Source organism: Vibrio sp. QJM3NY_39 (assembly GCF_057785895.1).
In genome coordinates this window covers 1900434-1958104 of the sequence record NZ_CM173505.1, presented here as the reverse complement: position 1 = coordinate 1958104, position 57671 = coordinate 1900434, and the positions used below count along the sequence as shown (strand labels likewise).

At 48.2% G+C, this 57671-nt stretch carries 30 protein-coding genes (1 of these 30 only partly in view); 16 read left to right on the top strand and 14 right to left on the bottom strand.

Going from position 1 to position 57671, the window contains the following annotated elements; translation table 11 throughout:
* Nucleotides 1-2311, top strand: partial view of an HD domain-containing phosphohydrolase gene (locus tag AC3CHU_RS08880; RefSeq protein WP_488524387.1) — the 3' portion only. 860 nt of this gene lie to the left of the window's left edge; 2311 of the gene's 3171 nt are visible here — the last part of the coding sequence; its start codon lies off the left edge, out of view; it ends in the stop codon at nucleotides 2309-2311.
* Between the two features lie 31 nt (nucleotides 2312-2342).
* Here the strand turns inward: AC3CHU_RS08880 and AC3CHU_RS08875 are convergent, their stop codons facing one another.
* Nucleotides 2343-3107 (bottom strand): AraC family transcriptional regulator, encoded by a 765-nt coding sequence (locus AC3CHU_RS08875; protein WP_065204714.1) that lies wholly within the window; start codon nucleotides 3105-3107, stop codon nucleotides 2343-2345.
* Between the two features lie 98 nt (nucleotides 3108-3205).
* Between AC3CHU_RS08875 and AC3CHU_RS08870 the strand changes: the two genes are divergently transcribed.
* The 11 genes from AC3CHU_RS08870 (at nucleotide 3206) to AC3CHU_RS08820 (ending at nucleotide 17112) form a co-directional block, all read left to right on the top strand.
* Nucleotides 3206-4327 carry a multidrug effflux MFS transporter gene (locus AC3CHU_RS08870; RefSeq protein ID WP_488524386.1) on the top strand — a complete coding sequence of 374 codons (1122 nt, stop codon included), beginning with the start codon at nucleotides 3206-3208 and terminating at the stop codon, nucleotides 4325-4327.
* A 378-nt stretch (nucleotides 4328-4705) separates the two neighbouring features.
* Nucleotides 4706-5425 carry a GntR family transcriptional regulator gene (locus tag AC3CHU_RS08865; protein ID WP_446603579.1) on the top strand — a complete coding sequence of 240 codons (720 nt, stop codon included), beginning with the start codon at nucleotides 4706-4708 and terminating at the stop codon, nucleotides 5423-5425.
* Nucleotides 5426-5524: 99 nt separating this feature from the next.
* Nucleotides 5525-6421: a methylisocitrate lyase gene (prpB, locus tag AC3CHU_RS08860; RefSeq protein WP_171313462.1), complete on the top strand. Its 897-nt coding sequence runs from the start codon at nucleotides 5525-5527 to the stop codon at nucleotides 6419-6421.
* Nucleotides 6422-6567: 146 nt separating this feature from the next.
* Complete coding sequence (gene prpC / locus AC3CHU_RS08855; protein ID WP_488524385.1) at nucleotides 6568-7770, top strand: bifunctional 2-methylcitrate synthase/citrate synthase; 1203 nt, start codon at nucleotides 6568-6570, stop codon at nucleotides 7768-7770.
* A gap of 101 nt (nucleotides 7771-7871) precedes the next feature.
* The gene (acnD, locus tag AC3CHU_RS08850) at nucleotides 7872-10508 is read left to right on the top strand and encodes a Fe/S-dependent 2-methylisocitrate dehydratase AcnD (RefSeq protein ID WP_488524384.1); all 2637 of its coding nucleotides are present in this window, start codon (nucleotides 7872-7874) and stop codon (nucleotides 10506-10508) included.
* Between the two features lie 9 nt (nucleotides 10509-10517).
* Entirely contained in the window at nucleotides 10518-11690 is a 1173-nt protein-coding gene (prpF, locus tag AC3CHU_RS08845; protein WP_488524383.1) for a 2-methylaconitate cis-trans isomerase PrpF, read from the top strand.
* A gap of 118 nt (nucleotides 11691-11808) precedes the next feature.
* Nucleotides 11809-13713, top strand: coding sequence for a propionyl-CoA synthetase (locus AC3CHU_RS08840; RefSeq protein ID WP_488524382.1), 1905 nt, complete (start codon nucleotides 11809-11811; stop codon nucleotides 13711-13713).
* Nucleotides 13714-13860: 147 nt separating this feature from the next.
* On the top strand, nucleotides 13861-14307 hold the full coding sequence (locus AC3CHU_RS08835; RefSeq protein WP_488524381.1) for a hypothetical protein: 447 nt from the start codon (nucleotides 13861-13863) through the stop codon (nucleotides 14305-14307).
* Nucleotides 14308-14545: 238 nt separating this feature from the next.
* A complete protein-coding gene (locus AC3CHU_RS08830; RefSeq protein WP_488524380.1) occupies nucleotides 14546-14947 on the top strand; it encodes a YMGG-like glycine zipper-containing protein in 402 nt (133 codons plus the stop codon).
* 192 nt (nucleotides 14948-15139) lie between these two features.
* Nucleotides 15140-15619 carry a GNAT family N-acetyltransferase gene (locus AC3CHU_RS08825; protein WP_488524379.1) on the top strand — a complete coding sequence of 160 codons (480 nt, stop codon included), beginning with the start codon at nucleotides 15140-15142 and terminating at the stop codon, nucleotides 15617-15619.
* 80 nt (nucleotides 15620-15699) lie between these two features.
* On the top strand, nucleotides 15700-17112 hold the full coding sequence (locus AC3CHU_RS08820) for a bifunctional NUDIX hydrolase/phosphatase PAP2 family protein (RefSeq protein WP_488524378.1): 1413 nt from the start codon (nucleotides 15700-15702) through the stop codon (nucleotides 17110-17112).
* A gap of 100 nt (nucleotides 17113-17212) precedes the next feature.
* On the opposite strand, the gene AC3CHU_RS08815 is transcribed toward AC3CHU_RS08820, so the two are convergent.
* Nucleotides 17213-18022 (bottom strand): Cof-type HAD-IIB family hydrolase, encoded by an 810-nt coding sequence (locus AC3CHU_RS08815; protein WP_488524377.1) that lies wholly within the window; start codon nucleotides 18020-18022, stop codon nucleotides 17213-17215.
* Between the two features lie 185 nt (nucleotides 18023-18207).
* Between AC3CHU_RS08815 and queE the strand changes: the two genes are divergently transcribed.
* Nucleotides 18208-18876 carry a 7-carboxy-7-deazaguanine synthase QueE gene (gene queE, locus AC3CHU_RS08810; RefSeq protein WP_308829676.1) on the top strand — a complete coding sequence of 223 codons (669 nt, stop codon included), beginning with the start codon at nucleotides 18208-18210 and terminating at the stop codon, nucleotides 18874-18876.
* A 60-nt stretch (nucleotides 18877-18936) separates the two neighbouring features.
* Nucleotides 18937-19632, top strand: a complete 696-nt coding sequence (gene queC / locus AC3CHU_RS08805; RefSeq protein WP_488524376.1) for a 7-cyano-7-deazaguanine synthase QueC — start codon at nucleotides 18937-18939, stop codon at nucleotides 19630-19632.
* Here the strand turns inward: queC and AC3CHU_RS08800 are convergent.
* The 4 genes from AC3CHU_RS08800 to AC3CHU_RS08785 form a co-directional block, all read right to left on the bottom strand.
* On the bottom strand, nucleotides 19592-21625 hold the full coding sequence (locus AC3CHU_RS08800; protein ID WP_488524375.1) for a diguanylate cyclase: 2034 nt from the start codon (nucleotides 21623-21625) through the stop codon (nucleotides 19592-19594). The genes queC and AC3CHU_RS08800 overlap by 41 nt on opposite strands.
* Nucleotides 21626-21787: 162 nt before the next feature.
* Complete coding sequence (locus AC3CHU_RS08795) at nucleotides 21788-22138, bottom strand: DUF2750 domain-containing protein (RefSeq protein ID WP_010438559.1); 351 nt, start codon at nucleotides 22136-22138, stop codon at nucleotides 21788-21790.
* Between the two features lie 136 nt (nucleotides 22139-22274).
* Nucleotides 22275-22892, bottom strand: a complete 618-nt coding sequence (locus AC3CHU_RS08790; RefSeq protein ID WP_102495764.1) for an OmpA family protein — start codon at nucleotides 22890-22892, stop codon at nucleotides 22275-22277.
* Nucleotides 22892-24157 (bottom strand): TolC family outer membrane protein, encoded by a 1266-nt coding sequence (locus AC3CHU_RS08785; RefSeq protein ID WP_004733615.1) that lies wholly within the window; start codon nucleotides 24155-24157, stop codon nucleotides 22892-22894. The genes AC3CHU_RS08790 and AC3CHU_RS08785 overlap by 1 nt, the downstream gene beginning before the upstream one ends.
* A 445-nt stretch (nucleotides 24158-24602) precedes the next feature.
* On the opposite strand from AC3CHU_RS08785, the gene AC3CHU_RS08780 reads away from it, so the two are divergent.
* A complete protein-coding gene (locus tag AC3CHU_RS08780; RefSeq protein ID WP_488524374.1) occupies nucleotides 24603-48365 on the top strand; it encodes a Calx-beta domain-containing protein in 23763 nt (7920 codons plus the stop codon).
* A 71-nt stretch (nucleotides 48366-48436) separates the two neighbouring features.
* Here AC3CHU_RS08780 and AC3CHU_RS08775 read toward each other — a convergent pair whose 3' ends face one another.
* Together AC3CHU_RS08775 and AC3CHU_RS08770 are read right to left on the bottom strand one after the other, a co-directional pair.
* On the bottom strand, nucleotides 48437-49630 hold the full coding sequence (locus AC3CHU_RS08775; protein ID WP_479278422.1) for a class I SAM-dependent methyltransferase: 1194 nt from the start codon (nucleotides 49628-49630) through the stop codon (nucleotides 48437-48439).
* A gap of 129 nt (nucleotides 49631-49759) precedes the next feature.
* Nucleotides 49760-51163: a methyl-accepting chemotaxis protein gene (locus AC3CHU_RS08770; protein ID WP_017088499.1), complete on the bottom strand. Its 1404-nt coding sequence runs from the start codon at nucleotides 51161-51163 to the stop codon at nucleotides 49760-49762.
* Between the two features lie 88 nt (nucleotides 51164-51251).
* Here AC3CHU_RS08770 and yccX point away from each other — a divergent pair, with 88 nt between their 5' ends.
* Nucleotides 51252-51539, top strand: a complete 288-nt coding sequence (yccX, locus tag AC3CHU_RS08765) for an acylphosphatase (RefSeq protein WP_488524373.1) — start codon at nucleotides 51252-51254, stop codon at nucleotides 51537-51539.
* Between the two features lie 58 nt (nucleotides 51540-51597).
* Here the strand turns inward: yccX and AC3CHU_RS08760 are convergent, their stop codons facing one another.
* The 6 genes from AC3CHU_RS08760 to AC3CHU_RS08735 form a co-directional block, all read right to left on the bottom strand.
* Nucleotides 51598-51927, bottom strand: a complete 330-nt coding sequence (locus AC3CHU_RS08760; protein WP_004733621.1) for a TusE/DsrC/DsvC family sulfur relay protein — start codon at nucleotides 51925-51927, stop codon at nucleotides 51598-51600.
* Nucleotides 51928-52082: 155 nt separating this feature from the next.
* The gene (locus AC3CHU_RS08755; protein ID WP_488524372.1) at nucleotides 52083-52748 is read right to left on the bottom strand and encodes a Bax inhibitor-1/YccA family protein; all 666 of its coding nucleotides are present in this window, start codon (nucleotides 52746-52748) and stop codon (nucleotides 52083-52085) included.
* 295 nt (nucleotides 52749-53043) lie between these two features.
* On the bottom strand, nucleotides 53044-53808 hold the full coding sequence (locus tag AC3CHU_RS08750; protein ID WP_004733637.1) for an amino acid ABC transporter ATP-binding protein: 765 nt from the start codon (nucleotides 53806-53808) through the stop codon (nucleotides 53044-53046).
* 22 nt (nucleotides 53809-53830) lie between these two features.
* A complete protein-coding gene (locus AC3CHU_RS08745) occupies nucleotides 53831-54928 on the bottom strand; it encodes an amino acid ABC transporter permease (RefSeq protein ID WP_004733636.1) in 1098 nt (365 codons plus the stop codon).
* A 1-nt stretch (nucleotide 54929) separates the two neighbouring features.
* Entirely contained in the window at nucleotides 54930-56135 is a 1206-nt protein-coding gene (locus AC3CHU_RS08740) for an amino acid ABC transporter permease (protein ID WP_004733635.1), read from the bottom strand.
* Nucleotides 56136-56206: 71 nt separating this feature from the next.
* Nucleotides 56207-57235: an amino acid ABC transporter substrate-binding protein gene (locus AC3CHU_RS08735; protein ID WP_488524371.1), complete on the bottom strand. Its 1029-nt coding sequence runs from the start codon at nucleotides 57233-57235 to the stop codon at nucleotides 56207-56209.
* Nucleotides 57236-57671 lie beyond the last annotated feature (436 nt).

The following is a 57671-nucleotide window of genomic DNA, read 5'->3' as shown; positions in this document are numbered from 1 at the left end:
CTTGGTTAACGATACCCCTCCGCTGTTAGTGTCTAATCAAAATGATTGGGGGCCGATGGACTTTTCAGTGGCGGGAAAACCAAACGGCTATGCGATAGACCTTCTTAAAATGATTGGTGAGATGACAGGGATCAAGTTTGAATTTGTTAACGGTTTCTCTTGGGGCGAGCTTGTCAGTAAGTTTCAAGAAGGAAGTATTGATGGCTTGCAATCGGTTCAAAATTATAAAAATAATGGCATAGATGGCCTATACACGACTCCAATTTATGAATTGCCATTTTCTATCGTGACAAGGGTCGGCGCGAAGGTTGTCACTAATTATGCCGAGCTTGAGGGTAAAAAAGTTGCCATTTTATCTGGGTGGTCAATTATTCCTAAGTTGAGAGAGGATTTTCCGAACATTGATTTAGTTGAATTTGAAAACCTAGAGTCTGCATTTAATTCAATTGAAAGCGAAGAGAACTTTGCTTTCTTAGAAGCAGAACCCGTACTCTCGTTTGCATTAGATAGGTTTTTCCAGCCAGGCCTTGTTGTCAATGGGACTCTAGAAGATCTAAAACAGAACTATTCAAACCAATTCCATTTGGTGCTGCAGAGCAAGCATAAACAATTGCTTCCAATCATTGATCAAGCTATCAGCAAGTTAAGTGGTGAACAACTTGATGCCTTAGCGAAAAAGTGGCTGCATGATACCGGCTTTAATACGAATACGACGGTTCCTTATACTGAACTTTATGATTTGACTAAGGAAGCAACGGTTGAAGGCAGTATGGTAAGGGTAGAGTTGAATGGCGAGATCAAACATCTCTATTTAAAGAAAATAGACACGGGCGAACACTACTCTGAGTATTTTGCGGTATTGATTCCCGAATCCGAAGTCTTCAGTACAGTCAATAAACGTCTAGCAACCTCTGTTGGTGTAACGGTGTTACTGATGAGTTTGACGTTGCCTATTGCTTGGGCTTTTGGTGCGCCGATAGTGCATCCAATTCGCCAATTAGAGGAAGAGACTCATAAGGTTAAGCTGCGTGATTATGACAACGTGACAATTCTTGATACTCGAATCAAAGAAGTGTGGGAATTATCTGTTGCCGTAAAAGATATGGCTATGGAGATTAAACGACATGAACAGATGCAAGAGGCGTTTGTTGAGTCGTTTATCAAGCTCATTGCTCAAGCGATCGATGATAAGTCCGCTTATACGGCAGGGCATTGTAATCGTGTACCAGAACTCGGCTTGATGTTGGCTGACGCGGCTGAACAATCACAATCTGAGCACTTCAAAGACTTTGAGTTTAAAAATGATGACGAACGCCGTGAGTTTAGAATTGCGGCTTGGCTTCATGATTGTGGCAAGATCACGACACCGGAACACATCGTCGATAAAGGTACGAAGCTAGAAGCGAACTACAACCGAATCCACGAGGTGAGAACTCGTTTTGAAGTACTTTGGCGTGATGCGGAAATCACTGCTTTGAGAAAACAACTTGAAGGTACGCTATCAACGCAACTGATAGCCGATGAGCTTGCGGCAACGAAACAGCAGCTACAAGATGACTTTGCCTTTATCGCGATATCAAACGTTGGTGGTGAGTTCATGAGTGACGACAAAGTTGCTCGTATTCGTTCGATAGCTGAGACGACTTGGATGCGTAACTTTGATGATCAACTTGGTCTATCACCGATAGAAGCCTTGAATCGAGAATCGAGTTCAATTTTTCCAGCGACAGAGCTGCTGTTAAGTGATAAGCCTGAACATATAGTGAAAAGAGATAGGCCGTTAGAGTTTGACCCGAAACATCAAATCAAAATGGATGTGCCGGAGCATCTATACAACTTAGGCGAAGTCTACAATCTGAGCATTGCACGTGGTACGTTAACTGCTGAAGACCGATTCAAGATAAATGAGCATATGCTTGGCACGATTAAGATGCTTGAGAATCTGCCATTCCCAAAAGAGCTAAGCCGTGTTCCTCGCTATGCTTCGACGCACCACGAAACACTCAAAGGCACAGGATATCCAAGGAAGTTGACTGGCGACGATCTTTCAATTCCAGAACGTATTCTGGTGATCTCCGATATTTTTGAGGCATTAACCGCTGCGGATAGGCCGTATAAGAAAGCGAAGCCGATTAGTGTTGCTGTCGATATCATGTACAAAATGGCGTTGGACGAGCATCTCGATATAGAACTGTTTAGGTTGTTCCTAACTAGCGGGACACATATCCGTTATGCCGAAACGTATTTAAAACCGGAACAGATCGATCATATAGACCTATCAAAATATGTAGTTGAAGGCGTCGCTGCTTAACTTTGCCAGAAAGCATGAATGGCTGTTGACCTCACTTCATGTAGTGAGTTGGGGTTTCTCCGGTGTGTTGCTTAAAGAAATGAATAAACGCACTGTCACTGGAGAACTCTAACTCGTGGGCAACCACAGAGACACTCTTTTTTTCTGACAATTGCTCAATGGCACTTAACAGCCTCCATTGTTGACGCCAAGCTTGGTAAGGCATCCCCGTTTCTTTGATGAATAATCGGCTAACGGTCTTGCTGCTTGCTCCAATATGCTTGGCCATTTCATTGAGTGGTTGAGGTAACTGTGTTCCTAGTTTTACTTTTTCTAACCACAACGCTAATCGTTTATCTTTGGGTAAAGGTAGCGTTAGCTCGTTCCTTTCTGCGTAAGAAAGTTCTTCGCAACACAACGCCAATGTGTTTTGTTGCTCTTCACTAGGTTTATCCCAATCCCAAAAAGCCATTCGTTCGATCAACTCCTTTAGTAGTGGTGTGACGTTAAGAATACTTAACTCTTCAGGCAAGTTTTTAATGTGAAGAGGATCAAAATAAAGCGAACGATAGGCCACGACATTGGTCATGGTTGCACAATGCTCAATTCCTGCGGGTATCCACGCAACTTTGGTGGGCGGCAACACACAATGCATTCCGTCGAGGGTAATACTGATGCAACCATGTGGTGCAAATAACAATTGTGCACGGTTGTGTGTATGCATACCAGAATCGTGCCTGCCGACTTGGGCGGCAATGCCGACAAAGGGATAGGGCATTCCATCAACATAAAAAGGTGTGTTGTCATCGATTAACATTATTTGTCCTTATTTTGATATTTGTTGTTCTACTGTTGATATTTGAACATAAATGAAATTCATATACTTCTCTTATTCCAGTTTTAGAAGAGAATAATATGAATAAAAAACCCCATATGGGACTGATCATCGTTCTGCTGATGTTCCCCCAAATTGTTGAAACTATCTACAGCCCAGTATTGCCGCACTTAGTTGATTATTTTGGTGTATCGATGGCAAGCGCTAGTCAAACCTTGTCGATTTACTTTATTTCTTTTGCTATGGGTGTTGTTTTTTGGGGACGAGTTTCTGATCTTATTGGCCGAAGAAAAGCGATGTTGTGTGGTTTGTTTACTTATGGCGTTGGTTGCCTTTTAGCTATCACGGCAACTCAATTTGATATGGTCATGATTGCGCGGGTTGTTTCAGCTTTTGGGGCGGCGGTAGGCTCAGTTATTGGTCAAACAATATTGCGAGATAGCTATGAAGGCAAAGAGCTAGGGAAAGTGTTTTCGCTAGCAATTGTTGCAGTCTCAATCAGCCCTGTTGTTGGTTTAATGTCAGGAGGATTGATTGCTGAATATTTTGGACACTTAGTGGTGTTCAGTTTACTGCTTGTCATGGCTTTTATATTGCTGATCGTATCGGCCTTTTCCTTACCCGAAACGAAACCTGCTGATACTAAAACAGTCAGCTTTATTGGTATTTTCACGGTAATGGTAAAAGATAGAGATATTTGGAAAAGTGCGATTCTTGTGGCTTGCTTTAATGTCATGATGTTTAGCTATTATTCTTTAGCGCCATTTATGTTCAGCCAGTTTGGCTTAAGTTCCATTGAATTTGGTTACAGTGGCGTGATATTAGCGGCAGCATCTGTTTTAGGAAGCTCGATGAATAAACGATTGCTAGTAAAAGAATGGGGTTCCCAAAGACTCATTCAGATCGCGGTGTTAATCAGCTTTGTTGGGGCTGTTCAGGTGTACTTTTACCAAGACAGCCTTTGGTTTCTTTTAGGAATGGCTGCTGTGGTTGTAGGGTTTGGTATGGCAAGTCCTAATATATTTAGTACGGCGTTGGTCAATTATAAACAGCAAGTTGGCACAGCAGGGGCGGTTCTAGGGTTGTTGTATTACTGTTTAATTGGTGGGGGATTAGGGCTTGCTGGTGAGATTGGTAACTTAGGGGTAGTGCTAATAGGAATGTCTTTATTGGCAAGCACTATGTTGATGTCTCGTGATTAACCAATTTTGAGAGTGTTAATCTTGTGAATAATAAAGAGAGGCGATCATTGCTTCTCTTTTTTTTGGTCTAAATCGCTGATGAGTAGAAATGAATACTATCTCTGAAAGTTGACTGTCAGTTGTCGACACATTGTTTTCGAGAAAATTTGAGGTGGGTAAGGGTTTGAAGCTTGCTCACGATTTAACTTAATGAATAACATCTATTTATTTTCTTTTATGGCTTCGTTTTACTACTTCTCTACCGATTAATAAAAGTACTACCTTAGTCTAAATTGTCGACAATCTACTTGATTGTCGACAATTTGATCGTGTATTTTATGTTCATGTTATGAAATTGTTGACAGTTAGGGTCGGCAATCAGAAGTGAGCAGCGTGAATATGAATACTGCGATAAAAGATCTCACCTTAAGTGCAAACACGAAAACACGTATCAGTGACAAAGAAAACACCAAGTCGGAAAATCTGACAGAGTATCTCGTTGAGGCGATTGTTAACGGTGAATTACCACCGGGCAGTAAGATCTCGGAGCCTGAACTGGCTAAACGCTTCGAGGTAAGTCGAGGTCCATTACGTGAAGCGATAATGCGTATCGAAGGGCTTGGCCTGATTGAGCGAATTCCTCATGTCGGCGCTCGAGTTATTACTTTTTCGGCAGACAAACTGCTAGAGCTTTACGCGGTGCGAGAGGCATTGGAAGGCATGGCGGCGCGCTTAGCAGCGCGACATATCACACAAGAAGCGCTTATCGGGCTTGAAGGATTATTGTCGACACACTCAAAGCACATCGATGAAGTTGAGGGTTCTTCTTACTTTCATCAACATGGGGATTTCGATTTCCATTACCGCATTATTAAAGCGAGTCGTAACAGCAAACTCATTTCGTTGTTGTGTGACGAGCTTTATCACCTATTACGCATGTACCGCTATCAATCGCCTAGGGCTCAGTCTCGACCAAAAGAGGCGCTCGATGAACACAAATACATCCTACAAGCGATTCGTAATCGCGATGAAGAGCTAGCAGAAATGCTAATGCGACGACACATCTCGGGCAGTCGATTGCTAATAGAACAACAAATTCAATCCAAAGATCTTGATTAAGCGACCATTGGAATCTGTCAGCGGATCAGTGCTGGCGATAACCAAAGGTATAAATCTTAAAGATTAGCTAGAAATAAACAATTAACAGGGAGCGTCATTATGAAGTTATCAGCAGGAGCAAAGTTCCGACAAGCTGTGCAAGACAACGACCCATTGCAGATCGTCGGTACGGTGAATCCGTATTGCGCGATGATGGCAAAGAACTTGGGGCATCAGGCGATCTATTTGTCGGGTGGAGGTATCGCCAATGCGTCTTATGGTTTACCTGATTTAGGTATTACCACATTGAACGATGTGTTGGTGGATGTTGAACGTATTACCAATGCGTGTGATTTGCCATTGCTGGTGGATATCGATACGGGATTTGGTGGCGCATTCAATATCGCACGTACCATTCGAGCGATGGAGAAGGCAGGCGCAGCTGCAATTCACATGGAAGACCAAGTCGCTCAGAAACGTTGTGGTCATCGACCAAATAAAGCGATTGTAAGCCAGCAAGAGATGGTCGATAGAGTCAAAGCGGCAACCGATGCTAGAACCGATGAGAGCTTTGTGATTATGGCGCGTACCGATGCATTGGCGGTTGAAGGTATTGATAGCGCGATTGAGCGAGCGATAGCTTGTGTTGAAGCGGGCGCAGACATGATCTTCCCTGAAGCGATGAATCAACTCGATCAATACGTGAAGTTCTCGGCGGCGTTGAAATCAGCAACGGGTAAGCACGTGCCTATTCTTGCGAACATCACTGAGTTTGGCCAAACGCCACTCTACAACTGTAACGAGTTAGCCCAATCAAGTGTCGACATGGTGCTTTATCCATTGAGTGCGTTCCGTGCGATGAACAAAGCGGCGGAGAGTGTTTACAAGCACTTGTTAGTTGAAGGCAATCAAGAAGCTCTGTTGGATTCAATGCAAACCCGTAAAGAGCTTTACGAACACCTGAATTACCACGACTACGAGAACAAGCTTGATCAGTTGTTTTCAAGTGAAGGGTAAACCAGTTTCAATTAATCAAAAATCAACTTAATCCAATAACGTGAAATGGTTAGTCGCCATATCCAGTACCGATGATAAAGATCATCGGACATATAACCAGGCAGCACCAAAGAGTGCAGGCGGCTAACACAGAAAAGGAGTTCACCATGTCTGTATCTTTGAGTGATAAAGCAGCTGTCGAAAAGGCTTCAACAGAAAACCAACAACAAAGCGAAAAAATAGCCAGCGCACCTGCAATCGGTGGTGCTGGTCTACGTGGCCAAAGTGCGGGAACCACCGCGCTATGTACCGTAGGCCAGTCAGGAACGGGTTTAACTTATCGTGGTTACGATATTACCGACCTTGCTAATCATGCTCAGTTCGAAGAAGTGGCGCATCTGCTACTAAGGGGTCACTTACCCACTGAAAAAGAGCTCGATGATTACAAAATATTGTTGGTTGGTCTGCGCGGCTTGCCTCAACCTTTGAAAGCAGCACTAGAGCTTATCCCAGCAGACGCTCATCCAATGGATGTGATGAGAACGGGCTGTTCAATGCTAGGTAATCTAGAGCAAGAGTCTGACTTCTCCGAGCAACTGCCTGCGACTGAACGAATGCTCGCGCTTTTCCCTGCCATTATTTGTTATTGGTACCGCTTTAGCCATGATGGCGTGCGAATTGATACTGAAGATCAAAGTGAAGCCTGTCTGGGTGGCTACTTCTTGAAAATGCTAACGGATAAAACACCTAGTGAACTTCATAAGAAGGTGATGCACTGCTCGCTAACCCTTTACGCGGAACATGAGTTTAATGCTTCAACCTTTGCGGCTCGAGTTTGCGCATCAACTTTATCTGACATTCATTCTTGTGTTACCGCAGCGATTGGCACGTTAAGAGGCCCATTACACGGTGGCGCAAATGAAGCGGCGATGGAAATGATCCAAGATTGGCAAATCGTTGATGAAGCGGAAGCGAACATCATGAATATGCTCGCTAACAAAGACAAAATTATGGGCTTCGGTCATGCCATTTATCGTGAGAGCGACCCACGAAATGCTCTAATCAAGCGTTGGTCAAAAGAGCTAGCTCAAGAGGTGGGCGATAAACAGCTTTATGCTGTATCTGAACGTGTTGAAGCGGTAATGAAGCGAGAAAAAGGGCTGTTCTGTAATGCCGATTTTTTCCATGCTTCTGCTTATCACTTTATGGATATTCCAACCAAATTGTTTACTCCGATCTTTGTGATGAGCCGCCTTACAGGTTGGACGGCGCATGTGTTCGAACAAAGAGAAAACAATCGCATCATTCGTCCAAGTGCAGACTACACCGGGCCAGAGCATCAAGAATGGTTACCTATTCATCTACGTTAGCCCTCTATAACGAGCCGACTTATGTCTTGAGGTGACTTCCGTCTTCATACGACAAGGCCTCAAGAACCAACGAATAGAATTTAACAGATAATGGTGGATGTATGTCTGATGTGAAACTTGAACAAGCTCAGTACCTTGATAAAAATCAGTACCGAAAACTTTTACCCGGAACTCATTTAGAATATTACGATGCTTGCGAAGCGGTAGAAGCGATATCTCCGGGCAGTTATAAAACCTTGCCTTATACGTCGAGAGTATTGGCAGAGCAATTAGTAAGACGCTGTGATCCTGAAACCCTTGAAGACAGCTTAAAACAGATCATTGAACGCAAGAGTGACCTTGATTTCCCTTGGTATCCTGCGCGTGTGGTGTGTCATGACATTCTTGGTCAAACAGCCCTAGTAGATTTGGCTGGATTAAGAGACGCGATTGCCGACCAAGGCGGAGACCCTGCCAAGGTGAACCCCGTTGTCGAAACCCAACTGATTGTTGATCACTCTTTAGCCGTGGAACATGCAGGCTTTGATAGTGAAGCCTTTGATAAAAACCGTGCGATTGAAGAACGCAGAAACGAAGATCGTTTTCATTTTATTGAATGGTGTAAAACCGCGTTTAAAAACGTGAGTGTGATTCCTGCGGGTAATGGAATTATGCACCAGATTAACTTGGAGAAAATGTCTCCAGTGATTCAATCTAAAGAAGGAATCGCGTTTCCTGATACCTGTGTCGGCACCGACAGTCATACTCCTCATGTTGATGCTCTGGGTGTTATTGCAATAGGTGTAGGTGGCTTGGAAGCTGAGACTGTGATGCTCGGTCGTCCGTCGATGATGCGTTTGCCAGACATCGTGGGCGTTAAACTGACGGGTCAACGACAAGAAGGGATAACCGCAACGGATATCGTGCTTGCGATTACAGAGTTTCTTCGCAATGAAAGGGTTGTCTCAAGCTACTTGGAATTCTTTGGCGAAGGCGCACGTGCACTGACCATTGGTGACCGGGCAACAATATCTAACATGACACCAGAATATGGTGCGACAGCGGGTATGTTCTACATCGATGAACAGACCATTCAATACCTAAAGCTGACAGGTCGTGAGCCTGAGCAAGTTGAACTAGTCGAACGCTATGCCAAGCAAACCGGACTTTGGGCTGATGATTTAGATTCCGCTCAATACGAACGTGTGCTTGAGTTTGATTTGTCTAAAGTTGAGCGCAACCTTGCAGGGCCATCCAATCCCCATCGTCGTTTACCAACCAGTGAACTTGCCAAACAAGGCATTAGCCAGTCATCGTGGAAAGAACAACATTCGGCGAAATATAGCGATGAACAAATGCCCGATGGTGCTGTGATTATTGCTGCAATTACTTCTTGTACAAACACCAGTAATCCAAGAAACGTAGTCGCCGCAGCATTGGTGGCTAAGAAAGCCAATCAGCTTGGATTAGTTCGTAAGCCGTGGGTGAAAACGTCATTTGCGCCGGGTTCTAAAGTTGCCAAGCTCTATCTCGAGTCAGCAGGTTTGCTTCCTGAGCTGGAACAATTAGGTTTTGGTATCGTCGGTTATGCGTGTACGACCTGTAACGGGATGAGCGGGGCGTTAGATCCTAAAATCCAACAAGAGATCACCGACCGCGACCTGTACTCAACCGCTGTGTTATCTGGGAATCGAAATTTCGATGGTCGAATTCATCCTTATGCTAAACAAGCGTTTTTAGCGTCACCGCCATTGGTGGTTGCTTACGCTTTAGCGGGTACGATTCGCTTTGATATCGAAAAAGACAGCCTAGGTACAGACAACAATGGTAAACCAATCTATCTAAGTGATTTGTGGCCAAGTGATGCAGAAATTGATGCGGTTGTCGGTGAGCATGTTAAGCCTCAGCAATTCCAACAAATCTACGTGAAAATGTTCCAGCCAGACGAAGAACAGGTAACGACTGAACCGCTTTATGACTGGCGACCTCAAAGTACCTATATTCGCAGACCACCTTATTGGGAAGGAGCTCTTGCGGGAGAACGAAACCTATCTGGTATGAGACCTTTAGCGATTCTGGGTGACAACATTACTACGGATCACTTATCCCCTTCAAATGCGATTCTCGCTTCGAGCGCAGCGGGGGAATACCTCACCAAAATGGAAGTGCCGGAAGAGGACTTTAACTCTTACGCGACCCATCGAGGTGATCACTTAACCGCGCAACGAGCAACCTTCGCCAACCCTAAGCTGTTTAACGAAATGGTGAGGGACGCTGGAGAAGTCGTGCAAGGTTCATTAGCAAGGGTTGAACCCGAAGGTCAAGTTACGCGAATGTGGGAAGCGATAGAAACTTACATGAACCGTAAACAACCCTTGATAGTGGTTGCTGGTGCCGATTATGGACAAGGTTCATCACGTGATTGGGCTGCCAAAGGTGTGCGTTTAGCGGGTGTTGAAGTGATTGTGGCAGAAGGGTTTGAACGAATTCACAGAACCAACTTGGTTGGCATGGGTGTACTGCCTTTGCAATTCAAAGCGGGGACCAATCGCAACACCTTAGAACTGGACGGCACCGAGCTTTACGACGTGTACGGTGACATTGAAGCAGGTTCTGATTTGGCTCTAGTCATCACTCGTAAAAACGGTGAAAAGCTTGATGTTCCTGTGACCTGCCGACTAGACACGGCAGACGAAGTGAATGTTTATAGCGCTGGTGGAGTGTTGCAACGTTTCGCCAAAGACTTTCTTGCAAATTAGGAGCTAGTTATGAACATCAAACAGATAAAAGTACCTGCTACCTATATGCGGGGCGGAACAAGCAAAGGTGTCTTTTTCAACTTAAGTGACTTACCTGAAGCTGCGCAAGTTGCCGGAGAAGCTCGAGACGCATTACTTCTGCGCGTGATTGGTAGTCCAGATCCTTATGGCAAACAAACCGATGGCATGGGTAGCGCAACATCCAGCACCAGCAAAACCGTGATTGTTTCGAAAAGCAGTAAAGCCGATCACGATGTTGATTACCTATTCGGCCAAGTAGCAATAGACAAGCCGTTCGTTGATTGGAGCGGTAACTGCGGCAATCTGTCTGCTGCCGTAGGCCCATTTGCAATTCATAGTGGACTGGTCGATTCGAATCGTATTCCAGAAAACGGTGTGGTCGAGGTGCGAGTATGGCAAGTGAACATAGAGAAAACCATTATTGTTCATGTACCTATCGCTGGTGGCGAAGTTCAAGAGTTAGGTGATTTTGAACTCGACGGTGTGACTTTCCCCGCCGCTGAGATCCAAGTTGATTTCCTAGACCCCGCCGATGCGAGTGGCTCTATGTTCCCAACAGGGAATGTTGTCGATTTTTTAGATGTTCCCGATCTGGGTTGCATCAAAGCGACATACATTAATGCTGGGATACCCACCATTTTTGTTGATGCTGAATCGGTTGGTTACCAAGGCACTGAACTTCAATCAGATATCAATAGTGATACTAAAGCCTTGGCTCTGTTTGAATCCATACGAGCACATGGTGCAGTAGCGATGGGTCTTATTGATTCTTTAGAACAAGCTGAATCACGTCAACATACACCTAAAGTCGCGTTTGTTGCTAAGCCTCAAGCGTACCAAGCCTCAAGTGGTAAATCGGTTGCTGTCGAAGATACTGACCTTCTGGTGCGTGCTTTGTCTATGGGGCAACTGCATCACGCCATGATGGGTACGACAGCGGTCGCCATTGCTTCAGCTGCGAGTGTGCTAGGTACGTTAGTGAACTTGGCAGTCGGTGAGGGTTCCCGAGATTTTGTGACCTTTGGTCATCCATCAGGAACCTTAAAAGTGGGTGCTAAAGCTATTCAGACGGAAAGCGGTTGGAAAATAGAACGGGCAATTATGAGTCGTAGTGCCCGAGTGATCATGGAAGGTGCCATTCGAGTGCCTTTTCCTAAGTAAAGCGATTGTCGTGAACGGTTAAATGCTCACGAACACAACGCTGAGAAAAGAGTGCAATCAAGTGCTACTGCCAAAAGCTAGGCGGTTGGACTAATGGATAAATCATGGAGGAGGCACTATGTCTGCTACGAATCGAATGAACAGAAAAACAGACTATATCACCGAGTATCAATGGGCTAGGGAAGACCCCAATTCGTTTTGGGAAACACAAGCACAAGCGATAGATTGGTTTGAACCACCAAAAACGATATTACAAACTGACGATAACGGTATTGAGCGTTGGTTTCCTGATGGGGTAATGAATACGTGCTGGTTGGCGCTTGATTATCATTGTGAAAATGGGCGAGGTGGCAATACGGCGCTGATTTACGACTCTCCAGTTACAGGAACTCAATCCTCGTACACTTACAATCAATTGCGTGACCAAGTGGCTAAAGTCGCAGGTATGTTAGCCACGCAAGGCGTGACCAAAGGCGATCGAGTGGTGATCTACATGCCAATGATTCCTGAAGCGGCAATGGCAATGCTGGCTTGTGCTCGACTAGGCGCGGTGCATTCGGTGGTGTTTGGCGGTTTTGCTCCTCATGAACTTGCAGTTCGCATTGAAGATGCTGAACCTAAGGTGTTGATTACAGCGTCTTGTGGAGTCGAGATAAACAAGGTTCTACCATATAAGCCAATGGTTGACAGAGCGATCATGGACAGCCGTTGGAAACCAGAAAAAGTCGTGGTATTCCAAAGAGAGCAGTCTCTAGCCGAATTGAACAATGAACGTGATGTACTTTGGCAACAAGCGGTTAGCGATGCATTACCTCATGTGTGTGTGCCTGTTCTAGCTACTGATCCACTATACATATTGTATACATCAGGGACGACGGGTAAGCCAAAAGGCGTGGTGCGTGATAATGGTGGTCACGCGGTCGCGATGAAATACTCGATGAGCACTATCTACGATATGCCGCAAGATGGTGTGTTTTGGGCAGCTTCTGATGTCGGTTGGGTCGTGGGGCATTCCTATATTGTGTATGCCCCACTGATTCACGGTTGCACCTCTATTCTGTTTGAAGGCAAGCCGGTAAGAACACCCGATCCAGGCGCATTCTGGCGTGTTTGTGAAGAATACAATGTTGATGTGCTGTTTTCTGCCCCAACAGCGTTTAGAGCAATCAAGAAAGAAGATCCTGAAGGTGAGTTGCTCACCAAGTATGACTTATCATCGCTCAAGTCGATTTTTATGGCGGGAGAGCGTTTGGACCCGCCAACATTGGATTGGGTCGAGTCTCATACCAATAAACCGGTTATCGACCACTGGTGGCAAACCGAAACGGGTTGGGCTATTTCTGCCAATCCAACAGGGCTTGAATCTTTGCCTGTAAAAGCGGGTTCTTCAACCAAGCCAGTACCCGGTTACCAAGTGGAGATCCTCAATGAATTGGGTGAAATCGCACAAACGAATCAACAAGGGTTTGTGGCACTTAAACGACCATTACCGCCTGGTTGCTTACCTACGGTATGGCGCAATCATGATCGGTTTGAGTCTGGCTATCTGAGCCAATTCCCGGGCTATTATGTTTCGGGTGATGGCGGCTACCTTGATGAAGATGGGTATCTATTTATCATGGGTCGTATCGACGATGTGATAAACGTAGCGGGACACCGTCTGTCGACCGGAGAAATGGAAGAGATAGTGGGTGGTCACCCAGCCATTGCAGAATGTGCGGTAGTCGGTATTCACGATGACTTAAAAGGGCAGCTACCTCTTGGTTTAGTTGTGCTGAAAGATGGCGTAAAAGTCGATGGCATTGAGTTGCAAGCGGAGTTGGTTGGCAAGGTTCGCAATGAGATTGGTGCGGTCGCCTGTTTTAAGCAAGCCTTGGTTGTTGAGAGGCTACCTAAGACACGTTCAGGTAAGATCTTACGCAGAACTATCCGACAGATCGCAGAAGGTGAGCAGTATGTGGTGCCCTCGACGATTGACGATCCTACCAGCTTAACTGAAATTGCTGAAAAGCTCGGTAAATAGACGTTGTAGTTTAGGTAGTATCATCTTCGGCTTGTTGATTTATACATAAGCCAGCGCGATGGTTCAACTAAACTCTACTTTATTCATCCGCTTATCCATTGCGTTTACTATGACCTCATTATGAATCCCACATATTGAGGTCTTTTTATGCGAGCTTACTTTTTTTTGATTGCTTTACTGGTCAGTGGTGCTGCTAGTGCCAGTATTTCAAAGGATGAAGCGAGTAGAGCGTTGTTAGAACCTTTGAGCCATCCCAAGGTATTTAAATGTGTATCCAAGACTGGCGTCGATCTCTATCAAGCGGTTTTTGATATTGGAGTGGGATATGAAGCCGACCCGATTAACTCGAAGATGATCGTTAATTCAAGGAAAGGTCGCTACGAATATCAAATCTTAGGTGCGGTAAGATCTGAAAGAGCCGGAGAAATTGTCGTGTTGACTCGTCATGTGGGAGACGGTGTTAAAGTTGCCGCTATGATTGATGAGGAAAATGGCCAGGTACTGGGTATAGGAGATAAAAATCATTATCGAGATTGCGGTGTTAGGCCACCTCCAAGTACTGCGGATATGCAAAACTTTTGGTCTAAAGGCTAAGAGCGACATCTGAAAGAGAAGAATTATAGAGAAAGAGCGATTGAGGCGACCTAATTGGTCGCCTTTTTTGTGTCTGATGGATTAAGTACACCAATGCGATTCGTCATAAATCGGTTATGTGTTTACTACGAAATACATAGCTAAGTATGATGTATCGTCTAAAGGTAGCTTTATTTATCTGGTTAACAGTTCTGCTTAAAATGGCTCTACTCCAAACGAAGAACTAAGCGAGACTCCTATGAAATTCACTAAACCTTTTCTTTTAGCGACACTGATTGTGACTCTTTCTGGTTGTGCATCACCTGCAACTGACAACGAAAATGAAAACGCAGCGCGTAATCGTGGTGCAATAGGTGGTGCTTTATTAGGAGCGACAGCCGGTGCTCTAACTGGAGATGCGAGTTTAGCTGTGAAGGGCGCTGCATTAGGTGGCGTGACAGGTGGTGTTGCGGGTTCTATGAAAGACACTGATGACGCACGAAATGCTCAGCGAACCCAAGTCACTGCCGATGGTCTAGCGCAAGATAATCGTACTGAAGCTGAAAAGCGAGTTGCTGAAGTAGAGGCTGAAATTAAGCTTATTGAACTAGAACAACAGCTTGCCGAACTGAAAACTGAGAAAGGCAACGACGGAGTGTAGCTGCTAGTTCTTATTCTCGTTTTATCAGTTCGAAAAAGTTAATTCAAACAGAATGGCCACGTAATGTGGCCGTTTTTGTATCTAAAATACTAACTTCAAACAATGAATTAATTCAATAGCTTGTATAGATACTCACGCCAAGTAAACTAGACTCAGTTTAGATATTAATTTGGTTTGAGAAGCGCAATAGTCATGAATGTTACCTTAAGGGCTGCAAAGCACGCGGATTTGGAACAACTTAACGAGTTAATGTTTGATCTCCACCATCATCACCACCTTGCTAGCCCAGAGCACTTTAAAACGGCAGAAGAGATTGAACAGGAAAAAAGCATTGCACGGTACTTGGATGACCCTGAATGCTTGGTTTATGTGGCGTTAAAAGGTGAGCTCATTGTTGGCTTTATCTCCGGACATTTTTGTGAGCTTATCTCAACGGTGAGCAAACCAGTGCCGATGGGGAGCGTCGATGAACTGTTTGTCTTATCTGATTATCGAAAAGAATCGATTGCTGAAAAATTGTTTAGCAAAATTGAAAGCACTTTTGATGATTATGGGGTTGAACAAGTCTTTGTAGAGGTTTGGGACTTTAATTCACCTGCCAAGGACTTCTATCAAAAAATGGGGTTCACACCTCACATTCAATGGATGAGGAAGTCTTTGCACAAAACGTAGACAGCGATTTTGTGTGACTTTGATTACAATAGATGCATTAGCAGTCTTAAATTTCTTCTATTATTTTTTAGGTAAACTCGTTGGTTATTCGATATTTATTAGTTTTCATATTGTCTCTTTTGAGTACCACTTCCGCTTGGGCAAGCAACACTTTTCCCGATCATATCGCGGGCGCTTTGTGTGTAGTACGTGCCGATAACCAAATTGTGTTGGTTGATGAATTGATCACAGGTCATTTATCTCTTCCGGGTGGTACTGTGGTTGCTGGTGAGTCGCCAGCCGTAGCAGCGCAGCGTGAAACATGGGAAGAGGCTGGGTTGTCTGTTACCGTCGGTGATGTGTTGGGTTATACAGACAGTGCCGTTGTGTATGATTGCGTCTCTGACTCTGAAGTGATCAGTTACAAAGCTCGAAATGAGTTGGGTGGCTTTGAGCTGCCGATTTGGTTTGCGCCTCATTACGGCGTGGAAGTGAGTCGAGCGATGTTATTACCTCCAACTGAGTTGCAAGCTAACCAATACCGTTACCCAGATCAATGGTCTGAGATTAACGAGCTGTTTTTATCCGCGACGGACCAACCGGTGACGTATGTGACTGAGCTGGTGGGTGCGGCACCCAAAGTTCATCAAGTTGAATTAAATTGGATTGTGTCGCTCCAAAACGCGTTCGATAAGATGCCAAGCATGTTTGCGAATGCTGTGCTTTTGACAGACTTGTTAGCGAAGCCATGGGTTTTCATCGTGATATTGCCGCTAATTGCTTGGCATTTTGGGCGTAATTTCTCATTGAAGTTTGGCTTCACTTTAATCTCGGTGACGTTGCTTACTTTAATCGCACACCAAGGCTTTGGTTTTCCGCGTCCACACGCTTACTTGCCAACGTTGAAACTGGTGATGAGCAGTGGGTATAGCTTTCCAAGTCTGCTGGCTGCGTTGTGGGTGAGTTTAACTTTGTTAGTCTTTTGGAAACTAAAGCGCCTATTAGATCAAAAATCGATTTTGATAGTGCTCGCTGGCCTACTGTGGATCATGCTATTTAAGTCTTACTCAGGCAGTGCGTTCTTTAGTGATGTGGTAATGGGAGGCGTATTGGGCGCGTTAACGACTTGGCACATCGTGAGATTAGATGCGAAACCTGATGTTGATATTAGTGCTTTACTGAGTTCTAAAGGTGTCTGGTGGGCATTGTGCTTACTTTCCATCGTTCTCACGGTGATATGGCCACTGCCGACATTCTCATTCTGGGTCGCTATTTTGATGACGATTGCATGCCTAGTGACGTTAACAGACTCGAAACCTTTGGTCGGTCAGTTCTCATTCAAGATTGTATTTGGAGTGATGGCGATGTTGTTAGCGGGGAACCTGCTGATTAGCTGGGCAGGAAGTTTTGTCTCATTCAGTGGCATCGCTTCATTTATTGTTGATACCTTACGTTTCCCAATCTTGATACTGTTTGGCGTCGTGGCGTTTCGTCTGCCATGGAAAAGAGAGTAGGCGAACCGAATAATATAAAATCAAAAAAGGCTGTGCAGTGCACAGCCTTTGTCATTTGTGCCACAAGCAAAAAGTAATTCTCACTATAGCTGCTGAGCGTTTATGAGTTGAAGATAAACTTCTCAATCGCGACCGCTACACCATGGTCGTCGTTGCTCGCTGTAATGTGGTCAGCTAGCTTCTTGGTTTCTTCCATTGCATTGTCCATCGCAATGCCAAGGCCAGCGTATTCAAGCATATGGTGATCGTTTTCAGCATCGCCCATGCAGATCACTTCTTCCGCTTTAATGCCTAAGTGTTTAGCTATTGCTTTAATGCCGACACCCTTGTTTGAATTAGGGTTTAGGAATTCTAAGAAGAATGGTGCACTTTGCACGATAGTAAACTGGGTCTTAAGCCCTTGTGGCAACTTGCCGATGATTTCAGTCAGCTTGCTTGGCTCGGCGACAATCATAGTTTTGATGATTTCGTGGTCATCTTCTAGTTGAGGAAAGTCGAACTCGGTAATCTCTAAGCCATTAATACGCGCTTCAATAGCTGTGTACTCATTGTTTTCAGGCGTGATTAAGCCATGAATCTTGCTGAATGCATGAACATAACCGCCAAGCTGTACAGCGAGGGCTGCGATCTCTTTCGCGGCTTTACCATTGCTGATCTCACTGTGAATGAGTTCTTTTGTAGAGACGTTTTGAACCATAGAGCCGTTGTAGAAGAGCACAAAGTCATCTTCGCCCTTGATTGAAAGCTCGTCTAACTTACTCTGCATGCCTTCTAAAGGACGACCAGAAGCCAGAACCACTTTCACACCTGCAGCGCGTGCTTTGGCAATCGCGTCTTTGTTCTCTTGAGAAATTACTTTATCACTGTTGAGCAGTGTGCCATCCATATCAAGAGCAATCAGTTTGTACATGTTGTTCCTTACTAAAAAATTAAAAGCTAACGAAATCTAATGGGCGAAAGGATAAGGGAACTTGAAAGTTCAGGCTAGGGCTTTGATCAACTCATTTATCAGTACTCATTTGTTTGACCAAAAGGGGCAAGTGCTTTAAGGTCTGCGGTTGATTAATTTCATCAAATGATTGAGCTGAGGGTAAGTTGTACAAGATTAATGAAATGTTTGAAACCATCCAGGGCGAGGGCGTATTTACCGGCGTTCCTGCTGTTTTTGTTCGACTGCAAATTTGCCCTGTAGGCTGTTCTTGGTGTGATACCAAACAGACTTGGGAAGCGTTGCCGGAAGATGAAACGAGCCTTGGTGATATTATGGTTAAGACAAAGGATTCACCGACTTGGTCTGCAATTGATGCGCAAGGAATCGTGAATGAATATATCAAGCAAGGTTACACCGCGAAGCACATTGTGATTACTGGTGGTGAGCCGTGCATCTATGATCTTGTCCCTCTTACTGAAGCATTTGAGCAGCACGGTTGTCGCTGTCAGATTGAGACCAGCGGAACATCAGAAGTAAAAGCCACACCGGACACTTGGGTTACGGTGTCACCAAAAGTCGCAATGAAAGCCAAATTGGATATCCTTGATAGCGCACTCGTTCGTGCGAATGAAATCAAGCACCCTGTTGGTACAGGTAAAGATATCGAGCAACTAGATGCTCTTATTGCTAGAGCCGATGTTCCTGAAAATACAGTCATTGCACTTCAACCTATTAGCCAAAAAGAACGTGCAACGCAACTGTGTATTGATACCTGTATTGAACGTAACTGGCGTTTATCTATTCAAACTCACAAATATTTGAGCATCGCATAGGTTGCATTTGTTTACTGGCCTAGATAAGTCGCTAGTAGAAGATTCTCGTAAGGATTTAAGATGAAAAAAGCAGTCGTAGTATTCAGTGGTGGTCAAGACTCAACAACGTGTCTTGTTCAAGCTTTAGAAGAGTATGATGAAGTTCATGCGATTACGTTTGACTATGGTCAGCGCCATAGACTCGAGATTGAAGTTGCGGAGTCGTTGTCGAAAGAGCTTGGTGTGAAAGCGCACAAAGTGATGGATGTGACTCTGTTGAATGAACTGGCTATCAGCTCTCTGACTCGTGACGATATTCCTGTGTCTCATGAGCTACAAGAGAATGGACTACCAAACTCTTTTGTTCCTGGTCGTAATATTCTGTTCTTAACTTTGGCAGGTATTTACGCTTACCAAATCGGTGCAAATACCGTAATCACGGGCGTGTGTGAAACTGATTTCTCAGGCTACCCTGATTGTCGCAATGATTTTGTAAAAGCGATGAATTCTGCGCTTGTACAGGGCATGGACAAGAAGCTTGATATTAAAACACCACTGATGTGGCTGAACAAAGCTGAAACATGGGCGATGGCCGACCAATATTCAGCACTTGAGCTTGTTCGCAATAAAACCCTGACTTGCTACAACGGCATCATCGGCAGTGGTTGTGGTGATTGCCCTGCATGTGAACTAAGAAAAGTTGGCCTTAACGATTACCTAGGTGATCGCGAAGGTATTATGGCTGAGTTGGTTCGCAAACAGGCTGAGAATAAATAACATCAGGTAAGTCGATCGGGTCGTTATAAGCATCGATGATGCAGTTTCGGCCATTACTCTTCGCTTGATAAAGTGCTTGGTCAAGAACCGAGTACAAGTCATCAAAGTCACTTAATGCGTTTGAGGTTGCTAGATAAGCAAAACTCGCGGTTACATTAAGTGGCTTTTTGCTTTCTGTTAAGAAGACGGTGCTTGATATGGCGTAATGTAGCTCTTCGACGCGCTCTCGCACGTCTACAGGCTTGGTATTGGTTAGCATGATGAGAAATTCTTCGCCTCCTAAGCGACCAAACAATTCGTCATTCATTAAGTGTTTTCGTATTTGCTGGCTAATATGGACGAGCGCTCTATCACCGGTAGGGTGTCCATGTTCATCATTGATCTTCTTGAATCTATCCAGATCTAGCAAAACCAGAACGTGTTGCCTGTTCGCGTCTTTACTGCGTTTCACTCGTTTGATTCTTCGTATTATTTCGGTTCTGCCGTACGCTTTTGTCATTGCGTCAACAGCCGCTTTCGCACGAACCGTTTTGTTCACCAATATCGTAAAGCTCGCAGTACACAGCAATAAAATAATAAGGATGTTGTACATCAATCGCTGGTGTTCCATTTTTTCGATTTGAAAGCGGTCAATTCGTGTTTGATTGGCCAAGAACGAGCTTTCTAGTTGTTGCTCATACTTAGCGTGAGTCAGGTCTAGTGCTTCAAAAGCTAATCGATTATCGATGTCTCGCGCTTCCATCTGTATCGACGAGTATCGTTGGTAAAAGTAAAACGCCTGTTGGTAATCGATCAATGCTTGATGAATGTCAGAAAGCTGAAGAAGGGCTTTGGCAATGTACTTATGCCTTGTGACTTGCTCAGCCAACTCTAAAGCTTGCTGTGCATAATTCAATGCTTCCTGAGTTAGCTTCCTTTCTTCGAACATGTCGCTGATCGCTAAGTACGCGTTGATGCGAATGACATCGTTGTTTAGTGCGTTGGAGTCGGACAGAGACTCGACTAAATAGTCTCTCGCCAAATCATAGTTGTTGGTTTGTGTGTAGGCTTTGCCTAAACCAAGGTTTGTCAGAGCGATGCCGTAGTTATGAGATGAGGTACTCAACAGTACTTTGGCTTGCTTAAAGTGGGAAATCGCTAGGTTGCTTTGACCTTGACTAAGATACAAGTCAGCCAAGCTATGATGTACTTGAGCTTTCATCAAATCTGAAGCATCGGCTCTGAGTTCGAGCGCTTGTTCTAGGTACTGCGCTGATTTGTCGTATTGCTTGAGCTCTCTGAGCAAATTACCCACATCGTTATAGATACCGGAAATATCATGTCCTTGTGGGAACACATTGATCAGTGCGAGGTAGGTGCTTAATGCTGCTTGATAGTCGCTACGAAAATGGTGATTGTTGGCGATGACTCGATAAGTTCCAAATTTAGGCAATACTGGATCTGCGATGTCGTGTAAGTCCGATTGAAGTGCAGAACAGTAATAATTCGCTTGATGGTATTTTGCTTGCTCGTTCAGAGATCGACATAGTTGGTACTTTAGTAGGGCTCTTCCAGTCAAATCACTGCGCGACTGCATTTTGGCTAATAGGCTTAAAAAGCCTTGTTGCGCTTCGTCATATTGGCCTTGGCCGTCTTTCATCAATGCAGAAATAAACGTTTCTTCGATTGCTTGGTATTCGCGGTCGTTTGAAGCGATTCCATAGAATGGCTGATCTCGGTGGCTCATGTATTGATATAGAAGAGACGATAGGTAAAGCTTATCCCCGTATGTTGTTGAGCTCGTATAACGTGTTTGCAGAATGTTTAACGCACGCGATGGGGAATGAGTTAGAGTCGAGAGGTAGAGTGCATTCCAATCAGTATTTGGAGTCGTGTTTGAATCCAAATTAGATGAGTTGAAAGGAGAGCCCTGGTGACGATCTTGTGTTGATACTTGGCCATGAGAATAAAAGCTAATGAACAGTAGAAGGGTAATAAAAACAGAGTGAGTCACAAGAAACTATCTATAAGATAAAGAACGATATTCTATTATTAGTTTGATGTTGCTTCAATTTTTGAATGGAATAAGTAGGAGGTTATGCGAGGTAAGTCTCTAATTTGTTGATATTTATCAGAGGTGTATCGGTCGTACTGTTCGCACGACCGATATCGGAAATTAGATGTATAATTTCGCTAGGTCAGAAGGCTCAAGTTCTTTGCCTTCTAATGTTGCATTCCAGTTAGTACCAACAAGAACGCCGTCTTCAGCTAGAGTCAGTAACCAATCTTCTACAAAGATATCTAGTGGAATTTCTAATACTTCGAAGTCAGCCCACTCTTCAACGTTGTGAGTCTGAGCGTCTTCTTTTGAAGACCAAAAAGGCATCACTTCGCTGCTTTCGAATTCACTTGAGTCACATGCTAGCCAACCTTCTTCATTACGAAGGCCCCATACCAGTTTAGTTTCTTGTGTTTCAGAAACGAAAAGTTCTAGATTTGCTTGAGTATCAGCTGTTAGTTTGCTCATGGATTAATTCTCTATGTTGATAACGAGGCAAGATTAACATTATAGACGGCTTAGGTACATGCTATTCAAGGAATTATCACCATACTGAAACGTTAACTAAAGATCACGTTTCAGTATGGTAAGCGCAGGATAGATCCTACTTTTTTATTTTGGTGAAGATGTGCCACTCTTCTTTGATGTTGCCTTTAAATCCAACAACGGAAGCGACAACTTTTCGATGTAGTGCGTGATTAATTTGGCTGTCATCACTGCTGAATTCAGAATCACCATGACCCACGATGTTGACTCGAGATGGTTGAATACCATTACTGATAAGGGCTCGCCTTACGTGGGATGCTCGCTCTTTTGACAGTTTTAAATTGTGTTTGGCATTGCCCACTTTACTGGCATAACCTTGCAACTCAATCGATGTACCCTCGTAACGCTTCAAAAATGCAGCCATCTGGCGTATCTGCCCTAGGAAAACAGGGTTAATTTCCGTAGAGTTATTAGCAAAGAGTATGTGGAGCTCTTTCTTTTCTGACGATTCAAAATATGAACCACAACCGTCGTTATCGATCTCTGCACCAATTTGCGTATCGGGACATAGATCTCGCGCGTTAATTACGCCGTCATTATCATCATCTTCGAGATCATAAATTTGCGTGATGTCTGGAAGAGCCCGATATTCAAATTCTTCATTGCTTGTTTCAGCTAAAACGTTGGCAGAGACAATCATGAGACAAAGCGGAAATACAGTCTTTATCAGCTTCATTAGTATTCTACCTTTTCATTCCATTCTTGAGGGGTTTCGACGCGTAACCCAGTTAACAGGTTTCCTGTTGCATTCATTACTCGGTACTTCGCGTATTGTTCGTCGTACTTGGCATCCAGATAGCCCTTACGGGCTTCGAATAGTTCGTTCTCGGTGTTAAGCAAATCAAGAAGGGTACGTTTACCGATACGGTATTGTTTCTCATAAGAGATAACGGTGTCTGATGCCGAGTCTACGTGGTCAGATAAAAACTCTTTCTGTTGAACGGTTAAATCAAGTGCGCTCCATGAAAGACGCAAGCTCTCTTCTACATTACGGTAAGTACTCTCGCGGAGGTCTTTCGCTTTGTTTAGTTGATAAGCGGCACTTTCTGCACGGTCTTGGTCTGAACCGCCGTTGTAAAGGTTGTATCTTAAACGAACCATCGCAGAAAACTCGTCACTGCTGCCTGGAGTGCCACCGGCATCATCGCGCCAGGTTTGAGCGGCTTCAAAAGAAACCGTTGGGTAGTTGGTGCTCTTAGATTGCTTGTATTGAAATTTCGCTGAGTCTACATCGGCTTGTGCAATCTTAATTACTGGGTGCTGATTAAACGCTTTTGCTAATGCGCCATCAACCGTGTAAGGGATAGCGCCTGCATCTGCACGAGGGAAGGTTAAGCCTAACGGAGATTGACCCACAAGCCTTTTGAATTGTGTATGAGTGTCAAAAAGGTTGTTTTGCGCCGCAAGTAAATTACCGTGCGCTTTAGCAATACGTGCTTCTACCTGTGACATATCTGCCGTTGAGCCAATACCTGATTCAACACGCTTGCGAATATCGCTGTATATTTTTTTGTGGGTTGCGAGGTTGTTTTCAGAGAGTGAAAGCACTTCATAAGCTTTTACCGCATCGAGATAAACCTTGGTCACTTCTAATGCGATATCTTGAGCATTAGATATCAATTGATAACGCACTGATTCCGCATCTGCCGCGGTACGGTCAATATCATTCGATGTATTAGCCCCATCCCAGATAAGCTGAGTTAGCGTAATTGTCGCTTCTTTCCGAGTCAGATCGGTCGTGCTTGAGTTAGTTGCTAGATCGGTATGTTCGTAACCAATACCTCCATCCAAGTCTATACTTGGACGATAAGCACCGCCAGAAGCATCATTAAGATATCGCTTGCTGACATATTCGTTATAAGCACTTTTGATTTCAGGATTACTTTCTAAAGTGAACGCAACGGCTTGCTCAAGGGTTTGTGCTGTCGTCGGTAAGCTCATACTTATAGCTAACCCTAATGTTGTCTTTTGAAGCCTATTCAATGTGCATCTCCCTAAAGTTAGCTCGCATCTAAGTCTTGAATTTGTGCTGTTATATACGAAATTTAGATGAACCGCCAAAAAAATTACGATCGCTAAGCTGGCGTTCGCAAATGGTTGTCAAAATGTTAACCGATCAGCGTGCGTTTTATGGTGTTTTTATACACGTCAATCTTACGTTTTTAAATCTATTATTTTCCGCAAACACAATAACTTATATTACTGGTGTGAGCACTAAGATTGTTATGCGATGTGATCACCGTCATTAGCTTGTCACTCAAGTTGTTAAATACTAGATTCATAACTAGGAATTATATGACTTTAAGTGTTATATTTTAACTAATATTATAAATATAATGTCACTATTTTGACGTTAATGACAAGAAATGCTTTTTTAGGGGTTTATATGGACATGACAACATTGAATTTGGGTGGTGCATTAGCACTTGGCCAGCGCATTGTTATCTCGGTAGATGGTACGATTAAAGTCTTAGAAGAAGGCCAACCACTACAAACAGGGGATGTCGTTCTTGAATCCCAGAACGGATCCAATGAACCTCAGGTATCAGTAAAGCGTTTTTCACCAGAAGAAGGTGGGGAAGTTGAACTTGACCAAGACATAGCGAATATTTTTGCTGCATTGGAAGAAGGTCAAGACCCAACAGAGTTAGGTGAAGAGTTCGCTACCGCTGCTGGTCAGAATGGTTCTAGTTTGGCTTCTAGCGGAACTATTGAACGTGATGGTGAAGAAACCATTCCTGGTACAGAGTTCGTGACTACGGGTTTTGAAGCACTGGGTATGTCTCGTACTCAAAGCTTGAGTCTTCTAGATGCCTTCCGTTCGTTTGAGCAACCTAATGCCGATCCCACTTTTGTTGATAACAACAACTCACCTATCGGTGACACTGTCTCTTTTACCACAAATGAAGATACGCCAGTAAACGGAACCTTGTCGGCTTCAGACGAAGATGGCGATTCTCTGTCTTTTGTTAAAGCTACAGATCCTTCGAACGGCACAGTCGTCGTTGATGAAAACGGCGATTGGACTTATACACCCAATGAAAACTACAACGGTGATGACAGCTTTACGGTAGAAGTCTCTGACGGCCAAGGCGGCACAGACACAATAACCGTTAATGTCGGTGTTACTCCTATTAATGACTCACCTGTCGGTGAAGATGTCTCTGTCACCACAGATGAAGATACTCCAGTAAGTGGATCACTCACTGCAACCGATGCAGATAACGATCAGTTAACGTTTAGCAAAGGCACAGAACCATCGAATGGCTCAGTAGTCGTTGACGAAAATGGCAATTGGACATATACCCCAGACGAGAACTACAACGGCAGCGATAGCTTTACAGTTGTTCTTGATGACGGAAAAGGTGGTACAGATACCATTACGGTTGATGTTGGGGTTAGTCCTGTTCCGAGCGTGAGTATCAGCAGTGTGAGTGCGGCGGTTGACGCGGATGGCAATGCGGTAGATGAAGGCGATAGTGCGACGTTCACCGTGACGCTGAGTAATGAAAGTACGTCGGCGCAAACTTACGACTTCAGCTTGTCGAACGGCACAGCGGGCAGCGACGACTACGACACAGACCTGTCGAACGTGACGTTCAGCGACCCGGGCATCACTTACGATGCCGTTACAGGCAAGATCACCGTCCCAGCGGGCGTGACGGAGTTCACGGCGACCGTGGCGACCACAGAAGACACGATCGACGAAGCGAATGAAACGTTCACGTTGAATGTCGGTGGGGAGTCAGGCACAGCGACCATCATCGATAACGACGATGCCCCGACCATCAGCAGTGTGAGTGCGGCGGTTGACGCGGATGGCAATGCGGTAGATGAAGGCGATAGTGCGACGTTCACCGTGACGCTGAGTAATGAAAGTACGTCGGCGCAAACTTACGACTTCAGCTTGTCGAACGGCACAGCGGGCAGCGACGACTACGACACAGACCTGTCGAACGTGACGTTCAGCGACCCGGGCATCACTTACGATGCCGTTACAGGCAAGATCACCGTCCCAGCGGGCGTGACGGAGTTCACGGCGACCGTGGCGACCACAGAAGACACGATCGACGAAGCGAATGAAACGTTCACGTTGAATGTCGGTGGGGAGTCAGGCACAGCGACCATCATCGATAACGACGATGCCCCGACCATCAGCAGTGTGAGTGCGGCGGTTGACGCGGATGGCAATGCGGTAGATGAAGGCGATAGTGCGACGTTCACCGTGACGCTGAGTAATGAAAGTACGTCGGCGCAAACTTACGACTTCAGCTTGTCGAACGGCACAGCGGGCAGCGACGACTACGACACAGACCTGTCGAACGTGACGTTCAGCGACCCAGGCATCACTTACGATGCCGTTACAGGCAAGATCACCGTCCCAGCGGGCGTGACGGAGTTCACGGCGACCGTGGCGACCACAGAAGACACGATCGACGAAGCGAATGAAACGTTCACGTTGAATGTCGGTGGGGAGTCAGGCACAGCGACCATCATCGATAACGACGATGCCCCGACCATCAGCAGTGTGAGTGCGGCGGTTGACGCGGATGGCAATGCGGTAGATGAAGGCGATAGTGCGACGTTCACCGTGACGCTGAGTAATGAAAGTACGTCGGCGCAAACTTACGACTTCAGCTTGTCGAACGGCACAGCGGGCAGCGACGACTACGACACAGACCTGTCGAACGTGACGTTCAGCGACCCGGGCATCACTTACGATGCCGTTACAGGCAAGATCACCGTCCCAGCGGGCGTGACGGAGTTCACGGCGACCGTGGCGACCACAGAAGACACGATCGACGAAGCGAATGAAACGTTCACGTTGAATGTCGGTGGGGAGTCAGGCACAGCGACCATCATCGATAACGACGATGCCCCGACCATCAGCAGTGTGAGTGCGGCGGTTGACGCGGATGGCAATGCGGTAGATGAAGCCGATAGTGCGACGTTCACCGTGACGCTGAGTAATGAAAGTACGTCGGCGCAAACTTACGACTTCAGCTTGTCGAACGGCACAGCGGGCAGCGACGACTACGACACAGACCTGTCGAACGTGACGTTCAGCGACCCGGGCATCACTTACGATGCCGTTACAGGCAAGATCACCGTCCCAGCGGGCGTGACGGAGTTCACGGCGACCGTGGCGACCACAGAAGACACGATCGACGAAGCGAATGAAACGTTCACGTTGAATGTCGGTGGGGAGTCAGGCACAGCGACCATCATCGATAACGACGATGCCCCGACCATCAGCAGTGTGAGTGCGGCGGTTGACGCGGATGGCAATGCGGTAGATGAAGCCGATAGTGCGACGTTCACCGTGACGCTGAGTAATGAAAGTACGTCGGCGCAAACTTACGACTTCAGCTTGTCGAACGGCACAGCGGGCAGCGACGACTACGACACAGACCTGTCGAACGTGACGTTCAGCGACCCGGGCATCACTTACGATGCCGTTACAGGCAAGATCACCGTCCCAGCGGGCGTGACGGAGTTCACGGCGACCGTGGCGACCACAGAAGACACGATCGACGAAGCGAATGAAACGTTCACGTTGAATGTCGGTGGGGAGTCAGGCACAGCGACCATCATCGATAATGACGATGCCCCGACCATCAGCAGTGTGAGTGCGGCGGTTGACGCGGATGGCAATGCGGTAGATGAAGGCGATAGTGCGACGTTCACCGTGACGCTGAGTAATGAAAGTACGTCGGCGCAAACTTACGACTTCAGCTTGTCGAACGGCACAGCGGGCAGCGACGACTACGACACAGACCTGTCGAACGTGACGTTCAGCGACCCGGGCATCACTTACGATGCCGTTACAGGCAAGATCACCGTCCCAGCGGGCGTGACGGAGTTCACGGCGACCGTGGCGACCACAGAAGACACGATCGACGAAGCGAATGAAACGTTCACGTTGAATGTCGGTGGGGAGTCAGGCACAGCGACCATCATCGATAACGACGATGCCCCGACCATCAGCAGTGTGAGTGCGGCGGTTGACGCGGATGGCAATGCGGTAGATGAAGGCGATAGTGCGACGTTCACCGTGACGCTGAGTCATGAAAGTACGTCGGCGCAAACTTACGACTTCAGCTTGTCGAACGGCACAGCGGGCAGCGACGACTACGACACAGACCTGTCGAACGTGACGTTCAGCGCCCCGGGCATCACTTACGATGCCGTTACAGGTAAGATCACCGTCCCAGCGGGCGTGACGGAGTTCACGGCGACCGTGGCGACCACAGAAGACACGATCGACGAAGCGAATGAAACGTTCACGTTGAATGTCGGTGGGGAGTCAGGCACAGCGACCATCATCGATAACGACGATGCCCCGACCATCAGCAGTGTGAGTGCGGCGGTTGACGCGGATGGCAATGCGGTAGATGAAGGCGATAGTGCGACGTTCACCGTGACGCTGAGTAATGAAAGTACGTCGGCGCAAACTTACGACTTCAGCTTGTCGAACGGCACAGCGGGCAGCGACGACTACGACACAGACCTGTCGAACGTGACGTTCAGCGACCCGGGCATCACTTACGATGCCGTTACAGGCAAGATCACCGTCCCAGCGGGCGTGACGGAGTTCACGGCGACCGTGGCGACCACAGAAGACACGATCGACGAAGCGAATGAAACGTTCACGTTGAATGTCGGTGGGGAGTCAGGCACAGCGACCATCATCGATAACGACGATGCCCCGACCATCAGCAGTGTGAGTGCGGCGGTTGACGCGGATGGCAATGCGGTAGATGAAGGCGATAGTGCGACGTTCACCGTGACGCTGAGTAATGAAAGTACGTCGGCGCAAACTTACGACTTCAGCTTGTCGAACGGCACAGCGGGCAGCGACGACTACGACACAGACCTGTCGAACGTGACGTTCAGCGACCCGGGCATCACTTACGATGCCGTTACAGGCAAGATCACCGTCCCAGCGGGCGTGACGGAGTTCACGGCGACCGTGGCGACCACAGAAGACACGATCGACGAAGCGAATGAAACGTTCACGTTGAATGTCGGTGGGGAGTCAGGCACAGCGACCATCATCGATAACGACGATGCCCCGACCATCAGCAGTGTGAGTGCGGCGGTTGACGCGGATGGCAATGCGGTAGATGAAGGCGATAGTGCGACGTTCACCGTGACGCTGAGTAATGAAAGTACGTCGGCGCAAACTTACGACTTCAGCTTGTCGAACGGCACAGCGGGCAGCGACGACTACGACACAGACCTGTCGAACGTGACGTTCAGCGACCCGGGCATCACTTACGATGCCGTTACAGGCAAGATCACCGTCCCAGCGGGCGTGACGGAGTTCACGGCGACCGTGGCGACCACAGAAGACACGATCGACGAAGCGAATGAAACGTTCACGTTGAATGTCGGTGGGGAGTCAGGCACAGCGACCATCATCGATAACGACGATGCCCCGACCATCAGCAGTGTGAGTGCGGCGGTTGACGCGGATGGCAATGCGGTAGATGAAGGCGATAGTGCGACGTTCACCGTGACGCTGAGTAATGAAAGTACGTCGGCGCAAACTTACGACTTCAGCTTGTCGAACGGCACAGCGGGCAGCGACGACTACGACACAGACCTGTCGAACGTGACGTTCAGCGACCCGGGCATCACTTACGATGCCGTTACAGGCAAGATCACCGTCCCAGCGGGCGTGACGGAGTTCACGGCGACCGTGGCGACCACAGAAGACACGATCGACGAAGCGAATGAAACGTTCACGTTGAATGTCGGTGGGGAGTCAGGCACAGCGACCATCATCGATAACGACGATGCCCCGACCATCAGCAGTGTGAGTGCGGCGGTTGACGCGGATGGCAATGCGGTAGATGAAGGCGATAGTGCGACGTTCACCGTGACGCTGAGTAATGAAAGTACGTCGGCGCAAACTTACGACTTCAGCTTGTCGAACGGCACAGCGGGCAGCGACGACTACGACACAGACCTGTCGAACGTGACGTTCAGCGACCCGGGCATCACTTACGATGCCGTTACAGGCAAGATCACCGTCCCAGCGGGCGTGACGGAGTTCACGGCGACCGTGGCGACCACAGAAGACACGATCGACGAAGCGAATGAAACGTTCACGTTGAATGTCGGTGGGGAGTCAGGCACAGCGACCATCATCGATAACGACGATGCCCCGACCATCAGCAGTGTGAGTGCGGCGGTTGACGCGGATGGCAATGCGGTAGATGAAGGCGATAGTGCGACGTTCACCGTGACGCTGAGTAATGAAAGTACGTCGGCGCAAACTTACGACTTCAGCTTGTCGAACGGCACAGCGGGCAGCGACGACTACGACACAGACCTGTCGAACGTGACGTTCAGCGACCCGGGCATCACTTACGATGCCGTTACAGGCAAGATCACCGTCCCAGCGGGCGTGACGGAGTTCACGGCGACCGTGGCGACCACAGAAGACACGATCGACGAAGCGAATGAAACGTTCACGTTGAATGTCGGTGGGGAGTCAGGCACAGCGACCATCATCGATAACGACGATGCCCCGACCATCAGCAGTGTGAGTGCGGCGGTTGACGCGGATGGCAATGCGGTAGATGAAGGCGATAGTGCGACGTTCACCGTGACGCTGAGTAATGAAAGTACGTCGGCGCAAACTTACGACTTCAGCTTGTCGAACGGCACAGCGGGCAGCGACGACTACGACACAGACCTGTCGAACGTGACGTTCAGCGACCCGGGCATCACTTACGATGCCGTTACAGGCAAGATCACCGTCCCAGCGGGCGTGACGGAGTTCACGGCGACCGTGGCGACCACAGAAGACACGATCGACGAAGCGAATGAAACGTTCACGTTGAATGTCGGTGGGGAGTCAGGCACAGCGACCATCATCGATAACGACGATGCCCCGACCATCAGCAGTGTGAGTGCGGCGGTTGACGCGGATGGCAATGCGGTAGATGAAGGCGATAGTGCGACGTTCACCGTGACGCTGAGTAATGAAAGTACGTCGGCGCAAACTTACGACTTCAGCTTGTCGAACGGCACAGCGGGCAGCGACGACTACGACACAGACCTGTCGAACGTGACGTTCAGCGACCCGGGCATCACTTACGATGCCGTTACAGGCAAGATCACCGTCCCAGCGGGCGTGACGGAGTTCACGGCGACCGTGGCGACCACAGAAGACACGATCGACGAAGCGAATGAAACGTTCACGTTGAATGTCGGTGGGGAGTCAGGCACAGCGACCATCATCGATAACGACGATGCCCCGACCATCAGCAGTGTGAGTGCGGCGGTTGACGCGGATGGCAATGCGGTAGATGAAGGCGATAGTGCGACGTTCACCGTGACGCTGAGTAATGAAAGTACGTCGGCGCAAACTTACGACTTCAGCTTGTCGAACGGCACAGCGGGCAGCGACGACTACGACACAGACCTGTCGAACGTGACGTTCAGCGACCCGGGCATCACTTACGATGCCGTTACAGGCAAGATCACCGTCCCAGCGGGCGTGACGGAGTTCACGGCGACCGTGGCGACCACAGAAGACACGATCGACGAAGCGAATGAAACGTTCACGTTGAATGTCGGTGGGGAGTCAGGCACAGCGACCATTATCGATAACGACGATGCCCCGACCATCAGCAGTGTGAGTGCGGCGGTTGACGCGGATGGCAATGCGGTAGATGAAGGCGATAGTGCGACGTTCACCGTGACGCTGAGTAATGAAAGTACGTCGGCGCAAACTTACGACTTCAGCTTGTCGAACGGCACAGCGGGCAGCGACGACTACGACACAGACCTGTCGAACGTGACGTTCAGCGACCCGGGCATCACTTACGATGCCGTTACAGGCAAGATCACCGTCCCAGCGGGCGTGACGGAGTTCACGGCGACCGTGGCGACCACAGAAGACACGATCGACGAAGCGAATGAAACGTTCACGTTGAATGTCGGTGGGGAGTCAGGCACAGCGACCATCATCGATAACGACGATGCCCCGACCATCAGCAGTGTGAGTGCGGCGGTTGACGCGGATGGCAATGCGGTAGATGAAGGCGATAGTGCGACGTTCACCGTGACGCTGAGTAATGAAAGTACGTCGGCGCAAACTTACGACTTCAGCTTGTCGAACGGCACAGCGGGCAGCGACGACTACGACACAGACCTGTCGAACGTGACGTTCAGCGACCCGGGCATCACTTACGATGCCGTTACAGGCAAGATCACCGTCCCAGCGGGCGTGACGGAGTTCACGGCGACCGTGGCGACCACAGAAGACACGATCGACGAAGCGAATGAAACGTTCACGTTGAATGTCGGTGGGGAGTCAGGCACAGCGACCATCATCGATAACGACGATGCCCCGACCATCAGCAGTGTGAGTGCGGCGGTTGACGCGGATGGCAATGCGGTAGATGAAGGCGATAGTGCGACGTTCACCGTGACGCTGAGTAATGAAAGTACGTCGGCGCAAACTTACGACTTCAGCTTGTCGAACGGCACAGCGGGCAGCGACGACTACGACACAGACCTGTCGAACGTGACGTTCAGCGACCCGGGCATCACTTACGATGCCGTTACAGGCAAGATCACCGTCCCAGCGGGCGTGACGGAGTTCACGGCGACCGTGGCGACCACAGAAGACACGATCGACGAAGCGAATGAAACGTTCACGTTGAATGTCGGTGGGGAGTCAGGCACAGCGACCATCATCGATAACGACGATGCCCCGACCATCAGCAGTGTGAGTGCGGCGGTTGACGCGGATGGCAATGCGGTAGATGAAGGCGATAGTGCGACGTTCACCGTGACGCTGAGTAATGAAAGTACGTCGGCGCAAACTTACGACTTCAGCTTGTCGAACGGCACAGCGGGCAGCGACGACTACGACACAGACCTGTCGAACGTGACGTTCAGCGACCCGGGCATCACTTACGATGCCGTTACAGGCAAGATCACCGTCCCAGCGGGCGTGACGGAGTTCACGGCGACCGTGGCGACCACAGAAGACACGATCGACGAAGCGAATGAAACGTTCACGTTGAATGTCGGTGGGGAGTCAGGCACAGCGACCATCATCGATAACGACGATGCCCCGACCATCAGCAGTGTGAGTGCGGCGGTTGACGCGGATGGCAATGCGGTAGATGAAGGCGATAGTGCGACGTTCACCGTGACGCTGAGTAATGAAAGTACGTCGGCGCAAACTTACGACTTCAGCTTGTCGAACGGCACAGCGGGCAGCGACGACTACGACACAGACCTGTCGAACGTGACGTTCAGCGACCCGGGCATCACTTACGATGCCGTTACAGGCAAGATCACCGTCCCAGCGGGCGTGACGGAGTTCACGGCGACCGTGGCGACCACAGAAGACACGATCGACGAAGCGAATGAAACGTTCACGTTGAATGTCGGTGGGGAGTCAGGCACAGCGACCATCATCGATAACGACGATGCCCCGACCATCAGCAGTGTGAGTGCGGCGGTTGACGCGGATGGCAATGCGGTAGATGAAGGCGATAGTGCGACGTTCACCGTGACGCTGAGTAATGAAAGTACGTCGGCGCAAACTTACGACTTCAGCTTGTCGAACGGCACAGCGGGCAGCGACGACTACGACACAGACCTGTCGAACGTGACGTTCAGCGACCCGGGCATCACTTACGATGCCGTTACAGGCAAGATCACCGTCCCAGCGGGCGTGACGGAGTTCACGGCGACCGTGGCGACCACAGAAGACACGATCGACGAAGCGAATGAAACGTTCACGTTGAATGTCGGTGGGGAGTCAGGCACAGCGACCATTATCGATAACGACGATGCCCCGACCATCAGCAGTGTGAGTGCGGCGGTTGACGCGGATGGCAATGCGGTAGATGAAGGCGATAGTGCGACGTTCACCGTGACGCTGAGTAATGAAAGTACGTCGGCGCAAACTTACGACTTCAGCTTGTCGAACGGCACAGCGGGCAGCGACGACTACGACACAGACCTGTCGAACGTGACGTTCAGCGACCCGGGCATCACTTACGATGCCGTTACAGGCAAGATCACCGTCCCAGCGGGCGTGACGGAGTTCACGGCGACCGTGGCGACCACAGAAGACACGATCGACGAAGCGAATGAAACGTTCACGTTGAATGTCGGTGGGGAGTCAGGCACAGCGACCATCATCGATAACGACGATGCCCCGACCATCAGCAGTGTGAGTGCGGCGGTTGACGCGGATGGCAATGCGGTAGATGAAGGCGATAGTGCGACGTTCACCGTGACGCTGAGTAATGAAAGTACGTCGGCGCAAACTTACGACTTCAGCTTGTCGAACGGCACAGCGGGCAGCGACGACTACGACACAGACCTGTCGAACGTGACGTTCAGCGACCCGGGCATCACTTACGATGCCGTTACAGGCAAGATCACCGTCCCAGCGGGCGTGACGGAGTTCACGGCGACCGTGGCGACCACAGAAGACACGATCGACGAAGCGAATGAAACGTTCACGTTGAATGTCGGTGGGGAGTCAGGCACAGCGACCATCATCGATAACGACGATGCCCCGACCATCAGCAGTGTGAGTGCGGCGGTTGACGCGGATGGCAATGCGGTAGATGAAGGCGATAGTGCGACGTTCACCGTGACGCTGAGTAATGAAAGTACGTCGGCGCAAACTTACGACTTCAGCTTGTCGAACGGCACAGCGGGCAGCGACGACTACGACACAGACCTGTCGAACGTGACGTTCAGCGACCCGGGCATCACTTACGATGCCGTTACAGGCAAGATCACCGTCCCAGCGGGCGTGACGGAGTTCACGGCGACCGTGGCGACCACAGAAGACACGATCGACGAAGCGAATGAAACGTTCACGTTGAATGTCGGTGGGGAGTCAGGCACAGCGACCATCATCGATAACGACGATGCCCCGACCATCAGCAGTGTGAGTGCGGCGGTTGACGCGGATGGCAATGCGGTAGATGAAGGCGATAGTGCGACGTTCACCGTGACGCTGAGTAATGAAAGTACGTCGGCGCAAACTTACGACTTCAGCTTGTCGAACGGCACAGCGGGCAGCGACGACTACGACACAGACCTGTCGAACGTGACGTTCAGCGACCCGGGCATCACTTACGATGCCGTTACAGGCAAGATCACCGTCCCAGCGGGCGTGACGGAGTTCACGGCGACCGTGGCGACCACAGAAGACACGATCGACGAAGCGAATGAAACGTTCACGTTGAATGTCGGTGGGGAGTCAGGCACAGCGACCATCATCGATAACGACGATGCCCCGACCATCAGCAGTGTGAGTGCGGCGGTTGACGCGGATGGCAATGCGGTAGATGAAGGCGATAGTGCGACGTTCACCGTGACGCTGAGTAATGAAAGTACGTCGGCGCAAACTTACGACTTCAGCTTGTCGAACGGCACAGCGGGCAGCGACGACTACGACACAGACCTGTCGAACGTGACGTTCAGCGACCCGGGCATCACTTACGATGCCGTTACAGGCAAGATCACCGTCCCAGCGGGCGTGACGGAGTTCACGGCGACCGTGGCGACCACAGAAGACACGATCGACGAAGCGAATGAAACGTTCACGTTGAATGTCGGTGGGGAGTCAGGCACAGCGACCATCATCGATAACGACGATGCCCCGACCATCAGCAGTGTGAGTGCGGCGGTTGACGCGGATGGCAATGCGGTAGATGAAGGCGATAGTGCGACGTTCACCGTGACGCTGAGTAATGAAAGTACGTCGGCGCAAACTTACGACTTCAGCTTGTCGAACGGCACAGCGGGCAGCGACGACTACGACACAGACCTGTCGAACGTGACGTTCAGCGACCCGGGCATCACTTACGATGCCGTTACAGGCAAGATCACCGTCCCAGCGGGCGTGACGGAGTTCACGGCGACCGTGGCGACCACAGAAGACACGATCGACGAAGCGAATGAAACGTTCACGTTGAATGTCGGTGGGGAGTCAGGCACAGCGACCATCATCGATAACGACGATGCCCCGACCATCAGCAGTGTGAGTGCGGCGGTTGACGCGGATGGCAATGCGGTAGATGAAGGCGATAGTGCGACGTTCACCGTGACGCTGAGTAATGAAAGTACGTCGGCGCAAACTTACGACTTCAGCTTGTCGAACGGCACAGCGGGCAGCGACGACTACGACACAGACCTGTCGAACGTGACGTTCAGCGACCCGGGCATCACTTACGATGCCGTTACAGGCAAGATCACCGTCCCAGCGGGCGTGACGGAGTTCACGGCGACCGTGGCGACCACAGAAGACACGATCGACGAAGCGAATGAAACGTTCACGTTGAATGTCGGTGGGGAGTCAGGCACAGCGACCATCATCGATAATGACGATGCCCCGACCATCAGCAGTGTGAGTGCGGCGGTTGACGCGGATGGCAATGCGGTAGATGAAGGCGATAGTGCGACGTTCACCGTGACGCTGAGTAATGAAAGTACGTCGGCGCAAACTTACGACTTCAGCTTGTCGAACGGCACAGCGGGCAGCGACGACTACGACACAGACCTGTCGAACGTGACGTTCAGCGACCCGGGCATCACTTACGATGCCGTTACAGGCAAGATCACCGTCCCAGCGGGCGTGACGGAGTTCACGGCGACCGTGGCGACCACAGAAGACACGATCGACGAAGCGAATGAAACGTTCACGTTGAATGTCGGTGGGGAGTCAGGCACAGCGACCATCATCGATAACGACGATGCCCCGACCATCAGCAGTGTGAGTGCGGCGGTTGACGCGGATGGCAATGCGGTAGATGAAGGCGATAGTGCGACGTTCACCGTGACGCTGAGTAATGAAAGTACGTCGGCGCAAACTTACGACTTCAGCTTGTCGAACGGCACAGCGGGCAGCGACGACTACGACACAGACCTGTCGAACGTGACGTTCAGCGACCCGGGCATCACTTACGATGCCGTTACAGGCAAGATCACCGTCCCAGCGGGCGTGACGGAGTTCACGGCGACCGTGGCGACCACAGAAGACACGATCGACGAAGCGAATGAAACGTTCACGTTGAATGTCGGTGGGGAGTCAGGCACAGCGACCATCATCGATAACGACGATGCCCCGACCATCAGCAGTGTGAGTGCGGCGGTTGACGCGGATGGCAATGCGGTAGATGAAGGCGATAGTGCGACGTTCACCGTGACGCTGAGTAATGAAAGTACGTCGGCGCAAACTTACGACTTCAGCTTGTCGAACGGCACAGCGGGCAGCGACGACTACGACACAGACCTGTCGAACGTGACGTTCAGCGACCCGGGCATCACTTACGATGCCGTTACAGGCAAGATCACCGTCCCAGCGGGCGTGACGGAGTTCACGGCGACCGTGGCGACCACAGAAGACACGATCGACGAAGCGAATGAAACGTTCACGTTGAATGTCGGTGGGGAGTCAGGCACAGCGACCATCATCGATAACGACGATGCCCCGACCATCAGCAGTGTGAGTGCGGCGGTTGACGCGGATGGCAATGCGGTAGATGAAGGCGATAGTGCGACGTTCACCGTGACGCTGAGTAATGAAAGTACGTCGGCGCAAACTTACGACTTCAGCTTGTCGAACGGCACAGCGGGCAGCGACGACTACGACACAGACCTGTCGAACGTGACGTTCAGCGACCCGGGCATCACTTACGATGCCGTTACAGGCAAGATCACCGTCCCAGCGGGCGTGACGGAGTTCACGGCGACCGTGGCGACCACAGAAGACACGATCGACGAAGCGAATGAAACGTTCACGTTGAATGTCGGTGGGGAGTCAGGCACAGCGACCATCATCGATAACGACGATGCCCCGACCATCAGCAGTGTGAGTGCGGCGGTTGACGCGGATGGCAATGCGGTAGATGAAGGCGATAGTGCGACGTTCACCGTGACGCTGAGTAATGAAAGTACGTCGGCGCAAACTTACGACTTCAGCTTGTCGAACGGCACAGCGGGCAGCGACGACTACGACACAGACCTGTCGAACGTGACGTTCAGCGACCCGGGCATCACTTACGATGCCGTTACAGGCAAGATCACCGTCCCAGCGGGCGTGACGGAGTTCACGGCGACCGTGGCGACCACAGAAGACACGATCGACGAAGCGAATGAAACGTTCACGTTGAATGTCGGTGGGGAGTCAGGCACAGCGACCATCATCGATAACGACGATGCCCCGACCATCAGCAGTGTGAGTGCGGCGGTTGACGCGGATGGCAATGCGGTAGATGAAGGCGATAGTGCGACGTTCACCGTGACGCTGAGTAATGAAAGTACGTCGGCGCAAACTTACGACTTCAGCTTGTCGAACGGCACAGCGGGCAGCGACGACTACGACACAGACCTGTCGAACGTGACGTTCAGCGACCCGGGCATCACTTACGATGCCGTTACAGGTAAGATCACCGTCCCAGCGGGCGTGACGGAGTTCACGGCGACCGTGGCGACCACAGAAGACACGATCGACGAAGCGAATGAAACGTTCACGTTGAATGTCGGTGGGGAGTCAGGCACAGCGACCATCATCGATAACGACGATGCCCCGACCATCAGCAGTGTGAGTGCGGCGGTTGACGCGGATGGCAATGCGGTAGATGAAGGCGATAGTGCGACGTTCACCGTGACGCTGAGTAATGAAAGTACGTCGGCGCAAACTTACGACTTCAGCTTGTCGAACGGCACAGCGGGCAGCGACGACTACGACACAGACCTGTCGAACGTGACGTTCAGCGACCCGGGCATCACTTACGATGCCGTTACAGGCAAGATCACCGTCCCAGCGGGCGTGACGGAGTTCACGGCGACCGTGGCGACCACAGAGGACACGATCGACGAAGCGAATGAAACGTTCACGTTGAATGTCGGTGGGGAGTCAGGCACAGCGACCATCATCGATAACGACGATGCCCCGACCATCAGCAGTGTGAGTGCGGCGGTTGACGCGGATGGCAATGCGGTAGATGAAGGCGATAGTGCGACGTTCACCGTGACGCTGAGTAATGAAAGTACGTCGGCGCAAACTTACGACTTCAGCTTGTCGAACGGCACAGCGGGCAGCGACGACTACGACACAGACCTGTCGAACGTGACGTTCAGCGACCCGGGCATCACTTACGATGCCGTTACAGGCAAGATCACCGTCCCTGCGGGCGTGACGGAGTTCACGGCGACCGTGGCGACCACAGAAGACACGATCGACGAAGCGAATGAAACGTTCACGTTGAATGTCGGTGGGGAGTCAGGCACAGCGACCATCATCGATAACGACGATGCCCCGACCATCAGCAGTGTGAGTGCGGCGGTTGACGCGGATGGCAATGCGGTAGATGAAGGCGATAGTGCGACGTTCACCGTGACGCTGAGTAATGAAAGTACGTCGGCGCAAACTTACGACTTCAGCTTGTCGAACGGCACAGCGGGCAGCGACGACTACGACACAGACCTGTCGAACGTGACGTTCAGCGACCCGGGCATCACTTACGATGCCGTTACAGGCAAGATCACCGTCCCAGCGGGCGTGACGGAGTTCACGGCGACCGTGGCGACCACAGAAGACACGATCGACGAAGCGAATGAAACGTTCACGTTGAATGTCGGTGGGGAGTCAGGCACAGCGACCATCATCGATAACGACGATGCCCCGACCATCAGCAGTGTGAGTGCGGCGGTTGACGCGGATGGCAATGCGGTAGATGAAGGCGATAGTGCGACGTTCACCGTGACGCTGAGTAATGAAAGTACGTCGGCGCAAACTTACGACTTCAGCTTGTCGAACGGCACAGCGGGCAGCGACGACTACGACACAGACCTGTCGAACGTGACGTTCAGCGACCCGGGCATCACTTACGATGCCGTTACAGGCAAGATCACCGTCCCAGCGGGCGTGACGGAGTTCACGGCGACCGTGGCGACCACAGAAGACACGATCGACGAAGCGAATGAAACGTTCACGTTGAATGTCGGTGGGGAGTCAGGCACAGCGACCATCATCGATAACGACGATGCCCCGACCATCAGCAGTGTGAGTGCGGCGGTTGACGCGGATGGCAATGCGGTAGATGAAGGCGATAGTGCGACGTTCACCGTGACGCTGAGTAATGAAAGTACGTCGGCGCAAACTTACGACTTCAGCTTGTCGAACGGCACAGCGGGCAGCGACGACTACGACACAGACCTGTCGAACGTGACGTTCAGCGACCCAGGCATCACTTACGATGCCGTTACAGGCAAGATCACCGTCCCAGCGGGCGTGACGGAGTTCACGGCGACCGTGGCGACCACAGAAGACACGATCGACGAAGCGAATGAAACGTTCACGTTGAATGTCGGTGGGGAGTCAGGCACAGCGACCATCATCGATAACGACGATGCCCCGACCATCAGCAGTGTGAGTGCGGCGGTTGACGCGGATGGCAATGCGGTAGATGAAGGCGATAGTGCGACGTTCACCGTGACGCTGAGTAATGAAAGTACGTCGGCGCAAACTTACGACTTCAGCTTGTCGAACGGCACAGCGGGCAGCGACGACTACGACACAGACCTGTCGAACGTGACGTTCAGCGACCCGGGCATCACTTACGATGCCGTTACAGGCAAGATCACCGTCCCAGCGGGCGTGACGGAGTTCACGGCGACCGTGGCGACCACAGAAGACACGATCGACGAAGCGAATGAAACGTTCACGTTGAATGTCGGTGGGGAGTCAGGCACAGCGACCATCATCGATAACGACGATGCCCCGACCATCAGCAGTGTGAGTGCGGCGGTTGACGCGGATGGCAATGCGGTAGATGAAGCCGATAGTGCGACGTTCACCGTGACGCTGAGTAATGAAAGTACGTCGGCGCAAACTTACGACTTCAGCTTGTCGAACGGCACAGCGGGCAGCGACGACTACGACACAGACCTGTCGAACGTGACGTTCAGCGACCCGGGCATCACTTACGATGCCGTTACAGGCAAGATCACCGTCCCAGCGGGCGTGACGGAGTTCACGGCGACCGTGGCGACCACAGAAGACACGATCGACGAAGCGAATGAAACGTTCACGTTGAATGTCGGTGGGGAGTCAGGCACAGCGACCATCATCGATAACGACGATGCCCCGACCATCAGCAGTGTGAGTGCGGCGGTTGACGCGGATGGCAATGCGGTAGATGAAGGCGATAGTGCGACGTTCACCGTGACGCTGAGTAATGAAAGTACGTCGGCGCAAACTTACGACTTCAGCTTGTCGAACGGCACAGCGGGCAGCGACGACTACGACACAGACCTGTCGAACGTGACGTTCAGCGACCCGGGCATCACTTACGATGCCGTTACAGGCAAGATCACCGTCCCAGCGGGCGTGACGGAGTTCACGGCGACCGTGGCGACCACAGAAGACACGATCGACGAAGCGAATGAAACGTTCACGTTGAATGTCGGTGGGGAGTCAGGCACAGCGACCATCATCGATAACGACGATGCCCCGACCATCAGCAGTGTGAGTGCGGCGGTTGACGCGGATGGCAATGCGGTAGATGAAGGCGATAGTGCGACGTTCACCGTGACGCTGAGTAATGAAAGTACGTCGGCGCAAACTTACGACTTCAGCTTGTCGAACGGCACAGCGGGCAGCGACGACTACGACACAGACCTGTCGAACGTGACGTTCAGCGACCCGGGCATCACTTACGATGCCGTTACAGGCAAGATCACCGTCCCAGCGGGCGTGACGGAGTTCACGGCGACCGTGGCGACCACAGAAGACACGATCGACGAAGCGAATGAAACGTTCACGTTGAATGTCGGTGGGGAGTCAGGCACAGCGACCATCATCGATAACGACGATGCCCCGACCATCAGCAGTGTGAGTGCGGCGGTTGACGCGGATGGCAATGCGGTAGATGAAGGCGATAGTGCGACGTTCACCGTGACGCTGAGTAATGAAAGTACGTCGGCGCAAACTTACGACTTCAGCTTGTCGAACGGCACAGCGGGCAGCGATGACTACGACACAGACCTGTCGAACGTGACGTTCAGCGACCCGGGCATCACTTACGATGCCGTTACAGGCAAGATCACCGTCCCAGCGGGCGTGACGGAGTTCACGGCGACCGTGGCGACCACAGAAGACACGATCGACGAAGCGAATGAAACGTTCACGTTGAATGTCGGTGGGGAGTCAGGCACAGCGACCATCATCGATAACGACGATGCCCCGACCATCAGCAGTGTGAGTGCGGCGGTTGACGCGGATGGCAATGCGGTAGATGAAGGCGATAGTGCGACGTTCACCGTGACGCTGAGTAATGAAAGTACGTCGGCGCAAACTTACGACTTCAGCTTGTCGAACGGCACAGCGGGCAGCGACGACTACGACACAGACCTGTCGAACGTGACGTTCAGCGACCCGGGCATCACTTACGATGCCGTTACAGGCAAGATCACCGTCCCAGCGGGCGTGACGGAGTTCACGGCGACCGTGGCGACCACAGAAGACACGATCGACGAAGCGAATGAAACGTTCACGTTGAATGTCGGTGGGGAGTCAGGCACAGCGACCATCATCGATAACGACGATGCCCCGACCATCAGCAGTGTGAGTGCGGCGGTTGACGCGGATGGCAATGCGGTAGATGAAGGCGATAGTGCGACGTTCACCGTGACGCTGAGTAATGAAAGTACGTCGGCGCAAACTTACGACTTCAGCTTGTCGAACGGCACAGCGGGCAGCGACGACTACGACACAGACCTGTCGAACGTGACGTTCAGCGACCCGGGCATCACTTACGATGCCGTTACAGGCAAGATCACCGTCCCAGCGGGCGTGACGGAGTTCACGGCGACCGTGGCGACCACAGAAGACACGATCGACGAAGCGAATGAAACGTTCACGTTGAATGTCGGTGGGGAGTCAGGCACAGCGACCATCATCGATAACGACGATGCCCCGACCATCAGCAGTGTGAGTGCGGCGGTTGACGCGGATGGCAATGCGGTAGATGAAGGCGATAGTGCGACGTTCACCGTGACGCTGAGTAATGAAAGTACGTCGGCGCAAACTTACGACTTCAGCTTGTCGAACGGCACAGCGGGCAGCGACGACTACGACACAGACCTGTCGAACGTGACGTTCAGCGACCCGGGCATCACTTACGATGCCGTTACAGGCAAGATCACCGTCCCAGCGGGCGTGACGGAGTTCACGGCGACCGTGGCGACCACAGAAGACACGATCGACGAAGCGAATGAAACGTTCACGTTGAATGTCGGTGGGGAGTCAGGCACAGCGACCATCATCGATAACGACGATGCCCCGACCATCAGCAGTGTGAGTGCGGCGGTTGACGCGGATGGCAATGCGGTAGATGAAGGCGATAGTGCGACGTTCACCGTGACGCTGAGTAATGAAAGTACGTCGGCGCAAACTTACGACTTCAGCTTGTCGAACGGCACAGCGGGCAGCGACGACTACGACACAGACCTGTCGAACGTGACGTTCAGCGACCCGGGCATCACTTACGATGCCGTTACAGGCAAGATCACCGTCCCAGCGGGCGTGACGGAGTTCACGGCGACCGTGGCGACCACAGAAGACACGATCGACGAAGCGAATGAAACGTTCACGTTGAATGTCGGTGGGGAGTCAGGCACAGCGACCATCATCGATAACGACGATGCCCCGACCATCAGCAGTGTGAGTGCGGCGGTTGACGCGGATGGCAATGCGGTAGATGAAGGCGATAGTGCGACGTTCACCGTGACGCTGAGTAATGAAAGTACGTCGGCGCAAACTTACGACTTCAGCTTGTCGAACGGCACAGCGGGCAGCGACGACTACGACACAGACCTGTCGAACGTGACGTTCAGCGACCCGGGCATCACTTACGATGCCGTTACAGGCAAGATCACCGTCCCAGCGGGCGTGACGGAGTTCACGGCGACCGTGGCGACCACAGAAGACACGATCGACGAAGCGAATGAAACGTTCACGTTGAATGTCGGTGGGGAGTCAGGCACAGCGACCATCATCGATAATGACGATGCCCCGACCATCAGCAGTGTGAGTGCGGCGGTTGACGCGGATGGCAATGCGGTAGATGAAGGCGATAGTGCGACGTTCACCGTGACGCTGAGTAATGAAAGTACGTCGGCGCAAACTTACGACTTCAGCTTGTCGAACGGCACAGCGGGCAGCGACGACTACGACACAGACCTGTCGAACGTGACGTTCAGCGACCCGGGCATCACTTACGATGCCGTTACAGGCAAGATCACCGTCCCAGCGGGCGTGACGGAGTTCACGGCGACCGTGGCGACCACAGAAGACACGATCGACGAAGCGAATGAAACGTTCACGTTGAATGTCGGTGGGGAGTCAGGCACAGCGACCATCATCGATAACGACGATGCACCTAATGTTTCAAGCTCCCACGTTGTGGGGATAGAAGATACAACGTACACATTTAAGTCGTCAGACTTTAATGTGGTAGATCAGGACTCGTCTAATTTAACGATTGTAATTACAAGTGAACCTGCTTCTGGAACTCTTTATTATCTTGACGGGAACTTATGGGTCGAACTAACAGGGCCGGTTATTGGGGCTGATGGGTATGAAATCACTCAATCAGAAATTGACTCAGGCAAGTTAGTTTTTGTTCCTATTTCGGACGAATCTAGTACGTCAATGCTTGATGACGAAGGAACTTCCGGGAATAATTTAGGTGATTATACCAAATTCAATTTCTATGCATCTGATGGGGTAAATGTCAGTGGCGGTTCGATAATGTCTATTGATATTTCTGCCGTTGCAGACGCTCCGACTTTGACTGTAAATAGCGATAACGTTACAGCGGCAATTGACTTTGATGATACAAATTATTCCGGAAGTTGGGGTAGTGTCAATATCAACCAAGTATTCGGCCCCGGAACTGTAGGAGAGTGGCATAGCAGTAATGGTAACCGTGTCGAAGTTGGTAGAGAGTCAACATATCGTTCTGGCGGTGACTCAACAAATACTGTTTTAGAAATAGAATATAACAACGTTGATGACGTTGTTTATACGGATATCGATGTGGAACAAGGGCAATACTATTCGTTCAGTTTTGATATCAGCGGTCGTGATAATTCAATTTCAAATGGGAATTCCGATCTCAATGTTGTTTGGATCAATATGGATACAGGTCAGGAGACAGTTCTTTATGAATTTAGACCTAATGATGAGGATTGGTTGAGAGATCAAACAGTTGTACTACCATCAGATGTTGGCGGTAATTATCGTCTATTACTTGTTTCAGCAGATACACAAGCTAGTAGTAGTGTAGGTGCAATTTTAGACAATTTGGAAATTGTTAAAGCTGACTCTCAAGGGTTTGAAGATAGCTTTATAGCTCTGCCTGACTTTGAAGCTGCATTGAACGATATCGATAGCTCGGAAGTATTATCCCTATCATTATCTGGTCTTCCAATTGGTACACAGATTACTGATGGTTCGGTTACAATGGTTGTTACTTCAAATAGTGGCGTTGATATATCTAGTTTAGATATGGACAATTTATCCGTAATTGTAGATGTTCCCGGGGTTTATAATTATTCAATAACCGCTACTGCTACTGAAGTTAGTAATTCTGATACAGCATCAACCACTGCTGACTTAGTCCTTACAGTGTTAGAGTTACCACAAAGGCCTGACGTAGGTACTAGTGAAGCAAGGATTGCCGAAGAAGGGTTATTGACTGGGTTACAAGATGATATTGGTATTACCAATGGTTCCGATTTAACTAATAACTCGTCATATTCTGGGGTAATTTCATTACAAGACAATAATGGCGATATGTTAGAAGTGAGTTTAGTTGAACCAACAAGCAATATTTATACTAGTAATGGAACCTTAGTTGAGTGGTCTGTGTCGTCAGATGGACAAACTTTAATTGGTAGTGCAAATACTGACGCTAATAATTCAACACTAAATGAAACCATCATCACTGTTGTAATTGATGATGATGGTAACTATAACGTCGAGCTTAGTTCCGGGCTTCAACATGATGACCCATCAGGTGAAGATATAATTTCATTCGAGATACCAGTTAAGGCTTCTGACGGAACTCTTACGGGTAGCGGCTCAATTTCTATAATTGTTGAGGATGATAGTCCACTCGCTGAGTCAATAGTCCATGATTTGAATCCAGAGATTCTTTCAAACTCAAATGTACAGCTAGTTCTTGATATGTCAGGCTCTATGTCGTGGGACGCAGATCCAAATGATGGGTTAGATATAGACCGACTTAGTGTTATGCAGGAATCTGCGATTAAACTACTGAGAGAGTACGAAGCTAATGGCGAGACAAAAGTTCAAATTGTTTTGTTTAGTAATGGAGCAAATGTCCAACAGCAGCAGGGCTCAGTATGGATGACAGTCGCTCAGGCAATTCTTGTTATCGATAATTTGTCAAACCCAAAGAATGGAACTTTCTATGATAGAGCTTTAGAAAAGGCAGATGTTGCATGGGACCTTGATTCAAGTGATAGACTTGATGGTGCAACCAATGTTAGTTATTTCTTATCCGATGGGGAGCCATCCGACAATCATGATGCTGCTGATAACGTACAAGCTTGGGAACAACACCTAAAGGAAAATGGAATTACCGCTTTAGCTTACGGGATGGGAAGTGCTGCACCAACATCAGATTTAGACGATGTCGCCTATGATGGCTTAAATAAACAACAGGTCGACTCTGTCGTTGTAGAGGATATCACTCAACTACCACCTGTACTCCTACAGTCAGTTATCAAAGCTATAGAAGGTAATATCCTTGACAACGGTAATGGAGTAATAGGAGGCTTTGGTGCTGATGGCGGTTATGTTCAGAGAATTGAAATAGATGGCGTAGTTTATTTATTTAATGGAAGTGATCTAACTAACCCTTCAGTTAATTTATCTTCTAAACACTCATTTGATGGTTCAAGCAATACTCTTTCTGTATTTGTTGATAATGAACACTCTATTATTGTTAACTTGGAAACTGGCGCATACGAATTTTATGGCGCTAGTGTAACTGTAGATACTACATTTAACTTTAGCTATACACTTGTAGATAGCGATGGTGATACGAGTACAAGCTCAATTCAATTCAATATAACGGCTCCACCTATTATCGATGTGAAGTCTGAGGGAGATGTTGTTGATTCGGTTCAAGTAGTATGGGCGGAAACGCAATTGGAAAACACTCAATGGTCCCCATCTGGTCAAGTAGGTAAGGCTTTTGACTTTGATGACACAAGAGCTGGCTTAGTGATAGATGTTGGCTCTGCAGGTGATGACGTATATCTTGGCTCTGGTGATGACACTATTTATCTTGGCGATAGTCATGTAAATGGTCTTGATAATGACGCTTCCCACCAACAAAAATTAGATAATGCTCAAAATCTTTTAGATGAGACCTTTAGTCAAGGTAGTGACAGCTCACACTTACAAGGTGGTCTTGAATCTGGTAGTTTCACAACGCTGACTGCATCTTCAAATGCTTATATTGATCTCGGGCATGGTGGTGGTGGTGACGATTCTATTTATGGCCAAGGTGGCGTTGATATTATCTATGGTGGGTCAGGTAATGATGTATTAGATGGTGGCGAAGGCAATGATGGTTTAAGAGGTGGATCGGGAGAGGATCGCTTAACTGGTGGATATGGAGAAGACATTTTGATCGGTGGTTTGGGTGATGACATCTTAACCGGTGGTGGTGATGACGACATCTTCAAGTTTGTTGACCAAGATACGTCTAACAGCAAGATTGATATTCGCAATGGAGAGCAGGATATAATCACTGATTTCACGAAGGGTAAGGATAAAATTGATATTTCAGACTTACTACATACTGATTCAAACGATACCATAGACAGTTTACTTCAAGCTAATAAGGTAGATTTAACACTTGAAGCCAGTGATAATTTATCAAATGCAGACCTAAAGCTCACAATCAATGATGGTGGCAACAGTCAAGAAGTTATTATTCAAGGTGTTGGCTCCCAGTTCAGTGATTACATTGAAAGTGGGAGTATTACCAACGTGAGTGGTTTATTAAACGATATTATAAATATTCCTGACATAAACAATTAGACAAAAGGGCCGAAAGGCCCTTTTTTAATACGTCTGTTTTGCTATAAAAGCTAGATTCTAAAGCTCTAAAATTAGAGAACCTTACAAGCAAAACCTTTTAGGTAGAAACCTTCTGGGTAAGCTGTATCGATCAAGTGATCGGCAGCTTGCTCGAAGCGTTCAACAAACTTCACTGTTCTGCCTGCATCTAGAGCGGCATCAGCAATGATCTTTTGGAATAAGTCAGCCCCCATCAAACCTGAGCAAGAGTAGGTGAGTAGTGTTCCACCTGGCTTCAGGATTTGCATTGCTAGCATGTTAACGTCTTTGTAGCCGTTAGCGCCTGAAGTTAGGTTGTTCTTGCTTGAAACAAACTTTGGTGGGTCCATGATCACTACGTCAAACTTAGTGCCCTGGTCACGGTATTCTCGAAGTAGTTTGAATACGTCAGCGTTTAGGAATACAGCACGCTTTTTCGAGATATCAAACTCGTTAAGTTCAGCGTTGAACTTAGCTGTATCAAGAGCAAGTTGAGATACGTCTGCGTTGATCACACGCTTCGCGTCGCCTTTAAGTGCGTAAAGGCCAAAGCCACCGGTGTATGAGAAACAGTTAAGGACATCTTTGCCTTTAACGTACTTCATAGATTCTTTGCGACTATCACGTTGATCCATGTAGAAGCCCGTTTTGTGGCCTTCCATAATGTTCACGCTGATCTTCACGCCGTTTTCTTCAATGACTACTGACTTAGGTGGCTCTTCGCCATGCAGTACGCCGACGGTTTGCTCTAAACCTTCTTTTTTACGAACAGCTACGTCAGAGCGTTCGTAAATATTACATTCAGGGAAGCATTCAACTAAAGCTTCAACGATAACGCTTTTGTTGAATTCTGCGCCAGCACTCAGTAGTTGGCAAACTAAGAAGTCTTGGTACTTGTCGATAGTAATACCTGGCAGGCCGTCAGATTCAGCCGCTGTTAATCGGTACCCCGTTAGGCCGTCACGTTTGATGATATCGTCACGTAGTGATTGTGCGTCTTTAAATCTTTTGATGAAAAACGCTTTATTGATTTCTTCTTTTTCAAATGTCCAAACACGAGCGCGAATTTGAGATTCTGGTGAGTAAGCTGCCTTTGCGAGCCACTGACCATTTTGAGCATATACGTCTACAGTTTCACCTTGTTGTGGTTCGCCTTCGACCTTATCGATACCGCGTGAAAATACCCAAGGGTGTTTACGGCGTAGTGATTTATCTCGGCCTTTAGCTAGATGAATTGAAGGAGTCATAATTTACTCTGTTTGTTGAATTTGAAGGAGGGGTATTGTCGGGGAAGTGCAAGGGAAAAGCAAATAAGAAAGGGCTGCAGAAGCAGCCCTAGCAATGACTAATTAACACATAGTGGTTAGATGTCAGTATTAAGCTTTAAGACCTGTCAGCAAACCTTCCATCGTATCGCTTTGCTTACGAAGTTGGTCAACATTTACATTACTCTTACTGATCATTTCACAGATGCTGTCTGATTGATGACGAATCTCTTCAACACTTTGTGCAATGTTGTCAGCAACAACACCTTGCTCTTCAGCAGCAGTAGCAATTTGAGTGCTGCTATCAGAAATAGATTGGTTCTTTTCAGCTAACGAGCCGATCTCAACGTTTACTTCCGACATCAATGTTTGACCTTCGTTAGCATTGCTAACAGTCACTTCCATCAATTTTGTCAGTGATTGGCTGTTACGTTGTAATGATTCGATCATGCTCTGGATTTCAACCGTTGCTTGTTGAGTACGGCCGGCAAGGGCACGGACTTCATCGGCAACAACAGCAAATCCACGACCTTGCTCGCCAGCACGTGCAGCCTCAATGGCAGCATTCAGGGCTAATAGGTTAGTTTGTTCAGAGATGCCATTGATGGTTGCGACCACTTCATCAATTTGCGCTGCGTTAGCATCAAGCTCTTCTACCGCCTGCGAAGCTGATTGAATTTCTTGAGATAGGCTTGAGATAGATTCCAATGTATTTGAAACTTTTACTTGGCCACTCTGTGCAACACCGCGAGCGTCCATAGTTTGAGAGCTAGACTCATGAGCAAGGGTAGCGACTTCACGAATCGTAGCTGCCATTTGTTCCGTTGCACTTGCTAAACTATTCAGGTGTTCTTGTTGGTTACCCGAGATGTCTGAGCTCTGTTGTGTCGACTGGTTTAAGTCAGAACTGATCTGCTGCATGAGTGCGACAGACTCTTGGATTGATAGAACCATGTTTTGTTCACGTTCTGCTACTTTATCAATAGTAATTGCGATTTCACTGAACTCATCACGAACAAGGAAGTAGTTCATACGGCAGGTGAGATCACCACTCGCTAGCGTGCTTAACGCTTTGTTCATAGAGAACATTGCGCCACCGATGAAAGTCATGATGTAGTAAACACCTAGCGCGATAAGCGTTAGGGTTACTGCGATAATTGAAACCTGAGTCGTAGATAGAGCTGACCATAAGTTTTGGTCATGGTTCGCAACCAAGCTGAATGCACCGTTCATAACTGAGACGGAACCAACACCATAGCCTAAAGAGATGGTTTCAGAATTACTGACAAGTTGAGCAACTTGATCTTTCGTCAGTTGACCCGCTTCGATAAGTCCTTTCATCAAGAGCATTTCTTCTTGATAAAGATGAGCAAGTAAAGAGTCTGCGGCGCTATCTAAAACAAGAGTTAATATAACCAGGGCGAGAAGAGGTAATAAGAAGAGTAGATAGAACTTTTCTTGGATTTTTAGGTGAATGAGATATTTGTCAATCCAACGAAATGGGATTTCTTTCATAATCGTTATACTCGAAGTAAGTCCACCAATAAGCGGTGAATGAATAGAGTCGCAACTATATCATTCATACAATTTATGAGGCAACGTTATGGAAAGTTCACAATATATTTTTGTCGTATCAGGCGTAGTTCAGTGTGTTGGTTTTCGCTATCACACCAGTAGGCAGGCACAAGCTCTGGGCATTTCAGGCTATGCAAAAAACCTAAATGATGGCAGAGTTGAAGTGTTAGCTGTCGGAAAGGGTAAGGAAATAGAGAAGTTCCACGCATGGCTCGATATTGGCCCTTCGAGTGCGACAGTAGACCAAGTAGTGATGCATCGAGTTAAAGAAAGTGAGCGACAGGATGTACGTATAGATGAGTTTAAAATACTGTAGCTAGCGCACTACAGTATTTGTCTTTTTACCTTGAGAGTAACCTAAAGCTGTTTAAGCTTTACAAGCATTTTGCTGGTTTAGGTAAACCCGCGAGCTTGGTTGCTTGTTTAGCGGGGCCTTTCTTGAACAATTTGAATAGGTACTTACTGTTACCTTTCTCTGGGCCGTGCGCTTTTTCCATCGCTTTAACGAGCATACGAACAGCCGGAGAGGTTTTGAACTCTTCGTAAAAGCTTCTTACAAAATGTACCACTTCTAAGTGCGCATCAGTCAGTTCAATCGCCTCGTCTTGAGCAAGAATCTCAATCATACCTTCTTCCCATTGTGTGTAGTCCAATAGGTAGCCTTGAGCGTCGGTTTCAATTTGTTTGCCATTATATTCAAACATGTTTAGTCCAGAATCAGTTTAACTCAGTAAATAGGGTACATGACCACGTTTGCCTTTCTCAAGAAATATCGTCGTTATCTCTAGGAATATTGCAACTATAGATACAAAAAAGCCCAAGAGACAGGCTCTTGGGCTCAATTTTGAACGAACTATGATTAGTCGTTGCTGTTCATAATACCTAAGATGCTTAGTAGGCTGATGAAGATGTTGTAGATAGAAACATACAAGCTAATCGTTGCTGAGATGTAGTTTGTTTCACCGCCGCGGATGATGCTTTGCGTTGTTAGCAAAATAACACCAGTCGAGAATAGGATGAACATACCGCTCATTGCTAACGACAGTAGAGGCATTTGTAGGAAGATGTTTGCAACCATCCCTACTAGCAGAACAACAAAACCAGCTATTAGCATACCGTTAAGGAATGAAAGGTCACGTTTAGTCGTCAGTGCGTAAGCTGATGCACCCATAAATGCTAATGCTGTACCACCAAGTGCAGTAAGGATGACATCACCCATACCTGCGCCAACGTACATGTTTAAGATTGGACCAATGGTGTAGCCTAAGAAACCTGTAAATAGGAATGTGAAGACTAGACCCATGCTGTTGTCACGGTTCTTTTCTGTTAGGAACAGTAGGCCGTAGAAACCAACTAGCATAATGATAAGACCAGGGCGAGGAAGGTTCATCGCCATAGATACGCCTGCTACTACAGCAGACCAAAGTAGTGTCATAGACAGTAGTGCGTAGGTGTTACGCAACACTTTATTGGTTTGCAGAGCACTTTCTTGAGATGCTGTGCGTGAAAACATAGGGCTGTTCATAATCTTCCTCGTAAGGTGACTTCAATAGTTATTAGTACATTTATGGGGCTGAAAGTTCGAAAAATCAAGTCTTTCATTCCTTTTGTATACCTAAAATAATAATCAAAATAGTCGGTTAAGTGTTTCTTAAGGTGTAACAAAGTGTTTCTAATGACGTATAAAGTGTCGCTAATACTCGATGTTCAAACTTTTATAGTTACTGGTTAATGATTTATAACCTTTGAAAAACTAACTATAACCTTGAAAAATAAAGAGGCGACCTAAGCCGCCTCTATAGTTTATGCATCATAACACATTAATGGTGCAAGATTTGGCTCAAGAAGTTCTGCGTTCTGTCCGATTGTGGGTTTTCAAAGAAGTCGACAGGGTTGTTCTCTTCTATGATTTCACCTGCATCCATAAAGATAACGCGGTCGGCAACTTCTTTAGCAAAACCCATCTCGTGCGTTACACACAACATCGTCATGCCTTCTTCGGCAAGCTCAACCATAACGTCTAGTACTTCACGAACCATTTCCGGGTCGAGTGCCGATGTTGGTTCATCAAACAACATGACTTGAGGGTTCATACATAAAGAACGAGCGATTGCCACACGTTGTTGTTGGCCACCTGAAAGCTGTCCTGGGAATTTATCCGCTTGCTCAGGGATTTTTACACGTTCGAGGAATTTCATCGCGATGGCTTCAGCTTCCTCCTTCGGCATCTTCTTCACCCAAATAGGGGCCAGAGTACAGTTTTCTAATACCGTTAGGTGAGGGAATAGGTTGAAGTGTTGAAAACACATACCTACATCTCTGCGCACGGCTTCAATGTTCTTCAGATCTTCAGTCAGTTCATTACCTGAAACGAAGATATGACCTTTTTGGTGCTCTTCTAACCGGTTGATACAACGAATCATCGTGGATTTACCTGAACCAGAAGGGCCACAAATAACAATTTTTTCGCCTTTTCTAACTTCCAAATTGATGTTTTTAAGAACGTGGAACTCACCGTACCACTTGTTCATGTCTTTTAACTCGATCATAAGACCTTGAGAGTTGTTTTCTGTTTGCTGCGTCATAATACGTCCTTGATCTTGTTAATTATCGTTTGTGACCGGTGTGAAGTCTGTTTTCTAGCCAAATCGAGTATCTCGACATGCCAAAACAAAACACCCAGAACACTAACGCGACAAATACATAACTTTCTGTTGAAAACCCAAGCCATTCAGGATCGGTATTCGCGGCTTGGCCAATTCCCAATACATCAAACATACCGATAATCAAAACCAGACTGGTATCTTTGAACAAACCAATAAAGGTATTCACAATTGAAGGAATCGTGATTTTAAGAGCTTGAGGTAGAATGATAAGCCCTGTTTTTTTCCAGTAGCTCAACCCTAAAGCATCAGCGGCTTCATATTGACCTTTTGGTATTGCTTGCAAACCGCCGCGGATTACCTCTGCCATATAAGCCGCACTGAATAGTACTACCCCAACCAGCGCTCTGATCAGTTTATCGGTTTCCATCCCTTCTGATAAAAAGAGCGGAAGCATTACCGAGGCCATAAATAGAACCGTAATCAGCGGTACACCACGCCAAATTTCGATGTAAACGGTACACATACTGCGGATGATCGGCATCTCTGAACGACGCCCAAGTGCCAATGCAACGCCAATAGGAAGTGACACTACAATACCAACAAGTGCTATGATCAGCGTAACCAGTAGACCGCCCCATTTATGGGTATCAACAACCTCTAGTCCAAATACACCACCGTATAATAAGCCAGCAATGATAAACGGGTAGATGTTTACGAAGAACAACCAAATCCACGTGCGCTTAGGTGTTTTTTCGTAAGCTAACAAAACGACAAAAATAGCTAACGTTGCGTAGAAAAGGCGAGGGCGCCACAGTTCAGCTTCTGGATAAAAGCCGTACATGAATTGGTCCCAACGAACACTAATGAAAACCCAACAAGCACCGTCGCTAGTACAGGCATCGCGTGTTGTTCCAATCCAATCAGCATTAATGAATGCCCAATCTGCTATTGCCCACAATAAAGTGAAAGCAAAATAACCAAGGACCACAGTGACGACACTGTTAATTGGTCCATTAAATAGATTTTTTCTTAACCAACCGACAGGTCCAACAGTATTCGCTGGAGGCGGAAGATCAGGTTGAAATTGATGTGTACTCATCTTATCTCTCCACCAACGCTACTTTGCGGTTGTATATGTTCATTAGAGCGGATGTTAATAGGCTTAGAGTCAGGTAGACGCCCATTGTCATCGCGATTACTTCGATAGCTTGTCCAGTTTGGTTCAATGTTGTCCCTGCAAATACAGACACAAGATCGGGATAACCAATGGCCATCGCAAGTGATGAGTTTTTGGTCAGATTCAAATACTGACTGGTTAATGGTGGAATGATAATTCTTAATGCTTGTGGAATAATCACCAACTTGAGCGTTCGTGTTCTAGGGAGACCTAGAGACATCGCAGCCTCTGTTTGCCCATGGTTTACCGCGTTAATACCTGAACGCACAATCTCGGCGATGAACGCTGCTGTGTAGATACTTAAAGCAAGCATCAACGCTGCTAATTCAGGAATGATGCTAATACCGCCCTTGAAGTTAAACCCTTTCAAAACTGGGTACTCCGCAGAGATAGGCATGCCCATAACAAAGTAAGTTACCAACGGTAAGCCCACAATCAGTGCCGCAGCAATTCGCAACATTGGTGTTTGTTGGCCAGTTAGCTTTTGTTTGTTATTAGCCCAGATGTTGATAACAAAAGTAGCGATGACACCAGTAATCAATGATGCGATCACGATGCTACTGCCTTGCTCTAACACTGGTGCAGGGAAGTACAAACCACGTACGTTCAAGAAAATGGCTTCACCAAGGCTCATACTTTGACGAGCAGAAGGTAAGGCTTGTAGAACGGCGAAATACCAGAAAAAGATTTGCAACAGAAGAGGGATGTTTCGGAATATCTCAATATAGATAGCTGCAAATCGGCTAACTAACCAATTTGACGAGAGCCTTGCAATACCCATACTAAAGCCCAGTACCGTGGCTAACATGATGCCGAGTACAGAAACCAAAGCGGTATTGAGAAGACCGATAAAGAATGTACGACCGTATGAGAATGTTTCGTCGTATTCAATCAGTGTTAAGCCGATACCAAAACCAGCTTCTTGGGATAAAAAATCAAAACCAGTGGCGATACCACGGGAATCTAAGTTAGTGAGTGCATTATTTACAATGGTGTAGAAGAAAGCACAAAGGGCCCCGACAGCGAGAATTTGGAAAACAATTGAGCGAAAAGTGGGGTTGTAAAAAAGGTTGGCACTTTTGGGCTGTGGCTTTGCCTGAGCTGGAGAAATAGTTTCATTAGGTTTCATACTGCTATAACCTCAAATCCATTTAATAAATAGGGCGGAAAAGTCCGCCCTAATTGATGCTTGTAAATTTATTAACGGATTGGTGGAGCGTACATAAAGCCGCCCGCATTCCATAGTGCGTTTACGCCACGAGAGATCTGTAGTGGTGAACCTGTACCAACAGTACGTTCGAAGCTCTCACCGTAGTTACCAACTTGTTTAATGACTTGGTAACCCCAATCGTCACGAATACCAAGGCCTTTGCCTTTAGGACCGTCTACACCAAGAATACGTTTGATGTTTGGATCTTTTGACTTAAGCATTTCGTCAGCATTCTTAGAAGAGATACCGTACTCTTCTGCGTTAATCATTGCTGAAAGTGTCCATTTAGCAACGTTGAACCACTTGTCATCATCTTGACGAACAACAGGGCCTAGTGGCTCTTTAGAGATGATTTCAGGAAGTACCTGTGCAGATTTAGGATCAGCTAAGTTTAGGCGAAGTGCGTATAGACCAGATTGGTCAGTCGTTAGCACATCACAACGACCCGCGTCGAAACCTTTAGATGTTTGTGCTGCCGTATCGAATACCACTGGCTTGTAAGACATGCCACTGTTTCGGAAGTAATCGGCTAGGTTAAGTTCAGTTGTTGTACCTGATTGAACACATACAGAAGCGCCATCAAGTTCTTGGGCACTTGTAAGACCGAGTGCTTTCTTAACCATGAAGCCTTGACCATCGTAGTAGTTAACGCCTACGAAGTTCAGACCTAGAGCAGTGTCACGATGTAGTGTCCATGTTGTGTTACGAGATAGTACGTCGATTTCGCCAGATTGAAGCGCGGTAAAACGCTCTTTTGCTGTTAGAGGTACATACTTAACTTTAGTTTTGTCACCGAGTACAGCCGCTGCAAGCGCTTGACAATACTCAACATCGATTCCTTCCCATTCACCTTTTGAGTTAGGGTTAGAGAACCCTGGAAGACCGGTACTTACACCACAAGTTAAAAAGCCTTGAGATGTGACTTTGTCCAGAGTGCTTTCTGCCGCTGATGCTGATGTTGCCATCATCGCAGTTGATGCAGCTACTACTGAAGCAAGAAGTGTTAGTTTATTTGTCATTTGTATCCTTCCTTGTTAACCAGGTGACACCTGATACTCGTGCTCATTTGAGTTTTTCTATATGTGTTTAGTTTTCTATGACCTTGTTACTCAAATCAAACTGGTTGCATTTTGCAAATGAAACTGTGTGCGATTTAAACAACTATTTATAAGGTTAGGAAAGGATCCGTACTTTCACAAATGTATAATTTAAAAAGAATTTTGAATGAAATCACAAATCCGAACACAATTAGAATGACCAAATGTTAACTTAATGTAAATAGTGCAGCGCTTCACACTGTTGGTGCAACGAGATTTAGATTTTTATATTGACAATTGACTAGGTTAATATTCTGAATCAATGTCACAATGATGAAACATTAAACTTCAAAAAGATTGAAATTTGGTGAATAAATATTTTTATTGCACTTGGATAGTTATTAATATGCTCCAAATT

Bases quoted from the DNA above. Each gene is read 5' to 3' on its own strand.
- AC3CHU_RS08875 (WP_065204714.1), bottom strand. From the start codon at position 3,107: ATGTTAATCGATGACAACACACCTTTTTATGTTGATGGAATGCCCTAT.
- AC3CHU_RS08745 (WP_004733636.1), bottom strand. From the start codon at position 54,928: ATGAGTACACATCAATTTCAACCTGATCTTCCGCCTCCAGCGAATACT.
- AC3CHU_RS08835 (WP_488524381.1), top strand. From the start codon at position 13,861: ATGCGAGCTTACTTTTTTTTGATTGCTTTACTGGTCAGTGGTGCTGCT.
- AC3CHU_RS08760 (WP_004733621.1), bottom strand. From the start codon at position 51,927: ATGTTTGAATATAATGGCAAACAAATTGAAACCGACGCTCAAGGCTAC.
- AC3CHU_RS08755 (WP_488524372.1), bottom strand. From the start codon at position 52,748: ATGAACAGCCCTATGTTTTCACGCACAGCATCTCAAGAAAGTGCTCTG.
- AC3CHU_RS08740 (WP_004733635.1), bottom strand. From the start codon at position 56,135: ATGAAACCTAATGAAACTATTTCTCCAGCTCAGGCAAAGCCACAGCCC.
- prpC (WP_488524385.1), top strand. From the start codon at position 6,568: ATGTCTGTATCTTTGAGTGATAAAGCAGCTGTCGAAAAGGCTTCAACA.
- AC3CHU_RS08750 (WP_004733637.1), bottom strand. From the start codon at position 53,808: ATGACGCAGCAAACAGAAAACAACTCTCAAGGTCTTATGATCGAGTTA.
- AC3CHU_RS08830 (WP_488524380.1), top strand. From the start codon at position 14,546: ATGAAATTCACTAAACCTTTTCTTTTAGCGACACTGATTGTGACTCTT.
- AC3CHU_RS08870 (WP_488524386.1), top strand. From the start codon at position 3,206: ATGAATAAAAAACCCCATATGGGACTGATCATCGTTCTGCTGATGTTC.
- AC3CHU_RS08775 (WP_479278422.1), bottom strand. From the start codon at position 49,630: ATGACTCCTTCAATTCATCTAGCTAAAGGCCGAGATAAATCACTACGC.
- AC3CHU_RS08840 (WP_488524382.1), top strand. From the start codon at position 11,809: ATGTCTGCTACGAATCGAATGAACAGAAAAACAGACTATATCACCGAG.
- AC3CHU_RS08825 (WP_488524379.1), top strand. From the start codon at position 15,140: ATGAATGTTACCTTAAGGGCTGCAAAGCACGCGGATTTGGAACAACTT.
- AC3CHU_RS08790 (WP_102495764.1), bottom strand. From the start codon at position 22,892: ATGAAGCTGATAAAGACTGTATTTCCGCTTTGTCTCATGATTGTCTCT.
- prpF (WP_488524383.1), top strand. From the start codon at position 10,518: ATGAACATCAAACAGATAAAAGTACCTGCTACCTATATGCGGGGCGGA.
- AC3CHU_RS08865 (WP_446603579.1), top strand. From the start codon at position 4,706: ATGAATACTGCGATAAAAGATCTCACCTTAAGTGCAAACACGAAAACA.
- acnD (WP_488524384.1), top strand. From the start codon at position 7,872: ATGTCTGATGTGAAACTTGAACAAGCTCAGTACCTTGATAAAAATCAG.
- AC3CHU_RS08770 (WP_017088499.1), bottom strand. From the start codon at position 51,163: ATGAAAGAAATCCCATTTCGTTGGATTGACAAATATCTCATTCACCTA.
- yccX (WP_488524373.1), top strand. From the start codon at position 51,252: ATGGAAAGTTCACAATATATTTTTGTCGTATCAGGCGTAGTTCAGTGT.
- AC3CHU_RS08815 (WP_488524377.1), bottom strand. From the start codon at position 18,022: ATGTACAAACTGATTGCTCTTGATATGGATGGCACACTGCTCAACAGT.
- AC3CHU_RS08785 (WP_004733615.1), bottom strand. From the start codon at position 24,157: ATGAGCTTACCGACGACAGCACAAACCCTTGAGCAAGCCGTTGCGTTC.
- AC3CHU_RS08780 (WP_488524374.1), top strand. From the start codon at position 24,603: ATGGACATGACAACATTGAATTTGGGTGGTGCATTAGCACTTGGCCAG.
- prpB (WP_171313462.1), top strand. From the start codon at position 5,525: ATGAAGTTATCAGCAGGAGCAAAGTTCCGACAAGCTGTGCAAGACAAC.
- AC3CHU_RS08795 (WP_010438559.1), bottom strand. From the start codon at position 22,138: ATGAGCAAACTAACAGCTGATACTCAAGCAAATCTAGAACTTTTCGTT.
- queC (WP_488524376.1), top strand. From the start codon at position 18,937: ATGAAAAAAGCAGTCGTAGTATTCAGTGGTGGTCAAGACTCAACAACG.
- AC3CHU_RS08735 (WP_488524371.1), bottom strand. From the start codon at position 57,235: ATGACAAATAAACTAACACTTCTTGCTTCAGTAGTAGCTGCATCAACT.